We start from the raw sequence: 57671 nt of genomic DNA, 5'->3' as shown, positions 1-57671 counted from the left end.
CGGGCCGCCGCTGGCCCGCCCTGCTGGCCACGGTCGCGGTGGCCGACACGCTCAGCCTGGCTGCTGTCGGCGTCCCCCTGGTGCATCTGGCGACGCGGGTGCTCACCGACGTGGCGCACCCGCTCGTCGCCGCGCTGCTGCTGCGCCAGCTGGGCAGTCACGGGGCGCGGCTGACCCCGCTGCGGCCGATGATGGTGTTCCTGCTCGCCGGGGTCGGGGCCGCCGCCGTCCTCGTCGGGCTGCCCAGCGCGGTGCTGTGGCAGCCGATGGCCGGCGTGGGGCTGACCGACGTGGGGCTGACCGACGTGGGACTGACCGACATGGTGCCGCGGCGGGTGCTGGCCTACGCCCTCGGCGTCCTGCTCGTGACCCCGGCGCTGCTCAGCCTGCGCTCGGTCCCGCCGCGGCGCGACCCGCTCGAGCTCGCCGGCTGGGTGGTCGCTCAGGTGCTGACGCTGCTCGTCGTGTTCGTCGCCGCACCGCGGGACTGGTCGCCGACGCTGCCGTACCTGCTGCTGCCCCTGTACACCTGGGGCGCGCTGCGGATGGGGATCCGCCGGACCGCCCTTGCCCTCGTCGCGGCGGCCGTCGTCGCGGACCTGTCGACGCTCGCCGACCTCGGCCCGTTCGCCGTGGCCGGCGCCGACCGGGAGACCAGCCGCACCCTGCTGCAGCTGTTCCTGCTGATCTGCGGCGGCACGACGATGGTCGCCTCCGCTCTGGCCGCCGAGCTCACCGACCGCCAGGGGGTCGAGACGGCCCTGCACCAGCAGGCCGGGACCGACGCCCTGACCGGGCTGCCGAACCGCTCCGAGCTCACCGGTCTGCTCACCTCCGTGCTCGACTCGGCCGGCACCGGCGGGACCGGGGTCGGCGTCGTCGTCTTCGACGTCGACGGCCTGCAGACGGTCAACGACCAGCACGGCTACCACGCCGGCGACCGGCTGCTCACCACGCTGGCCGACCGGCTGCGGGACGGCACCGGCCCGGGCAACGCCGTCGGGAGGATCGACGGCGACGAGTTCGTCGTCGTGGTCACCCAGGCCGGGCGGCGGCAGCTGCGGGAGGCGGTCGAGGAGATCCGCCGCCGGGTCGCCGAGCCGGTACCGCTCGGCGACGTCGTGCACACCCCGTCGGTGTCCGTCGGCGTGGCCCTCGCCGAGACCGAGACGACGGCCAGCGGGCTGCTGATCTCCGGCGAGCTGGCCCTGGCCGAGGCCCGCTCGCGCGGCCGCGGACTCGTCGTCCACTTCGACGACCGGCTGCGCGCCGCCTACGACGTGCGGCTGCGCACCGCGGCCGAGCTGCCGAACGCCCTCGCGGACGGCGAGGTGCGGGCGGTGTTCCAGCCGGAGGTCGAGCTCGCCACCGGTGACCTGTTCGGGTTCGAGGCCCTGGCCCGCTGGCAGCACCCCCGGCGCGGCGCCGTCCCGCCGTCGGAGTTCGTCCCGGTCGCCGAGCACGCCGGACTCGCCGGCCGGCTGTTCGACGTCATGCTGGAGAACACCCTCCGGGTGCAGCGGCAGTGGCCGCAGCGGTCCGGGCGGCGGCCTGCGGTGTCGGTCAACGTCTCCGCGCTGCAGCTCGACGACCCCCGGCTCGTCGAGTCCGTCGCCGCCGGCCTGGAGCACCACGGCGTACCCGCCGACGACCTGTGGCTGGAGGTCACCGAGTCCGCCCTGGCACAGGTCGACTCGCTGCGGACCCTGTGGCGGCTCAAGGAGCTCGGCGTCCACCTCGCCATCGACGACTTCGGCACCGGGTGGTCGTCGATGTCCCGGCTGTCGGCGTTCCCGTGGGACCTGCTCAAGCTCGACCGGTCGTTCATCTCCCCGCTCGGGGTGGACCCCAGCGCCGAGCACGTCGCCCGGGCCATGGTCGCCATGGCCCACGCCCTGGGGCTGCGGACGGTCGCCGAGGGGGTGGAGACCCCGCTGCAGCTGGACGTCGTCACCGCCCTGGGCATCGACATCGTCCAGGGGTACCTGTTCTGCCGGCCGGTCGAGGCCGAGCGCACCCACGACCTGGCCGCCGTCGACGGGTCGGCGTCCGGGCCGGCGTGGCCGCTGCCCGTCGCCGCCGACTGAGCCGCGCACTACCCTGCCCAGCGTGCAGACACCGCGTGCCCGGGCGGCGGGCCGGCCGGGTCGCCGGCGGCGGCGTGACCGGCACGGCCGCGGGCCCCGCGGCCCGCTCATCCCACCCGGGCTGCCGGGGGCGCTCAGCCGTGCCGAGCGCTTCGACGACCTCGTCCTGGACGCCGTCGAGCGGCTCGAGCGGGGCTGGCGGGCCGAGCTGGAGGGCATCGAGTTCGCGGTCGAGGACGTCCCGCCGGCGGACCCGTCGCCGTGGGAGCCGGGGGCGGTGCCGCTGGGCCGGTTCTTCCCCGCCGAGCGCGGGCTGCCGCCGCGGGTCGTGGTGTACCGGCGCCCGGTCGAGACCCGCGCCGAGCCCGACGAGCTCGGCGCGCTCGTGCACGAGGTCGTCGTCGAGCAGGTCGCGCACGCCCTCGGCCTGGAGCCGGAACGGGTCGACCCCCGGTACCGTGCCGACGACGAGTGACCCGGTGACGGGTACCTGCGACCGAGGTGGCGAGGAGAGCACCGTGCAGACGAGGACGAGGGCAGCGGCGTGAGGGTCGGTGTCGTCGGCTGCGGCTACCTCGGCGCGGTGCACGCCGCGTCGATGGCCGAGCTCGGCCACGAGGTCGTCGGCCACGACGTCGACGCCGACAAGGTGGCCCGGCTGTCCGCCGCACAGGCACCGTTCTTCGAGCCCGGGCTCGGCGAGCTGCTCGAGCGCACCCTGACCACGGGCCGGCTGTCGTTCAGCACCGACCCGGCGGACCTCGACGGCGCCGAGGTCGTCTTCGTCTGCGTCGGCACCCCGCAGCGGGCCGGTGAGCTGGCCGCCGACACCTCCTTCGTCGACGCGGCCGTCGCCGCCCTCGTCGAGCACCTGCGCTCCCCGGCCCTGGTCGTCGGCAAGTCGACGGTGCCGGTGGGCACCGCCGCCCGGCTGGCCGCGGTGCTCGAGCGGGACGCCCCGCACCTCGAGCTGGCCTGGAACCCCGAGTTCCTCCGCGAGGGGCACGCCGTCGAGGACACCGTGCACCCGGACCGGCTCGTGCTCGGCGTCCGCTCGGCCGAGGCGGAGAAGCGGCTGCGGGAGGTGTACGCCACGCCGATCGCGCAGGGGTCCCCGGTGGTCGTCACCGACTTCGCCACCGCCGAGCTGGTCAAGGTCGCCGCGAACGCCTTCCTCGCCACGAAGATCTCGTTCATCAACGCGATGGCGGAGGTGTGCGAGGCGGCCGGCGCGGACGTCGTCCAGCTGGCCGACGCGATCGGCTACGACGACCGGATCGGCCGGCGCTTCCTCAACGCCGGGCTGGGCTTCGGCGGCGGCTGCCTGCCCAAGGACATCCGGGCGTTCATGGCCCGGGCCGGCGAGCTGGGCGCGGACCAGGCGCTGACCTTCCTGCGGGAGGTCGACGCGATCAACATGCGGCGCCGCTCCCGGATGGTGGACCTGGCCCGCGAGGCGTGCGGCGGGTCGCTCATCGGGCACAAGGTCGCCGTGCTCGGCGCCGCGTTCAAGCCGCACAGCGACGACATCCGGGACTCCCCGGCGCTCAACGTCGCCGCGCAGGTCCAGCTGCAGGGCGGGGACGTCGTCGTCACCGACCCCGCGGCGCTGGAGAACGCCCGGCGGCTGTACCCGGGACTGGCCTACGCGGACACCGCCGAGGAGGCGGCCACCGGCGCGGACGTCGTCCTGCTGCTCACCGAGTGGCCGCAGTACCGGGCGCTGGACCCGGCGGCGCTCGGTGCGGTGGTGCGCCGGCGTCACCTCGTCGACGGCCGCAACGCCCTCGACCCGGCCGCGTGGCGGGACGCGGGCTGGACCTACCGCGCGCTCGGGCGTCCGGTGGTCTGAGGACCACCGTCCGTCAGATAATCAGATACTCTGGTCGGGTGCGGACGATGACAGCCACCGAAGCCTCCAGAGGCTTCTCGGAGTTGCTTGACGCGGTGGAGCGCGGCGAGACAGTCTCCATCACCCGCGCCGGACACGTCGTCGCCGAGATTCGGCCAGCGGCACCGACGACTGGGAAGGCTCTGCGGGAGGCCCTCAAGGATCTACCACCCCTGGACGACGACATCGAGGCGGACATCGAGAGCGCCACGTCGCTCCTACGCCTGGATGATCCGTGGCTCGCGCGCTGATCCTCGACACCTCGACCCTCATCGCCTACGAGCGAGGAACGATCGACCGGGCACAGCTCGACGAGGACGACCTCGCGATCGCCGCGATCACCGTCGCGGAGTTCCGCACCGGGATCGAGCTCGCCCGTACCGTCGAGCGCGCCGCCTCCCGGGCTCGGGTCCTCGCCACGATCACTTCTGCCGTGGCGGTGCTCGACTACACCGAACGCACGGCCACCGAGCACGCGCGGCTACTGGCACACACCCGTCGGGCCGGGACTCCACGTGGAGCGCACGACCTCATGATCGCCGCCCATGCGGTCGAGCACCGTCGGACCATCCTGTCGCTCGACTCCCGGGCCCGCTTCGCCGACCTACCCGGCGTGTCGGCCGTGACACCAGCTGGGCACTCTTGAGGCCTCAGGGCCAGCGCCCGGGCAGCGGGACGCGCACCTCGACGTCCCCGGGGGGGTCCGGCAACGGGCGCACCGGGACGACGGACAGCAGCCGGCCACCGTCGGCCGCGTCGGCGAGCACGAGCAGCGACGCGGTCACGGTCGCCGCTCCCTCGCCTGCGGCCTCGACCCACCAGCCTGCCGCCTGGCCGTCCCCCGGCTCTGCGCCCCGGTCTGCATCGAGGTCGGCGACCGTCGTCGAGTGGGCCGCGACCGGCACCTCGGTGACCGCGAGCTCGGCCCCGTCGGCGTCCACGGCGCGCACGGTGACGTCGGCGGCGCCGTCGGGGGCGGCGAGCAGCAGTCGCGTCTCGACGTCCCCGTCCGGCCCGTCCGGCAGGGCGACCAGTGCGCCGTCGCCGAGGGGCTGCGTGGCGGCCGCCCAGCCGATGTCGGCGGGCCGGCCGCTGGCGCCGAGCCGGGAGCGGACCCCGGCGAGCACCGGCACGTCCGCGTCGACGACGGCCGTGTAGTCCCCGTCGGGCAGCCCGTCGAGCGGCACCTCGGCGACGGTGCCGGCCGGCACGGTGGCCGCGGTGGCCCCCTCGACGGTGACCGGACCGTCAGGGCCGAGCAGTGCCCAGCGGACGACGGCGTCCTCCTCGCCGGGGACGGCGACCCGCAGCCACGGGGCCGGCGAGCCGCCACGGACGACGGCACCCGGGACGACGAGGTGCTCGGCCGGGTCTGCGGTGGCACCGACGGTGGCGACGCCCTGGGGCAGCAGCCCGTCGAGCCGGCTCTGCAGCACCGCGGCCGCGACCCGGCCCCCGGCCGCCTCGACCCGGACGGCGAGCGGTCCGGCGTCCGGGACGAGGCCGTCGAGCAGGGTCTCGGTGCTCTCCCCCGGGGCCAGCGCGAGACCCTGGACCGGTTGCGGCGCAACTGCTCCGGCGCCGGTCAGCACGGTGACGTCGACGACGACCGGGGTAGCGCCCGGGTTGGTCAGCACGAGCCGGTTCGCCCAGCCGGCGGCGACGGTGCCGGCCACCGCCCAGCCGTCCTCGACCGGTGCCGGGCAGTCGGCGACGGCCAGCCCGCGCAGGTCCCCTTCGGGGGTGAGCGCGGTGGCGGTGGCGGCCAGGACGGCCGCCTCGCCGGCGGGCTCCCCGGCGGGCGGGATGGCGCGCAGCACCGCCCCAGCCCGGTCGAGATCGGACCGGTCGAGCTGCGAGCCCGGCGCCAGGGCCCGCACCGTGGTGGTGGTCAGAGCCCGGGCGGCCAGCGCCTCGTCGGTACCTGGGGCGTCGGCGGTCTGCAACAGCCGAGGCGCCGGCGGGCAGACCCGGACGGCGTCCCCGGCGGGCAGCGCGACCCGTTGCGGCGCAACCGGGTCCGGCGGCGCCGGGTCGGGTAGCGCGCCGGCGGTGGCCACGACGCCGCCGGTGAGGGCGAGGACGGCGACACCGGTGAGCACCCGGGTCCAGGCCGGCCGGTTCATCGCGGCGTCCTGCGGGTGCCGTCGCCCAGCGGCAGGGCGAGCAGGGCGGTGAGTCCGAGGACGACGACCTGCAACGGTCCCCAGAGCCCCTGCAGCGGCGGGTCGTGCCGGACGACGACGGTGCCGCCGCGCGGGCCGAGCTCGAAGCCCTGCGCCCAGCCGTCGACGACGACCGGGTCGAGCCGCCGGTGGTCGAGGTAGGCGCTCCAGTGCGGGTCGGCGCGCTCGGTCAGCACGAGGGTGCGTCCGTCCTGCCCGGCGGGCACCTCGGCGCGCACGTCCGTGGGACCGGACGCCAGCACGGCCTGCGGGCTGCCGTCAGCGTCCAGGACCCGGGCCCTGGCGGCCCGGTCGACGGCGTCCGGGTCCTCCCCGGACGCCGGGACCACCCGCCACAGCACGCCGTCGTCGACCTCCCCGGAGCGGGACAGCCCGGCCACGGCGTCCAGCGTGTCCGCGGTCAGCGGGTGAGCGCCGTCGCCGTCCTGGGCGGCGTCCAGCAGCAGCACGTACCCGACGCCGAGGTCGGTGAGCGCCGCCCGGGGGTCGGTGCGTGCGGACGCCGGGCCGGCGAGTCCGGCGACGGCGGCCGTCAGCGCCTCGTCGGCGGCGTCCGGGGTCTGCCCGGCGCGCAGGGTCACCGCGGTGGCGAGCCGGTCGAGCCGCTCGGTGGCGGTGCGGGTGACGGCGGCCGCGACCGCCCCGTCGGCCTCGGGCCGCAGCACGAGGGTGCGGGTGCGGTCCGGGGAGGTGGCGGCGTCGACGGCGACCGCGGGCAGCGCGGCCACCTCGCCGCGGTGGACGTCTGAAGCGTGCACGGCCGGGCCGGCGGTGCCGGTGGCCTGCTGCCACGTCCAGGTGCCCAGGACGGCGACCGGGGCGAGCAGGGCGAGCAGCGCCAGCGGAGCCGCGAGCAGGGGACGCCAGCTGAGCAGAGGACGCCGGCCGCGCAGCGGGCGCCGGCCGCGCACGGCGCCGAACCGGGTGCGCGCACCGTCCGCACCGACCAGCGCGGCCGCGAGCAGGCCGAGGACGACGACGGAGACGGCCGGGCCCGGCCACCCGGTCACGCCCGGCTCGCCGGGTGCGCCGGGGACGAGGACGACCCGGACGGCGAGCACGGCGGCGGCGAGCCCGAGCGCGACGACGAGCCACCCGGTGCGCACGGCCCGTCCGCGGGGCCCGCCGCGCAGCAGGGCGAGGACGGCGACGGCCACCAGCGGCGCGCCGGCCCAGACCGCGAGGGTGCTGGCGAGCGGCTCCGCCGGCACCGGCCACGGCACGGGCGTGGTGGGCTGGCCGAGCAGCAGCTGCCAGGCGGGTAGAACATCGGCGGGCGGCGCGTCGGCGGCTAGGACATCGGCGGGCAGCAGCCGGCCAGGCTCGGCGACGAGCAGCCGGGGGTCGGCGAGCGCGGCCGGCAGCCACGGCGCGGACAGCGCGAGGGCCGGCAGCGGCGTCCACAGCAGGGCCAGCGACCGGCCCCGGCTGGGGCGCAGCGCCGCGGCCGCGACGACGAGGACGCCCGCGGTGCCCAGCACCAGCAGCACCGGCGCGCCGGCGGCGGCCACGGCGAGGGCGAGCCCGGCCGCGGCGGCGGTGGTCCAGGCGCGCCGGGCGGTGGGCGCGGTGGCGGCGCGGGCGACGCCGAGCGCGACCCAGGGCAGGGCGGCGTGCGCGAGCAGGGAGCCGATCCGCCCGGTGCCGACGGCGACGAGCAGGGCCGGTGCGCCGGCCCACACCAGCGCTGCCCAGGCCCGCAGCCACACCGAGGACGTCGCCGCGCCGGCGGCGGCCCACGCGCCGAGCCCGGCGAGCGGGACGGCGGCCAGGACCAGCACGTGCACGGCGAGGTCGGGTGCGGTGAACGGGACCGCCAGGGCGGCCAGGACGGTGAGCAGCGGGTCCGCCGGGCCGGGGGCGCCGAGGCCGGCGTCCAGCCACGTCGAGCGGGCGGACTGCCACAGGGTGCCGAGGTCCTCTGGAGCCGGGGCGAGGGCGCCGCCGGAGACCGGGCCGGGCCCGAGCAGCCGGTGCAGGGCGACGAGCGGGACCGCGGTGAGCAGGACGCCGAGCAGCAGCGCGGTGCGACGGCGGGCCGGGGACGGCGCGGCCACCTCGAGCGGGACGAGCCCGGCGACGCGGCGGTGGCGGCGGCGGGCCCAGCGGTCACGGTGCCAGCGGGCCACCTCGGTGGCGGGGGCGCGCAACGGGGCGAGGGTGCGCCGCGGCACCCGCCGCACCCGGGCCAGCCGGCGCCGGGCCCGCCAGACGAGGTCGGGCCGGCCGAGGGCGGCGAGCACCGCGCCGAGCTCGGTGAGCTCGCGGCGCGGCTCGGTGTCGGCGTCGCGGGCCAGCAGCCGCAGCAGGCCGCCGGCGAGCAGGGCGAGCGCGGTGAGCGGGAGCAGCAGCGCGGGGGTCTCCACGAGCCGGCGGTGGGCGACGACGCGGCGGGTGGTCCACGCCCGGCCGCGGTGCTGCAGCGGCGCGTCGACCCGCGAGCCGGTGCGACCGGCGTCCGCGTGGGCGACGACGGCCGAGGGGACGACGACGACCCGGTGCCCGGCCAGACGGGCCCGCACGCACAGGTCGAGGTCCGCGCCGACGACCGGGGTCGCGGGGTCGGCGTCGCCGAGCTCGTCCCACACGTCGCGGCGCACGAGCATGCCGGCGCTGCCGACCGCCAGCACGTCGTCCCGGGCGTCGGTCTGGCCCTGATCGACGTCGCCGGGCTCGACGCCGGTGACGACGCGCCCAAGACGGCTCGTGGTGAACCCGGTGCGGACGAGCCGGCCGGGGTCGTGCCAGGAGGTCTCCTTGCACCCGGCCACCGCGACGGAGGGGGCCACCTCGACGGCGGCGAGCAGCCGCTCCAGGGCGTCGGGGGCGGGGGCGGAGTCGTCGTGCAGCACCCACACCCAGTCCCTGGCCGGCGCCGGGGTGGCCGCGTCCGGGGCTTCGTCGGGACGGCGCGGGTCGGGGGCGGGGGCGAGCCGGGCAGCCTCCCGGTCGCTCAGCGCGGCCCGCACGGCGTCGAGCAGGCCGGTGCGGGAGGAGGTGACGACGACGTCGTCGAGGGACGCGGCGAGCAGGTGGCCGCTGCCGTCGACGGAGCCGGTGTCGACCGCGAGGACGACGTCCGGGCGGCGGGTCTGGGCGTCGAGGGCGGCGAGGGTCCGCGGCAGCCAGCGGACCCCGTTGTGGACGACGAGGACGGCGGTGACCCGGGCCGGACCGGGCAGCCGCTGGGTCGGCGGCCGGTCGACCGTCGGGGCGACGCCGACGGCGCCGAGGTCCAGTGCCAGGCTCAGACCGCCTGCCTCTTCACCCGGCGGCGCTCCCGCTCGCTCAGGCCGCCCCAGATGCCGAACCGCTCGTCGTGGGTGAGCGCGTACTCGAGGCACTCGACCCGCACCTCGCAGGAGGCGCAGACCTTCTTGGCCTCCCGGGTCGAGCCGCCCTTCTCGGGGAAGAACGCCTCCGGGTCGGTCTGCGCGCACAGGGCGCGCTCCTGCCACTGCAGCTCGGCGTCGTCCTCGAAGCGGGGGTCGAGCACGATGGCCTCCCCCGCCGGGACGCCGGCCGCCCAGTCCGTCAGGTTCTCGATAGGAGACATCTGCCCGCCCGACCCTTCGTCGCCCGCCCTGGTCCGCCCCGACCCGGGCGCCCCCGGGTGTGACATGGAGGGAATTACACGCGTGTCGTACGGCCCGCGTCAAGCCCTGGTCTGCTATCCGGCCGAACGGACGACCCGGTCGGCGCAGCGGACGACCCGGTCGGCGCAGCGGCGCGCCGGCCCTGCGAGGATGCGGCCCATGCGCGTGACGGCCCTGACCGGCGGCGTCGGAGGGGCCCGGTTCCTCCGCGGCCTGCTGCACTCGCTGCGCACCTCGGGCGACCCAGCCCGGCGGGACGCCGAGGTGACCGTGGTCGCCAACACCGCCGACGACATCACCCTGCACGGCCTGCGGGTCTGCCCGGACCTCGACACCGTCATGTACACCCTGGGCGGCGGGGTCGACGAGGAGCGGGGCTGGGGCCGCCGCGAGGAGACCTCCACCGTCGCCGAGGAGCTCGCCGCGTACGGCGTCGAGCAGTGGTTCACCCTCGGCGACCGGGACGTCGCCACCCACGTGCTGCGCACCCACCTGCTGGGGCTCGGCTACCCGCTGTCCCAGGTGACCGCCGCGCTGTGCGCGCGCTGGCAGCCGGGGGTGACCCTGCTGCCGATGAGCGACGACTCCGTGGAGACCCACGTCGTCGTGGAGGACGAGCCCGGCGGGCAGCGGGCGATGCACTTCCAGGAGTGGTGGGTCCGCCACCGGGCCGCGCTGCCGGCGCAGCGGATCGTCGCGGTCGGCGCCGAGCAGGCCCGCCCGGCGCCCGGCGTGCTGGGCGCGCTCCGGGACGCCGACGTCGTCCTGCTCCCGCCGAGCAACCCGGTGGTGTCGATCGGCACGATCCTTGCGGTGCCCGGCGTCCGGGACGCCCTGCGCGGCACCCGGGCCCCGGTGATCGGCGTCTCCCCGGTGATCGGCGGGGCCCCGGTGCGCGGGATGGCCGACAAGTGCCTCGCCGTGCTGGGTCTGCCGCCCACCGCCGAGGCGGTCGCGGGCCTGTACGCCGACCTGCTCGACGGGTGGCTCGTCGACACCGCGGACGCCGACCTGCGCCGGGTCCCCGGCGGGTCGCCGGCGCCGGTCGTGGCCCGTCCGCTGCTGATGACCGACGTCGAGGCCAGCGCCGCCATCGCGGCGGCCGCGCTCGACCTCGCCGACCAGGTGCGCCCGCGGTGACCGGCCCAGCGGTGACGGCCCTGGAGGTGCTCGTCGTCCCGGGGCTGCCCGAGGTGAGCGCCGGGGACGACGTCGGCCGGCTGATCGCGCGGGCGTGCGCGGCCGCGGGCATCGTGCTGCGCGACGACGACGTCGTCACCGTCGCCTCGAAGGTCGTCGCCAAGGCCGAGGGCCGCACCGCGCCCACCGCCGAGCGGGTCGCCGCGGTGCCGGCCGAGACGGTCCGGGTGGTCGCCGAGCGGGCGCTGCCCGACGGCCGGGTGACCCGGGTCGTGCAGGCCCGCAGCGGCCCGGTGCTCGCCGCCGCCGGTGTCGACGCCTCCGACGTCCCGGCCGGGACCGTGCTGCTGCTGCCCGCGGACCCGGACGCCTCGGCCCGGCGGCTGCGCGCGTCGCTGGCCGAGCACGCCGGGGTCCGGCCGGCGGTCGTCGTCACCGACACCTCGGGCCGGCCGTGGCGGGTGGGGGTCAGCGACTTCGCGCTCGGGGCGGCCGGGCTCGTCGTGCTCGACGACGTCCGGGGCACGGTGGACCGGTTCGGCCGGCCGCTGGAGGTGACGGTCCGGGCGGTGGCCGACGAGGTGGCCGCGGCCGCCGACCTCGCCAAGGGCAAGGCCGCCGGGACGCCGGTCGCGGTCGTGCGGGGACTGGGCCGGTACGTCACCACCGCGGACGGCGAGGGCGCGGCCGGGTGCACCCGCACCGGTCCGTCGGACTGGTTCGGCTACGGGCAGGTGGAGGCGGTGCGGGCCGCGCTGGGGGTGCCGCCCGGGCAGCTGCCGCCGCCGCCGATCGACCCCGGTACGGACTCCCCGCAGGACGTCGCCGCCCGCGTCGAGGCGCTGCTGGCCGCCGCCCGGGCCGGCGGCGCGACGCTGCGCCGGGTCGCCGAGTGGGCCGAGACCGGCCGGTGGGTAGGGCAGACTGGCGCACCGTCGTCGTCCCCAGGAGGTCCCATGCCCACCAGTGGCACCGACCGCGAGGCCGCGGTCCTCGTCGCCGAGCGGCCGTGGGGCGGCTTCCTCCAGCTGTGCGCCAACGAGCCCTGCACAGTCAAGATCATCACGGTGCAGCCGGGGCACCGGCTCAGCCTGCAGCGCCACCAGAACCGCGACGAGATGTGGCAGCCGCTCGACGTGCCGATGACGGTCCAGGTCGACGACCGGACGTGGACGCTCGGCGTCGGCGAGCGAGTGGTCGTGCCCGCCGGGTCGCTGCACCGGCTGGGTAACGACACCGACCGCCCCGGCCGCGTCCTCGAGCTGGCCTTCGGCGACTTCGACGAGGCCGACATCGAGCGGCTCGAGGACGACTACGCACGTTCGCCCGGGACGGACCGGCGCGGGTAGGTCCACTCCGACCGGGTCAACCACCCCTCCGAGCACCGCGGTCAGCGAGCACCGCGGCGCACGGCTGGCCGGCCGGGCGGCTCGCTGAGCGGCCGGCTGGGCAGGTGACCCGGCAGGTGGGTCGGCAGCGTCATCCGCGGCCCGCGGCGGGGACGGCGCTCCCCGGCCAGCTCGAGCAGCCGTTGCACCCGGTACCGGTGCCCGGCGTAGCACGCGATGACCTCGGCGCACCCGGCGTCGTCGAGCACCTCGCCGGTCAGGGCCCAGGAGACGTCCCGGCTGACGTGGTAGTCGGCGAAGGAGAACGCGTCCGGGTCGCCGTGCGCGCGGTGGCGCACCTCGGCCGCCGTCCACACTCCCACTCCGGGAAGGGATCTCAGCGCCCGCTCGGCGTCCGCATGGTTCAGCGCCAGGGTCCGCTCGAGGGCGCCGGCGCGTCCGGCGGCCGTGCGCACCACCCGCCGGCGCCGCTCCTCGACACCGGCCTGCAGCCAGTCCCACGACGGGACGGCCAGCCAGTCCGCCGGCGCGGGCGGCACCCGCATCCCCTCGGCCGCCTCGCCCGGTCCGGTGGGGCCGGGGGCGTGCTCGCCGTACCGGTGCAGCAGTCGTCGCCAGGAACGGCGCGCCTCCTGCCCGGTGACGACCTGCTCGAGCGCGGCGGCGACGAGGGTTTCGGTGACGGCCCGGCTGCGCGGCACCCGCCATCCCGGTCGCCGTCGCCACGCCTCGACGAGCCGGCGGTGCTCGGGCCGAGGCCGGAACTCCGTGGCCGTGGTGTCCGCCTCGCCGAGCAGCTCCGGGACGCCGTCCAGGGTCCAGTGCGCGCCGGGTCCCCACGCGGTCGCCTCCACGTCCCCGGACGTCGGCCGCGGCCGCAGGTGCAGCAGCGCCGGGCCGTCAGGGGTGCGGGTGGCCCGCCACGTCGTCCCGTCGTCGGCCAGGCGCATCGCCGGGTCGGCGGGCCCGCGGCGCAGCGCGGACAGCACCGCCCGGACGTCGACCGGGCGGCCCGGCGTCCAGGTGCGGGTGGCGGGCGGCACCGCGCCAGTGTGCCCGCCGGTCCGCACCGAGGCGGCACCTACACTCGCCGGCCATGACCGCGACCGGCGCCCGCGACGTCCCGACCCTGCTGCGGGCCCTGCAGGCGCAGGACCCGGGCCGGCCCCGGGTCACCTGGTACGGCCCGGACGACGAGCGCGTCGAGCTGTCCGCCCGGGTGCTGGACAACTGGGTCGCCAAGACCGGCAACCTCCTCGTCGAGGAGCTCGACGCCACCGCGAGCACCACCGTGCGCCTCGACCTGCCGATGCACTGGCGCACGGTGGTGTGGGCGCTCGCGGTGCCGGCCGTCGGCGCCCACCTCGTCGGCCCAGGGGACCCGGACGCCGACGCGCCGGACGTCCTGGTGACAACCGTGCCCCCGACCGGGTCTGCCACCCAGCCCGGGCGGGTCGTGGCCGTCGAGCTCGCCGCCCTGGCCCGCTCGGTGGCGAACCTGCCACCGGAGGCACTGGACTACAACGCCGAGGTGAGCGGCTTCGGGGACGTGCTGGCCCCAGCCGACGACCCGGCGCCCCTGCCGCCGCTGCCGGTGCTGGCGGACGGCGTCCGGCTGCTCGTCACCGACGCCACCTGGGACGTGACGGGCACACTGCTGGCGCCCCTGGCGGCGGGCGGGTCGGTGGTGCTCGTCGGGGCGGACGTCGCGGCGGACCCGGCGGCCTTGGCGCGGGTCCGGGAGGCCGAGCAGGTCAGCGGATGAGTGTCAGCCCAGTCCAGCCGGAGCCGGTACGGACGGGGCGGGCGAAGCCCCCGGACCCGTTGCCGGGGTAGGTCCACAGGTCCCCGTTGGCGGCGACGCCGAGCACGTCGGCGGCCCCGTCACCGGTCCGGTCGCCGGCGGCCGTGATCTGCTCCAGGCCGTTCCAGCCGGTGCCCACGAGACGGCTTCGGCCGAAGCCGCCGGTGCCGGTGCCGGGGTAGAGCCAGAGCCGGCCGAGCCCGTCGCGGGCCAGGACGTCGCCGTCACCGTCACCGTCCCAGTCCCCGGGCGAGACGAGCGCGGTGAAGCCGTTCCAGCCCGTGCCGACCCGGGTGGCCCGACCGAAGCCCCCGGAACCGTCCCCCCGGTAGAGCCACATGTCGCCGGCTCGACTGCGGGCGAGCAGGTCGGCGGCGCCGTCGCCGTCCCAGTCACCGGGGGCAAGCAAGGCGGTGAAGGTGTCCCAACGGGTTCCGATCGCGGTGGCCCGGCCGAAGCCGCCGGTACCGGTGCCGCGGTAGAGCCAGAGCCGGCCGTCGCGGGTGGAGCGGGCGATGACGTCGGGGGCGCCGTCCCCGGACCAGTCGGGGGTCAGGGTCACCAGGTCCATCCCGGACCAGCCGGAGCCGATGTGCGCACCGCGGCCGGCGAGCCGCCCGTCCGCCAGCCCCCGGTACAGGTAGAGGTCGGAGCGGGTGCCGGCGAGGACGTCGGGCAGCCGGTCCCCGGTCCAGTCCCGAGCCGCCCATGCCGGCTCCGGCTCAGGCGCCGGCTCTGGTTCCGGGGCGACCACCGGCTCCGGATCCGTCACAGGCTTGGGGTCGCTCACGGGCTCGGTCACCGGCTGCTGCGCAGGCGCCGGCTCCGACAGCAGCCGCCGGACGGCCCCGACGGGGTCGACGAGCCCGTGCCCGGTGGCGGTGTCGAAACCGACCGCCTCGAGGTCGTCGGCGGTTGCGACGAGCAGGTCACGCACCTGCGTGGGGGTGAGGGAGGGACGGACGGCGAGCATCGCTGCGATCGTCGCGGCGACGTGCGGAGCCGCCATCGAGGACCCGCTCATCTCGGCGAAGCCGCCGGGGACGGTGGACACGATCCCTGCTCCTGGGGCGGCGACCGTGAGGTAGTCCCCGCGGGTGGAGAACGTCGCGGAGACGTCGGCCGAGGTCGTCGCCGCCACGGCGATCGTGGCCGGCTCGGCCGCCGGGTAGAACGGGGGGCTGCCGGCCTGGCGGTCGTTGCCGCCGGCGGCGACGACCGGCACACCCCGCGACACGGCGTACTGCACCGCCGAGGTCACCGCGGCGCTCGGCTGGGTGGATCCGAAGGACAAGTTGACGACGTCGGCGCCGGCGTCGACGGCGCCGGCGATGCCCTCGGCGACGTCGGAGGCCCAGCCGCTGCCCTCGGCGTCCAGGGCCCGCACCGGCATGACGCGGGCGCCGGGGACGAGCCCGACGATCCCCAGGCCGTTGCCGGCGACCGCGGCGACGATGCCGGCGACGTGGGTGCCGTGGCCGTTGGCATCGTCCGTGCTGTTCCCCTCGACGACGTCGAGGCCGGGCACGAGCACGCCGGCCAGGTCCGGGTGGGTCGCGTCGACACCGGTGTCGATGACGGCGACGACGACGCCCTCCCCGTCAGACAGGTCCGCGAGCTCGTCCGCGGCCAGACGGTCCAACGCCCACTGCCGGGGGCGCAGCGGGTCGGTCGCGGTGACGGCCAGCCGGACCGGCCGGTCTACCTCGACGGTGACGACGTCGTCGTCCGCGCGCAGGTCCTCGAGCACCTCGCGGGCGTGCGCGGTGTCCATGGCCTCAGCCACCTCGACCTCGGGCCGTCCGTGCTCGTCGACGACGGCGACCAGTCGCACCGGCCCGCGAGCCGGCAGCTCACGCTCAGCGGCGTCCGCGGCGGCATGCCGCACCTGCTCCGCCGCACGCGCCGGGGCGGTCGACGAGTGAGGCCGTGGGCCGGCCGCGGCGACAGGAGCGGCAAGCACCGCAGCGACCACCGCAGCGGTCAGCGCGGCGGCACAGCGGGCGACAGTTCCGCGCCGGGAGAGCGGACGGGGCATGAGGCAGGCCTATCGGTGGGCTTCGGGCTCTGTGGGACTCATCGGTCGCCAGGGCCGGAACCTTGAGGTGTGGCCTCACCCCACCGGTCAGGTCGGGGCAGGGTGCCCCGGCACCGCCCCGGGGCCCCCCGGCCGGCCGGTACGCTCGCCGCGGACCGTGACTCGAGCGGAAAGGCACGCCCATGGACAAGGTCGTCCACTCGGCTGCTGAGGCCGTCGCCGACATCACCGACGGGATGACCCTGGCGGTCGGCGGCTTCGGGCTCTGCGGCATCCCGTCGGTGCTCATCCAGGCCCTGCTGGACGCCGGGGTCACCGACCTGGAGGTGGCGAGCAACAACGCCGGGGTCGACGACTGGGGGCTCGGGCTGCTGCTGCGGGCCAAGCGCATCCGGCGGATGATCTCGAGCTACGTCGGGGAGAACAAGGAGTTCGCCCGGCAGTACCTGTCCGGCGAGCTCGAGGTGGAGCTCACCCCGCAGGGCACGCTGGCCGAGCGGCTGCGGGCCGGCGGCAGCGGCATCCCCGCCTTCTACACCGCCACCGGGGTGGGCACCCAGGTCGCTGACGGCGGCCTGCCGTGGCGCTACGACGCCGACGGCGGCGTCGCGGTGGCCTCCCCCGCCAAGCCGACCGCCACGTTCGAGGTGGACGGCGAGCAGCGCGAGTTCGTGCTCGAGCGGGCGATCGTCGCGGACTTCGCGCTCGTGCGGGCCTGGCGCGGCGACCGGCACGGCAACCTCGTGTTCAACAAGTCGGCCCGCAACTTCAACCCGCTGTGCGCGATGGCCGGCCGGGTCACGATCGCCGAGGTCGAGGAGCTCGTCGAGCCCGGCGACCTGGACCCGGACGCCGTGCACCTGCCGGGCGTGTACGTCCAGCGGGTGGTCCCGCTGACCCCCGAGCAGGCGGCCGACAAGCGGATCGAGAAGCGCACCGTGCGCGAGGCGAAGGAGTCCTGAGATGGCGCTGACCCGCGAGCAGATGGCGGCCCGCGCCGCCCGCGAGCTGACCGACGGCTCCTACGTCAACCTCGGCATCGGCCTGCCCACCCTGGTGCCCAACTACGTCCCGGACGACGTCGAGATCGTCCTGCAGTCCGAGAACGGCATCCTCGGCGTCGGCGCCTACCCCCGCGAGGACGAGGTCGACCCGGACCTCATCAACGCCGGCAAGGAGACCGTGACCCTGCGCAAGGGCGCCTCGTTCTTCGACTCGGCCATGAGCTTCGGGATGATCCGCGGCGGCAAGATCGACGCCGCCATCCTCGGGGCGATGCAGGTCTCCGCCCGCGGCGACATCGCGAACTGGATGATCCCCGGCAAGATGATCAAGGGGATGGGCGGGGCGATGGACCTCGTCCACGGCGCGAAGAAGGTCATCGTGCTCATGGAGCACGTCGCCCGGGACGGCGCCCACAAGATCGTCGAGGAGTGCTCGCTGCCCTACACCGGCCGGGGCGTCGTCCAGCGGGTCATCACCGACCTGGCCGTCATCGACGTCACCGACCGCGGGCTCGTCCTGCGCGAGCTCGCCCCGCAGGTGTCCGTGGACGACGTCCGGTCGGCGACCGGCCCGCAGCTCCTGGTCGAGGGCGAGCCGGCCGCGATGACCGGCTGACGGACGACCTGAGGCGCGCTCTGGCAGTCCGCACTCTGCTCAGGGCCGGGACTCCACACCCACTCACGGACCGGCTACTGGACGAACCGCATGTAGCCCCAGCCGTGGCCGACCTGACGGCTTCCGGAGAAGCCACCGTTGCCGTCGCCGCTGTAGAGGATGACCCGCCCGTTCGACTTGCGCGCCAGCAGGTCGACACCACGGCTGGCGTCCCAGTCCCCCGGTCCGTGGATCATGTCGAAGTCCTGCCAGCCGGTACCGATTCGCTTCGCGTACTGGATTCCACCACCGGCCGTCTGGCGGTACCAGTGCAGCTCACCGGTGCCGCGTTCCCGGGCGACGATGTCGGGACTCCCATCACGGTCCCAGTCGCCGACAGCGGTGAGAATGTCGTACTGATCAAAGTTGGCAGCGACGCGTCGCGGGACCCCCCATCCGCCTGCGCCGGTACCGGGATACAGCCATAGTGTGCCGTCGTCCTCACGGCGCGCTAGGAGGTCAGGCGCCCCGTCGCCGTCCCAGTCGCCGACACCGATCAGCGCGTCGATGACCCGCCAGTTGCCGCCGATGTTGTAGCCACGGATGAATCCGCCCTCCCCGTCGCCGGGGTACAGCCACAGACGGCCCGTATCGGTCTCCCGACCCACGAGGTCGCGATTGCCGTCGCCGTCCCAGTCACCGACCTGGGTGACGAGGGTGCGGGTACCCCAGCCGCGGCCGATCAGTTGAGGTTCCTCGAACGAGCCCGAACCGGAACCGGGATAGGACCACAGCCGACCGCTGGGGTTCGAGGACATGACGTCCGGGATCTGATCACCAGTCCAGTCACGTGGGAAGGACCCCATCAGTGTCGGCGCGGTCCGGGCGGCGATGTCCGCTGCCTCGGCGCGCATTGTTGCCATCTTCGGGTACAAGTAGCGGCCTGGGCAGGAGGTCTGGCCGACGTCCCGGTGACCCAGGAGCGCAGGTAGCCGGACGACGGATCCTGCGGCATAGCGGGAGGTCCCGCCACCGGCTGACACCAAAGTCGTGGTACCCAACGGGTTCGTGCCGTACTGTCCCATCTTCCAGCCGATGACGCGGGTCATGGCGGCGACGGCAGCCGCCGGCGGCTCAGCGACCTCGAAGTTGCCCATGAGGGAGACGCCGTACGTGTCGCGGTTGAAGCCCCCGGAGTGTGCGCCTTGGATGGCCTGGTCGATGCTGCCTCGCCGTCCCTCATAGACGGTGCCGTACCGGTCGACGAGGAGGTTGTACCCGATGTCGGCCCAGCCGAGGGTCTTCGTGTGGTACGCGTAGATGCCGCGGATCTGCTGGACGGCCTGCTCGCGTGAGTACGAGTTCGACCCCGCGGTGTGGTGGACGACCAGCGCCTTGACGGTGTGGTTCACGACCGGTCGACCAGAGGTGAGGCTCTCGTCCGCACCCCACTGCTCGCGGGTGACGATCTGCGGCTGGGTCCCGCTGGCGGTCGCCGTGGCGACAGGGACCGCGTCAGAGTGCACCGTGTCATCGGCACGCGACGTCCCAGGGTCCACGAGGGAGACCTGGACGTCCCGAGGAGCCACACCCTGCGGAGTGTCGATCCGCACCTGCACACCGTCGGCCTCCAGGACGACGAGCGGTGAGGTGCCAGTCCGCTCCGCCATCCGCGCCGCCTCCGCGGTACCCGCGTCCGGACCCTCGTCGGCCACCCCGAGCACCTCCCACGGCCCCCACTCCCCGTCAGAGCGGACGCGGAGCTGCACGGCCACGTCGGTGTCGTCGACACCTGGGGTGCGGCGCCAGCTGACACCTACGACGGCGAAGTCGTCGACGTCGAGCTCGTCGGTCAGAACCTCTGGAGAGTCATCGTCGGGCTCAGGAGCGTCGGGCACTTGGGGCTCCCCCAGCGCGGCGATGCCGAGCGGAGCCGACGCTGACGGTGCACGACGCGTGGCATCGTCGTCGGCCTGCAGCGCGTCCAGCGCCTCACCATCGACGCCCTCGAGCTCAAGGTTCTCGATCTTCGGAGCCACGGGGACCGGCTCCGGCTCAGGCGGCGTCACCGTGGGGAGGACAAGGAGTCCGGGGATCAGCCCGAAACTGAGCAGGAAGGAGGGGAGACGCATCGGTGCAGTTCCGTTCGGCTCGTGTCGCGGGTGCTGTCGTCGTCCTTCCACCATCGGCAGGACGGCGGACCATCTGAAGCCATGACCCCAGCGTCACACCTGTCACACCGGGCTCACAGATCACACCGCACGGTGACGCTCTCGCTCCCTTCTGTCAAGTGGCTCCGGTGAGCTCAACCAACGAAGGAGTACCCGGACCAGCCGCTGCCGACCTGTCGCCCGGGGGAGAAATCCCCGTTCTCCGTGCCGGCGAAGAGGAAGAGCCGCCCAGCCGCGTCCCTGCCCAACAGATCGGGATAGCTGTCGCCGTCCCAGTCTCCCGGGCTGCTGACGTCGACGAGGTGCCGCACATCAACAGTCAGGACCCGACTCGTACCGAAACCCCCGCGACCATCTCCCGGGTAGAGGACGAGCTCGCCGGTGGACATCCGCCGAGCCACAATGTCGGGCACACCGTCGCCGGTGACGTCTCCAACCGCTCGCAGGAGGTCCATCCCGGACCAGCCCCGGCCAATGCGCGCTTGACCGGTGAATCGGCCGCTACCGTCGCTCGTGTACACCCAGAGGGTGGCATCATCACGACGGCGGGCCAAGAGATCTGGCTCACCGTCGCCAGTCCAGTCACCAGGGCCGACGAAAGCGTTGATCACACGCCAGTTCCCTCCGATCGCGGCGCCCGACGCGAAACCACCCTGACCGTCCCCTCGGTACAGCCACAGGTTCCCGGAAACCGGTTCACGAGCGATCACGTCGTGTGCCCCATCACCGTCCCAGTCCCCCGCCTGGGTGACGAGATTGCGCGTTCCCCAGCCATGACCGATCTGCCGGCGGCTACCGAATCCTCCCGTACCGTCACCGGGGTACAGGTAGAAGCGACCGTTCTCCGCGATGGCCATGAGGTCCGCCGCTCCGTCCCCGGAGAAGTCACGGGGAAACGGCGCCGGACCAGTGATGACGAACCAGTCCGACTTCGTGCCGAGGAGGCTGCGCAGTGTGGCACCGGACACGACAACCGATCCCCGGCTGCCCGTCACCGCAGCCTGGACGATGCGCCCGCCGAGATCGCCCTCACCGGTCCGCGTCTGCACGGTGATCTGCCGTAGCGAGCCGACCTGTGGATAGCGGGCATCGAGGTTGCGCTGGATCGTGGCGACCGGGACGGTTGCCGTCCAGCTGTGCGCGGACGAGGGGATGCGGCCGTCGTAGGGGTCCCGCTTGGCGACCTGGTAGGGGTGGCTGGAGGGACCGCCCGCCGTCCATCCACCATTCGAGGCACTGAACTCGGTCAGGACGAGTTGCTCGCTTCCACTGCTCGTCCGGTAGTACCGGACGACGCCGGCGGTCGCAGCAATGGCGTCGTTCGTCCGAGGATGCTCATGGCTCTGAATGAGACGCCCGTCGGACCCATAGGTGGCGATGCCCTTGAACACCTGGCAGGACACGGTGTCGCAGGTGTCGTAGAACCTTGTCGAGGATCCAGCACGAAGGCGGGCCGCGTAGGTGCGTGCCGCAACAGACTGTGCGCGCAGAGCGTGGGCCGGCCAACCGGCCGGCATTTCGGCGGGGACGACGCCGCGCAGGTAGGTGTCCATCGGTAGCACGAGGACGCTGTGCAGGACAGACGTCCCCTGTGGGACGGCGTGCAACACACCCCGCAGTTCCTGGCGACGACCTTGGGGGTCCGCGGTTGATGGCGGTAGGACGAGCCGGAAGGTGTCGGTGGCAGTGAACCGGACGTCCTCGTCCCACGGCGTCGTGACATCCTGCGGCTGCCACGACGTCCAGACGCCCCCGTCCAGACTCTCTACCACCAGGTGGTCTGGGCCCCGGACCACCCGCCACCCGTCGTACCTGTCGCCGGTTGGCAGCAGGTAGCGTGCGTCTCCGGACAGGATGGCGAGGCCGGGCGCTGGATCCACCCGGACGTCAGCGTCGTTGTCCGTGCTGATCCACACTCGGATCGGGCTGTCAGCGATGGTCTTCGCGTACGTACCGGGGTAGTAGAAGTCGAGGATGCGGTCGTAGGTCAGTCCCGCGTCGGCGGCGCCGTACGCACCCCACTGGGACATCCCTCGACCGTGTCCGTACCCCCTGCCTTCCAGGGAGTAGCTGCCGCTCGCGGGTCGCGGTGACACTTCAGCGGCGACCGCGGCGGAGGGGACGAGGGACACCACGAGCGTGGCGCCGAGGATGGAGGCGAGTAGGCGGAACCGCATGAGAGTCCTTCGGCCGAGAACTGGGCTGGCCTGAGTCATTCTGCCTCGGCGATCGGCGCGAATGTGACCAAAACTGCTCGAATCCCAAGACCGCCCGAGTTCCGCCCCTGCCCATCCCCGGTTCAGGCGCCGATGACGCGGTGGACGACACCGGGGAAACGAGCCGGGTCGGTCACCCGGCGGCCGTCGACCACGACCTTCACCCCGGGCAGGTCCTCGGCAGACAGGTCCCGGTAGGAGGCGTGGTCGGCCTGGACGACGACGGCGTCGACGGGGTCGCCGTCGGTGTGCGGCGGCAGGTCGAGGGCGGCGAGCTCGTCGGAGCTGTACATGGGGTCGGAGACGGTGACCTGGGCGCCGCGGGAGCGCAGGGCGGCCACGGTCGGGAACACCCCGGAGAACGCGGTCTCCTTGACCCCGCCCCGGTAGGAGGCGCCGAGCACGAGCACCCGGGCCCCGGTCAGGTCGCCGTAGGCGTCCGCGAGCAGCGTGACGGCGTGCTCGGGCATGCCGGCGTTCGCCTCTCGGGCGGCCCGCACGACGGTCGCGTCCGGGTCGTTCCACAAGTAGAGCCGCGGGTACACGGGGATGCAGTGCCCGCCGACCGCGATGCCCGGCTGGTGGATGTGGCTGTAGGGCTGGGAGTTGCAGGCCTCGATGACCTGCTGGACGTCGATGCCGTGCGCGCCGGCGAACCGGGCGAACTGGTTGGCCAGCCCGATGTTGACGTCCCGGTACGTGGTCTCGGCGAGCTTGGCCATCTCGGCGGCCTCGGCGCTGCCGAGGTCCCACACCCCGTTCGGTCTGGGCAGGTCGGTTCGGTCGTCGAACTGCAGCACCGCCTGGTAAAACTCCGTGGCCCGTCGGGCGCCCTCCGGGGACAGGGCGCCGACGAGCTTGGGGTAGGTGCGCAGGTCGGCGAACACCCGACCGGTCAGCACCCGCTCGGGGGAGAACACCAGGTGGAAGTCGGTGCCCTCGGTCAGCCCGGACCCCTCCTCGAGCATCGGCTTCCACCGGGTCCGAGTGGTGCCGACCGGCAGGGTCGTCTCGTAGGAGACGAGCGTGCCGGGTGTGAGGTGCTCGGCCAGCGACCGCGTAGCGGCGTCCATCCAGCCGAAGTCGGGCACGCCGTCACCGTCGACGAACAGCGGGACGACGAGGACGACGGCGTCCGCGCCAGGAACGGCCTCTCCGTAGTCGGTGGTGGCGCGCAGCGCACCGCGGGAGACCACGTCGGCGAGCCGTTCGGCCAGCTCGGCCTCGCCGGGGAACGGCTCGGTGCCGGCGTTGACGAGGTCGACGACCGCCGGGTTGACGTCGACGCCGACGACTTCGTGCCCGGATCCGGCGAACTGCACGGCGAGCGGCAGCCCGATCTTGCCCAGCGCGACGACGACAATCTTCACGATGCTCCTCAGCTAGTCAGTCGATCTCGACGGTGCGGCCGGTCGCAGCAGAGTCCAGCACTGCCTCGGCGACGGCGACGGTACGCAGCCCCTGCCGCATCGTCACGACGTCCGCGTCGTGGCCGAGGACGGCGTCCCGGAACGTCTCGTGCTCGGTCCGCAGCGGCTCCGGCTTGGCGATCGCGTACCGGACGACGTCCCCTTCGGAGACGCCGCGGAACTCGGCCAGGGAGCCCCACGTGGTCGGGATGGTGCCGTTGGCGTGGAAGGTGAGGTCGGCGGTGAGCGTGTCGGCGACGAAGGCGCCCTTCTCCCCGGTGACGATCGTGACCCGCTCCTTCATCGGCGACAGCCAGTTGACGAGGTGGCTGGTCACGGTGCCGTCGGCGAGCTGGCCGACCACAGCGACGAGGTCCTCGTGCTCCCGGCCGCTCTTGAGGGCCGTCCGGGCGGCGACGGAGGTGAACGGCTGCTGGGTGACCCAGGCGGTGAGGTCGATGTCGTGGGTGGCGAGGTCCTTGACGACGCCGACGTCGGCGATCCGGGCGGGGAACGGGCCCTGCCGGCGGGTGACGACCTGGTAGATGTCGCCGAGCTCGCCGGCCTCGAGCCGGGAGCGAAGGTTCTGCAGCGCCGGGTTGTACCGCTCGATGTGCCCGACGGCGCCGACGAGGCCACGGGACTCGAACGCCTCGGCGAGCCGGGTCGCGGCGGCGGTGTCGGCGGCCAGCGGCTTCTCCACCAGGGCGTGCACACCGGCCTCAGCCAGCGCGAGCCCGACCTGCTCGTGGAACGCGGTCGGCACGGCGACCATGCAGTAGTCGACGCCGGCGGCGATCACGTCCTCGATGGAGGACAGCACGGGCAGGTCGCCGGACACCCCGTGCGGGTCGCCGCCGGGGTCGGCGACGGCGACGAGGTCGACGCCGTCGAGCGAGCGCAGCACGCGGGCGTGGTGGCGGCCCATCATCCCCAGGCCGATGAGGCCGGCTCGCAGGTTCGCCATCACGCACCCGCCCCGGCGAGGGCGTTCACGGCGGTCACGACCCGTTCCAGGTCGTCCTGGCTCAGCGACGGGTGGACCGGCAGGGAGAGGGCCTCGGCGGCGGCCCGCTCGGTCTGCGGCAGGTCCAGGGTGAGGTCGAAGCTCGGCAGCCGGTGGTTCGGGATCGGGTAGTAGACGCCGGTGCCGACGCCGTACTCCTCGGCGAGCGCGGCAGCGAACCCGTCGCGGTCCTCGGGCACCCGGATCGTGTACTGGTGCCACACGTGGGTGGCCTGGTCGGCGACCGGGGGGACGACGACCCCGTGCAGGTTCTCGGACAGGAACGCCGCGTTCTCCTGACGTCGGCGGGTCCACTGCGGCAGCTTGCCGAGCTGGACGCGGCCGATCGCGGCGTGGACGTCGGTCATCCGCGCGTTGAACCCGACGACCTCGTTCTCGTACCGGCGTTCCATCCCCTGGTTGCGCAGCAGTCGCACCATCCGGGCGATCTCGTCGGTCTCGGAGGCGACCATGCCGCCCTCACCGGAGGTCATGTTCTTCGTCGGGTAGAGGCTGAACATGCCGAACGCGCCGAACGTGCCGACCTGGCGGCCCTGCCACGTCGCGCCGTGCGCCTGGGCGGCGTCCTCGAAGACCCGGATGCCGTGGCGCTCGGCGACCTCGCCGAGGCGGGTCATGTCGGCGGGGTGCCCGTAGAGGTGGACGGGCATCACCCCGACGGTGCGCTCGGTGACGGCGGCGTCGACGGCGTCGGGGTCGAGGCAGAAGAACTCCGGCTCGATGTCGGCGAACACCGGCGTGGCCCCGGTGAGCGCGACGGAGTTGGCGGTGGCGGCGAAGGTGAACGACGGGACGATCACCTCGTCACCGGGGCCGACGCCGGCGGCGAGCAGACCGAGGTGCTGCCCGGCGGTGCCCGAGTTCACTGCGACGCAGGTGCGGCCGCCGGCCAGGGCGTCGGCGAACTCCCGCTCGAACGCGGCGACCTCCGGGCCCTGCGCGATCATGCCGCTGCGCAGCACGCGGTCCACCGCCTCGCGCTCCTCGTCGCCGATGATCGGCTTCGCGGCGGGGATCATGTCCGGCATCAGCTGCTCGCCTCCGTGAGGTGTCCGTCGGTCTCGGTGTAGGTCTGTCCGGTCACCGGGCACCGCCAGCGACCGTTCCCGTCGTCCTCCAGCGGCTCGCCGGCCCGCCCCACCCAGCGGACCCGCTTGGCGGGGACGCCGGCGACGAGCGCGAAGTCGGGCACGTCCCGGGTGACGACCGCGCCGGCGGCGACCATCGCCCAGCGCCCGATGGTCACCGGCGCCACGCACACCGCTCGGGCCCCGATCGAGGCGCCCTGGCGGCAGGTGACGCCGACGGCCTCCCAGTCGTCGGCGCGCTTGAGGGAGCCGTCCGGGGCGACGGAGCGCGGGAAGTGGTCGTTGGTGAACACGACGGCGGGGCCGACGAAGACGCCGTCCTCCAGGACGGCGGGCTCGTAGACGAGTGCGTGGTTCTGCACCTTGCACCGGGCACCCATCCGGACACCGGTGCCGATGTAGGCGCCGCGGCCGATGATGCACTCCGGGCCGATCTCGGCGTCCTCACGCACCTGTGCCAGGTGCCAGACGCTCGTCCCGTCCCCGATCCGGGCCCTCGGGTCGACGTCAGCAGAGTCGGCGATCCTCGTGGTCACAACGCGCCAATCTAGCGGCCACCGAAGGCAGCTGCGTCCGAGGCGGCCAGGCCGAGGACATCTGCCAGCTCTGCCGCTGCGGCGACGTCGTCAGCTGGCAGCAGGCGGCAACCGCTGATGGTCCGGGCGACGTCGGGGTCTGCGGTGAGGATCGGGCACCCAGCCCCGACAACAGTGTCCACGACCCCCGGCGCGGGAGGCCGGTGCAGAACGACGACGACCCCTATCCCGGCGTGCCGCAGATCGGCGAGCTCAGTGGCCAGGTCGACTGTCCCACTGGTCACTGGTTGCGCGTCCTCCAGGACGACGTGGCTGTACCGCGTCAGCACCTCGTGGAGAAGCCGGACGTTGACTGCCGGGTCACCGCGGTAGGCCACCCGGTCCACCGCCATGGCCACCACCGGGTCGCTGCGACGCCGTCCGACCATGAGCACGTCGCTGCCGATCCCGTGGTCCTGCCGCAACCGGTCGGCCCAGACGCTGGCCCGACCGCCGGCGTTGAGCGGTCCCAGCAGTACCCGTGGGGTCCGCTCGTCGTGGCGAGCGGGCTGCTCCTCGAGACCGGTGTGGCCGCGGGATACGCCGACGCCATCGGAGGGCAACCGGTGACCGAGAAGCCGCTCGTACACCTCGCGCAGCCTCGCCTCCTGGCGCGACCACGAGAACTCCCGCTGCAGGGCGGGCTCAGCGAGCGCACGCCGATACCGGTCTCGGTGTCGTAGGACCACGCCGACGGCTTCGGCCAGTGACACCTCGTCCCCAGGCGTGAACGTGGCGCCGATCCCCCACCGCCGGACAACTTCTCCCAGCGCAGCGAGGTCACTGACGACGAGCGGTACCCCGGCGGCGGAGTACTCGAAAAGCTTGTTGGGCAGTGTCAGCTCGTGGTTGGCGAACCCGCCTCGCATAGGGATGAGACCGATGTCGGCGCCGGACAGCAGGGGGAGGAGCTCCGACGGGCCAACGGGGTCCAAGAGGTGCACGCGATCAGCCACTCCAAGGTCCTCGGCGAGCCGAGCGAGCGCTACCGCTCCAGGTGCGGTGACACCGGGTACGCAGAGGACCGCCAGGTGGACCTGCGGCAGCAGGGCCAGCGCGCGGGCGGCGACGTCCACACCTCGAACGTCGGCGAGTCCGCCGGAGTAGACCAGGAGCGGCGCCTCGCCCCGCAAGCCGCACCGCTCACGCAGGCTCGGCGACTGGAACTCGTCGCCGACGCTGGACGGGACAGGGGTGTTGAGCACGACGACCGGCTCGCTGCGCAGGTGGAGCCGACGGACCAGCGCATCGCCGGTGTGCGGGCTCACAGCGACTACGGCGTCCGCTCGGGGTGCGTACTCCGCCTCCAGAGCGGCCCACCCCGCGACCGACCGAGCAGTTTGCGAACCCGTGACCGCGAGGCCAGCCACGTACTCGTGTGCGTCATAGACCAGACGCACGTGCCGTCCCCTCGTGGCCGCTCGCTCGACGGCCCGCGCTGCGACGCCAAGGAGGTGCACGTCGTGGGCGTGCACGACGTCGGGTTCAAGGGCGTCGATGACCGGTCCGAAGGCCAGTTCGAGGTCATCGGGAAATCCACCCAGAGCGTTGCGCCAGTCGGCTCGAACAGTGGAGGACTGCACCCAGCGGTCCCATCGCTCCCACAGGCGAGCGACAGAGTGGTCCACGATCTCGGCGCCGGCATACGCCGACCGCGCAAGACGTTCTTTGGCGAGCGCACCGAAGCCCCGCCGATCTGCTGCACGGGCCGTCATCCGGGCGCGCCGGGCGGCACGCGCGGACTCGGTCGCCCACGTCGCCGGCAGCGGGCGGCGCGCCCGTCGTTGCCGCATTCGGCCGACGACGTCGCGACGTACCGTGAGTGGCACGGGGATGCGCAGCAGCACCGCATCCCCGAGAGGGCGGACCGTCATCCGGTCATCCCGCGCCCGTCCCACCACGGTCACCCGCAGTCCGGCCTCGGCCAGGGCGACCGCTGACCGCTTGACCCGGTTGTCGTTGGTCACGTCGTTGACGACAAGCATCACAACGTGCTCGGGGGTTCCCGGCGCGCTGGGCAAGGACGACGGCTCGGGGACCACACTGCTCCTGAGGGATGGCTACCGGACGCCGGTAGGTTAGCCGTCGTGCACGTGCTCAGCGTGGTCGGCGCGCGGCCCCAGTTCGTCAAGCTCGCGCCGGTCGCCGCGGAGCTCGCCCGTGCCGGTGACGTCGAGCACCGGGTGCTGCACACCGGCCAGCACTACGACCCGGCGATGTCCGAGGTGTTCTTCGCCGACCTGGCGCTGCCGTCACCGGACGTCGAGCTCGGGGTCGGCCCAGGCTCCCTGGCTACCCAGACGGCCGCGATGCTCACCGGGATCGAGCAGGCGCTGCTCGCCGACCGGCCGGACTGGGTGCTGGTCTACGGGGACACCACCTCCACGCTCGCCGGGGCGCTGGCCTCCGTCCGGCTCGGAGTGCCGGTGGCGCACCTGGAGGCCGGCCTGCGCTCGTTCAACCGGCGGATGCCCGAGGAGCACAACCGGGTGCTCACCGACCACGCCGCTGACCTGCTGCTCGCCCCGACCGCGACGGCCGTGGAGCACCTGCGCGCCGAGGGGCTCGCCGGTCGGACCCGGCTCGTCGGGGACGTGATGACCGACGTGTGCCTGCGAGTGCGGGACGCCGTGCTGGCCGACCCGCCCGCGCTGCCCGGCCTAGACAGCAGCACAGACAGCACAGCGCCGTTCGTGCTCGCCACCGTCCACCGGGCCGAGAACACCGACGACCCGGCGCGGCTGGCGGCGGTCGTCGACGCGCTCGCGGCGCTGCCCGTGCCAGTGCTGCTGCCCGTGCACCCCCGGCTCGCGGATCGCTGCCGGGCGGCGGGTATCGACCTCGCCACGGGGGCGCTGCGCCCGGTGGCCCCGCTCAGCTACCCGCAGACGGTGGCCGCCCTGATCCGTGCGGCGGGCGTGGTGACGGACTCCGGCGGGCTGCAGAAGGAGGCGTACCTCCTCGGCACGCCGTGCACGACCCTGCGGCACGAGACGGAGTGGGTGGAGACCCTCGAGGGCGGCTGGAACGTGCTGGCCGGCGACCTGGCGGGCCTGGACCGCCGGGCGGTGCGGCCGGTGCCGCCGACGCCCCGGGGCACTCCCTACGGCGACGGGACGGCGGCCGCGCAGGTCCTCGACGCGCTGCGGGTCAACGGCTCAGCAGCGTGCTGACGGCGGTGGCGAGCCGGTCGGTCTCCGCCGCGCCGTCGAGGTGCTCGTCAGCCCAGGCTGCGGCGCGGTCCCTCACCACCGCGAGCGCTGCGGGGTCGGCGGACCAGTCCCGCAGCACGGCGGCGGCAGCAGCGGCGTCCGCGACCAGAACTCCCCCGCCAGAGGCGTCGAGAAGGGCAGCGACCCGCGGCAGCGGCGTGGCGAGCACCGCGAGCCCGGCGGCGAGGTACTCGTAGACCTTCGTCGGGACGGCGGCCCGGAACGCCGGGGTGTCCTCGAGCAGGGCGAGACCGACGGCGGCGCCCGCGACGGCCTGCCAGGAGCGGACCGGGTCGAGCCGGCCGTGCACGCGGACCCTGCCGGCGACGTCCGGGGAGGAGAGCCGTTCGGCGAGCCAGTCCTCGTCGGCGGCTGCCACCGGTCCGACGAGGTCGAGCTGCCAGCCGGGGGCGGCGGCGACCGCCTCGATCATGGCCCGCAGCCCGCGGGAGGTGCGGAGGTCCCCGACGTACGCCGCCCGCAGTGCGGCGTCCTTCACGCCGCGGGCGGCGCGGACCGGTCGCAGCGCGTCGGGGTCGGGCAGGTTGCGCACGACGAGCCGCCGGCGAGCGCTCGGTCCCGTCGGCGGCAGGTGGTCGTCGGCGACCACGGTGACGTCGGCGCGTGCGGCCACCGCGGTGGCAGTGCGGGCGACGGCGCCGGCGAGGCGACCGGCGACGCCTGTCGCCCAGGGCCGGTCCCGCAGCAGGGACGGGTAGTCCTCGTGCACGTCGCACACCCAGCGGCGTCGGCGCAGCCGGGCAGCCGCCCAGCAGCCGAGGGCGGAGTCCGGGTCGAGGCTCAGCAGCACCCGGCCCCGGGCCCGCCAGGGCAGGGTGACGGCGAGCACCGCCCGCCCGAGCGGGCCGCGGCGCCGCGTCGTGCGGGTGGCGGCACCAGGCGGGCCGGCAGCAGCGTCGCCGAGCCCGAGCACCTCGACCCGCAGGCCGGCGCGACGCAACGCGGCGACCTCACGGTGCAACCGCGCGTCGGCGACGTCGTGGCCGGAGGTGACGACGGTGACGTCGACGGGGTCGGCCACCGGTTACAGGTCGTCCATGGTGAACGCGTCCTCGCCAACCTTGACGAAGGTGGCGTAGGCGTGTGTGACCTCATTCGGGGTCCCGTCCATCATGAGCTTGCCCTTGTGCAACCAGATGGCACGGTTGCACAGCTCCCGGATGCTGGCCATGGAATGGCTGACCAGGAACATCGCCCGCGCCGACTTCATCAGCTCGGCCATCTTCTCCGCAGCCTTGTGCTTGAAGTGGGCATCACCGGTCGACAGAGCCTCGTCGATGAGCAGAATATCGGGATCCATGTGCACGGACACTGCGAACGCGAGCCTGCTGTACATACCAGAGGAGTACACCCGCATCGGCAGGTCCATGAACTCCCCGATCTCGGCGAAGTCGGCGATCATGTCCGCGCGTTCCTGAACCTGCTTGCGGGTCAGCCCAGCCGCGAGGCCGCCGAGGACGACGTTCTCCCGGCCAGAGAGATTCGCGTTGAAGCCCACACCGAGCGCCAGCATGGCGCTGATCCGCCCACGCACCTCGATCCGTCCGGACGTCGGGGTCAGCACGCCTCCCAACGTGCGAACGAGAGTCGACTTTCCGGCACCGTTCGAACCGATGATCCCCAGCGCGGTGCCGTGCGGGACGTCGAAGGAGATGTTCTTCAGCGCCTGGATCTCGTGGACGGCCCGTTCCCCGCGTCCGAACCGGACGATGGCGTCCTTGAAGGTGGGCGTCTTCTCGAACGTCGTCCGGTAGGTCACGGACACGTTCTGGACGCTGACGGCAGGGGGTTCCGTCGCCGCGGCGGTCGGGACGGTCTCAGAGACGGACAGCGAAATCACGCTCCCGTGACATGAAGAAGGTGAACCCTGCAACCGCGGCGATCAGCGCCCAGGCGGCCGCCGCGAGCCAGGTCTCCGGCTGTGGCATCTCGGATCGGACGAGCAGGTCGGTCCAGCCACCGATGATGCTGTACAGCGGGTTCAGTTCCACGACCCGGGAGAAAGCGCCGAGCCTGTTCACGACGTCCTCGGGGTACCACAGGACCGGGGAGAGGTAGAGCCAGAGCCGCACGAAGTACGGGAGAAAGCTGGAGGTGTCCCGGAAGTACACCTGCAGGGCAGCCATAAGGGCCGCGAGACCAGCCCCGAATACGGTCGCCAGCAGCAGGAAGACGCCTGCGAGGAGCATCTTCGGCGACCACGGCGCTCCAGCTGCCACGTGGATCACGAGGTAGACGACCATCGTTGGCAGGAACCGGAAGAAAGCCGTGCGGACGGCGGACAGCGGCATGAGCAACCGCGGGAAAGCCATCGTGGTCACGAGCTTGCCGGAGCCGGTGACGGACTGCGCCCCGCTCGTCACACAACCGGAGATGAAGTAGAAGAAGAAGAGCCCGCCCACGAGGTGCACGAGGTAGTCCAGTCCCCCGCGGCTGGACAGGATGTTGACAAGCACGTAGTAGACACCGGCGAGCAGCAAAGGGTTGATCACCAGCCACAGCTGACCGAAAAAGGTCGTGCTGTTCGCGGCGCGCATCGTGGCCCGGGACAGCTCGGCCGCGAACTGCCGCCGGGACCAGAGGTCCCGGACGTACGGCCCGATCTTGGGCAGCCCGACCTTGTGGGGCTCGTAGACCTGGACCTCTGGGTCAGTGGCCAGCTTGCGAGTCGACCTCATCGATGTGTCGGTCCTCCTGTGATGGCCGGGCAGGCGGGGCACCGCGCAGGATGCCGCTGGACGGTGCGGGGCGCGCCCGAGCCGGTCCAGGATAGACGCGCGGTCGGTGCTGTCACGTCAGCACCCTTGTGGCGGGGCTTGTCGAGGTGACCAACGGGGCGACGGAGGCCCGGCGGCGCAGCGGGTCACTCGGGGCACGGTCCCACCGTTCGCCGCGGACCTGGTGGATGGTCACGGCGGCCATCTCCTGTAGTCGCGTGGCTTCCTCCAGGACGAGCGTCCGCACACCGACCCGTACCGCCGCGGAGGAGTCGGCGAGAGCCACGACCAGGGTGATCCGCCCCTCCCAGTGACCGGGTTCCTCCTCCGCGACCACCCGCTCGTCCAGAAGCAGCTGCCAAAGGGTTGACGGACTACTCGGCTGCTCCTGCCCGGCCCTTCGGCTCCCCTCGTCGGTGGTGAGCTCGACGTGGATACGGCGACCGTGACCGGGATCACCGGGCAGCGTCGTCGTCCAGGTGACGTGGTCACCGGCGAGGACGACCGGGCCGGCGAGCTGGATCCGGAGTCCGTCGGTGAGGGTCCGGAGCCGGGTTGCAGGCTGCCGATCGGGGGCGAGCGTGCTGCCGGAGACGACGGCGCCGTCGCGCCCGAGCACGGTCACGCTCCCGGGAGCAGCGGCGGGGCGGAACCGCAGGGGCGCGACGGGCTCCGCCGGACGTTGCCGCCCGAGGCCGGTAAGCACCCGACGCAGTGACTCCCGCGCAGACACCTCGAGCTCGCCGACCCGGCGACGCACGTCCTCGGGCAGCGTTCTCTCGGCGAGCAGGTCTTCGACCGCGCCGGCGAGCCGGTCGGTCTGGTCGAGGGTCAGGACGTGGTCGCCGCGACCCAGCTCGTCGAAGTGGCGGCGAACCTTGGGGTCGTAGGCGACGCCGAGGACAGGTACCCCGGAACGGTGTCCGAGCAGGCACGCGTGAAGACGCTGAGCGACGAGGCCGTCGCAATCGGCCAGATCAACAAGCACTTGGTCGACGTCGACCACCGGGTCGAGGACGACGGCGTCCTCGGCACCCACGCGCGCGGTGGACAGCACCCGCCGCAGGACGGCGGCGTCGGCGGCCTGCAGCGGTACTGCGGCGACGGCGCCGCCGCGCGCCACGTGGTCGGCGACGACACGGGCCACCTCGGCCTCGAAGGCCCGGGAACCGGGCCATGGGCGAAGATTCAGTCCGAGAACCTGCCGTTGCGCCCACTGCGAAGGAAGGCGCGACAGCGGTGCGGCGCCGCGCGCGAGGGCGTAGACCAGATCCGGCGCCACGTCGATCGCAGCCCGCCAGCGATCGATGCCGGTGAGAAGAGCGGCCGACTCGGGGTCCCGCACAGTGATCGAGGCGGCATGGTCAGCGACGAACCGGACGACGGCCCGGGCGTCCGGATCGTCGAGCGGCCCGGCGCCCACTCCCACGACATGGACCGGCACGCCGTGCACGGCAGCGATGAGGGGAAGGACAGCCAGCGCCCCGACAGAGGCGGTGGCTCCGGTGAAGATTCCACTCACACCGTCGTTGGCGGCGAACGTGTAGTCGTGCCAGAGCCCTCCCCCGCCCACCAGGACACCAGCGGCACGGCGGACCTGCTCGTCGGCCTCGTCCCGGTCCAGCCGGTCGAACGCCTCGACGCCGTGCACAGTGCGCACCATGACGGGATCCTTGGCAGCGACGACGAGCTGACCACCCGGCACGTCGTCCTCGACCGACCGTCGCAGGGACTCGAGAATGAGCTCGTCACCGGTGTTGCCGGTGCCGTACCAGCCGACGGCCAGAACCCGTAGGGGCGGCGGCAGGGCCTCCGCGCGGGCATTGTCCAACGCCTGCAGCACGCGGTCGTCAGTTTCGCCGTGGTCGGCGGCGCGGACGAGCTCTGTCAGGAGCGCCACGCAGTTGTGCTGCCAGCGGTGGTGGGCGAGGACATGATCGGCGTTGCGGCGCCCCCTGGCCCGAACCTCGCGAACGTTCTCGAGCAGGTCCCGCACCGACTTCTCCAGCTCGGCCTGGTCGGCGAAGGCGACGAAGCCGTCTCGGGGAAGGAGCTCCTCGGCCAACCGCTGAGCTGCTCCACCGGCTGGGACGACGACAAAGGCACCAGCGGCGGCGCTGTCGGCAACGGAGCGACTGGGGCCGAGATGCACGTGCAGGGGCACGGCACGCAAGGCCTGGACCAGCGCTGCGCCTGCGACCGGGCCGCTGCCTGCCACGGGCCAGCCGGGACCGGCTGCGCGCACCCGGACGGAGCGGCCCAGCAACTTGGCCGCACGTTGCCAGCCGGGCCGATCGGAGGCGTCCCCGACGACGAGCACATCGGCATCGGTGACGAGGGGAGGCAGTGGAGCCAGCGCCGTCTCCGGGTACACGGCCGGAGGGCGGAACAGGCCCCGGGGGGGTGGTGGGGCCAGGCTGGTGTGGTCCCCATCATCGATTCCCGACGTGAGGACCAGGTCGTAGCCACTGTCCGCAGTGGTGGCGACCGCCTCGTCCTGGATGCCCACGAGGGCAGCGCCGGCGTGCGCGACGGCCTCCTGGGTGGATGAGTCGAGCAGGAGGACGGGCGCGGCGAGCACGACGTGCGGGCTGAACCGGTCGAGCAGCCCAGTGCCACGACGGATGTCGCCCTCCTCGGCGCTCACCACGACGTGGCCGGCGGCCCGTAGACCGGCCGCGGCACCGCCCGCGGCCGTGGGCACACCGGCCCGGCGCGGGCCCAGCACCAGTACACGGAGACGGGGGACGTCGATCATCCGGCGCCGGACCGGTCCAGCCCCAGGGCCGCAAGGACGGTCGCTGCGGTGAGCGGCCCGGCGTGCACGTCGGCGGCGTACTTCCATCCGGCGGCACTCAGGTCGGCGAACCGGTCCCGGTCCCTGGAGAGCCCTGCGACAGCAGCGACGAGGCCGTCAGGAGTGATCTCGACGACCGGTAGAACGGCCGGCAGTCCAGCACGTGCCGCCGCCGGTACGTGTCCCAGGACCACGCAGCCGGCACCGAGCGCAGCGGCCGCCAGGTCGGTGAGATCACCGGCACGGAGCCGCTCGACAACGACGTCCACCTCCTCGAGTGGCGTTCCCGGCTCCGCCACTCGCCACGCACTGCCCGCCGCGGCCCGCAGGCTCGTGACCGCGGAGGCCTCCTGGGGGCCCCGTTCGCCCTCGACAACAAGGACGCGAAGTGGCCCTGGACCAGGCTTGCGCGGACTGTCGGCGACGTGCACGACGACCGGGGCCCAGACCGCCTGCGGCAGGTGATGGCGGGCCGACATGCCGGTGACCAGCACCGGCACCCCTGCCCGTGCCGCCCGGTCTCGGGTACGCCGTGCCTGCCGCACCAGGCGCTGTGCGACACGCTCAGATGAAGCGTCGAGCGGGTCGGGGACCGGCGGTTCGCCGGGGCCGGTGACGGCTACGGCGTCGAGGAACAGGGCAACGGGCCGGTGCCGGGCCAGTTCGGCCAACTCGGCATCGGCGTCACCCCCAAGCCCACCGAAGAGCTGTGTCGTCTGCCGCAGGAGCACAGCATCACTGTCAGCGACGATCTCCCGGTAAGCGGCGACACCGTCGCGCACTTCGGCCTCGGTGCTGCCCACCGCCGGTAGAACCGAGACCTCCGCGCCGAGCCCGCTCCGCGGGGTCCCGGTGCCGGCAACCATGCGGACCGACCCACCGGAAGCCTCCGCCAGCTCCTTGACGAGCGGGCGGGCAGCCCGGGCGTTACGAACGGGGGTCAGGACGATCCGTGGCCCGCGGGAAGGCGCCATCGCAGCGTCTGTTTCGTCGTCGGCGGCTTTAGACCGACCTGCGGCTGGAGACCGGTCCCCCAACAGTCGCGCCCACACCTCGTGCAGAGTCCGCTCCTGGCGCTCCCAGGAGTGCTCGGCAAGCAGCTCAGGAGTGATCCGCGCGCGGTACTCGTCGACATCTGCCAACAACTGTTGGACGGCGCGCGCGCAGTCCACCGGGTCATCCGCCGCGTGCACCGTGCCGACACCAGTCCGGGAGAGGAAGCGGGCCTGGGCCCGGACGTCGCTGCCCACCACCGGCAACCGGGCATGAAGGTACTCGCGGACCTTGGTGGCGAGGGCCTCATGGTGAGCGGCCGTGTGGGAAAGCGGACTGACCCCCGCCGTGGCGCTCGAGATGTACCAGGTGACGCTCTGGGCGGGTACGTAGTCCAGGATGTGCAGCCGGTCGGCGACGCCGACCTCACGGGCGACGTCGCGCAGGGCGTTCCGCAGGTCGACCTCGGGCGAGGCGACGACGGCGAGGTGGGCACCGGGGACGTCGGCGAGGGCCCGGACGACGGTAGCCACCCCCCGCTTCTCGGCGATCCGACCAACGTAGACGAGCAGCGGCACGTCCGGCGCCAGCCCACACTCCTCGCGGACCGTCCGACGTGAGCCAGAGGGGTCAGGGACGAGTTCGGAGAAGGGGGCGTTGGTGACCACCGCGGGCCGCTGCCGGAGGTTGTGCCGACGTTGCAGCATGTCGGCAAGTTCCTCGGAGACGGTCACGACGGCGTCGGCCAGCGGTGCCAGCTCGGCCTCGGCAGCACGCCAGGCCGCTCCGTGTACGGCTGGTCCGGTGAACGTGACCCCCGGCAACCACTCGTGCGCGTCGTAGACCCAGGGCACGTGACGTCCGCGCGCTGCGAGGAGGCCTTGGGCCGTGCGGGCAGCCGGCATCGGGTGCCGGTCGTGCACGTGAATGAGGTCCGGCTCCAGGGACACGATCACATCGGCGAAGGCGTGCTCGAGGTCCTGGATCAGCGGCCAGGCTCGGCGCCAGGCACCGGGCCACGGCGCCCTGGCGTGCAGCTCTGCCACCCGTAGCCGGGCGCCGGTGCGCTGCTCCTGCACGTGTTGGGCCACGGTGTCCACACGACTCTGTGCCCACAGCAGTGCGCGCCGCGCCGGCACAGTGAACCGCCGAGCCCTCCCGCCGTCCGTGCGGGCTGCGTCCGCTGCAAGCCGGCGCTGGGCGTAGCCCCGCTCGGCGGCCCGAGCCCGGACGTCGGGCTGCTCTTCCTCCTCGGCGTCCAGCCGGTGCCGTCGCTGCCACTCAGCGTGCAACGGGTAGTCGGGGCGCACCCGGTAGACGGGGACGCGGCCGATGAGTCCGAAGGGCGGCACGGTGCGGTGGATGAGCCCGACCACGGTGACCCGGTACCCGGCGGCGTAGGCGCTGAGCGCGGCCTTCTCCACCCGGGAGTCCCCGACGACCCGGTTGCCGACCACCATGACGAGGTGCGGCGCGTCCGCCGTGTGCGCCATCGTCGTCAGACGTCCGACGCGGCGACCGTGGAGTCAGCCCTGGCGTCTGCCTCGGGATCGCCCGGGTCGGAGGCGTCGGTGTACGCGGCACGGTCCAGAGAGAAGCTCACCTTGAGCTCGGGGTGGAGCCGCGCCAGGTGCCACGCCAGCGGGACGGCGTGGGAGTCGCCGACCACGACCTCGTTGACTGTCGACAGGTCAAATCGCGGGAGGACCTCTTGGCGGGCGACCCGCCACAGCACCCACGGACGGACAGCCCGGTACCCCCGCATGAACAGGCGTCGGTGGAAGGCGTCGGCGACCCGCTCGTAGCGGGCGCGGACGCCGGGCGCGCGTCGGCCGAGGACAGGCGCCGCCCGGTTGAGCACGAACCGGGGTCCGCGGAACACGACGACGCGTTCGATGCGCGGGATCGGGTGGCGGCCCTCGCCCTCCTTGAGGGTGTGCACGACGACCCGGGGGTCGAGTCCCTCGGCCCGCCAGGGATCGGCGTTCGTCGTGATCAGCTCGACGTCGACGCCGTGGTCGAGGAGGAAGTGGCAGTGCCGTTTGATGGCACGAGCCCGGGTCGCGGTCAGGGCCACGAACAGGACCTTCATCGTGTCAACACCTCAGGGGTCTCGGGGCCGTCATGGCCCAGGTACCGGGCCATCAGCTGGTCGCCGACGGCTCTCATCCCGTACCGGGCGGTCAGCTGCTCGCGAGCGTGCGGCAGGTCAAGGTCGGGCAGGCGTTCACGCAGGGACCGGTAGGCGCGAACCACCTCGACGACCGAGGTACTGACCGGGACGGTCGCCCCGGCGATCTCCTCGAGGCCGGCGAGGGTCTCCTCGGGACCACCGCTCCGGGTTACCAGTGCGGGTAGCCCGGAGGCGACGGCCTCGACGACCGTCATCCCGAACGTCTCGTACTCGCTGAGGTGGACGAGGAGGTCCGCAGCGTGCAGCTGACGGACCACTTCCTCGTGGGGGACAGGCCCTGGCAGGTGAACCCGGCCGCCCAGACCGAGCTCGCTGGCCCGAGCGGCCAGGCCGTCGCGCAAAGGGCCGCCGCCCACCATCGTCAGCTCCAGATCGGGATCGTCCTCGGCGCAGACCGCGAAGGCCTCCAACAGCCGCCACACCCCCTTGTGCGGCAGTAGACGCCCGAGGTAGAGCCAGCGGGACAACCGCCGGACCGGATCCGGTCGCATCGGTATACGTTCGACCGCCACCGCGTTCGGGACGACGGACACCTTCGTCTCGTGGTGGGGAAAGTAGTCGAGCACCTTGCGGCGCAGCACGTCACTGACGCAGAAGAAGCCGGTGCAGCGTGCCAGCACCTGGTCGTACAGGTCCCGCGCAGGGCGCTGTGCAAGGATCCGGTCGAGAAACGTCGCGTGCTCGGTGACGAACACCCGGGCACCGGGTCGTGCAAGCTGGACGGCCGCCCAGCCGCCGTAGGTACCCACGTGACCGTGCACGACGTCGGCGTCGATGACTCCACCTGGCAGGACGTTGCGCAAGGCGGATTCGTGGGTGCGGGCGTGCTGGGCGTAGTCCCGAGCAGGGACCACGGGGGCGGGGACGCGGATAAGGTCGCCCTCCGGCGTCCGCACCGGGCGGATCGGCACGCGGGCGCCCTCGGCGCCGACCAGCCGGCGCGTGAGTCCCCGGATGACTGCGGATCCAACGCGGTCTCCCGGCGTCGGCCAGTCCTCGGCGTGGAGGATCAGAACGGACTCGAACCGGTCCGCGACAGCCTCCACGGTGCTCTGCACGAAGGAGCCGGCGAACGGGTTGTTGACGTTCGGGTACCACGGTGTGACAACGGCGAGGGACCGACCGCGAGGCTCATGCACGGGCCAGGCTCCGCAGTCGCTGCTCGAACGGGGCGAGCACGGCGTCACGGGTGTAGCGCAGCGCGTGCTCCCGAGCCGCTCGGGCCTGTCCCGGTGTCCGGGAGCGTGCAAGCCGGGCGCCGGTGATGAGGGCTTGCGCGATGCTCCCGCTCGACAGGTCGGCGTTGCGCACCCACAGAGGGTGCCCGTCGAGGACGTCGACGGCGGCGATGTCCGGCTTGTGCACCGAGACGATCGGCTTGCCGGTGGCCATGTACTCGAACACCTTCCCGCTCGTCACGTACCGCGCACCCGGCACCCAGAAGAGCAGGACGTCGAGGGAGTCGTAGACCTTCGCGATGTCCGCTTTAGGGGCCGGCCCCTCGTAGTGGACCCCGATCCCCTCCTCCACCGGCATCCGGTCGAGGAGGACGGGCACGTGCCGCGGAAAGAAGCCCAAGTGGCCGTGGACGTGGAGGGTTGCATCCTGCAGGGCCGGGTCGTGGCGCGCTTGCCGCCAACCGTCGAACAGCTCCTCGATCGGCATGGCGTCGGTGACCGTGCCGACGTACCCGAACCGTAGCGGCCTGTCCGGCACAGGTTCGGTGTCGAGATCACCGAGGATCTCGGGCTCCCAACCGTTGGGGACGACCGTCATCCGCTCCGCAGCGAAGGGATAGCGGTCGGCGTACCACTGCCGCATCCCGTTGTTGACGAACACGATCTCAGCTGCCTCGCGGAGCACCCGCTCCTCCCAGGTCCAGGCACTGTGGTCGGGCGGGTACTTGAGTTCCTCGGTGAACTGGTTGAAGGTCCAGGCATCTCGGTAGTCGACGACGTACGGCACGCGCAGGAGCTTGTGCAGCATCCAGGCGGCCGCGAAGGACGCGAACGGGTTGCCGGTCGCGACGACGAGGTCGAATCGGGTCTTGCGGTGCTGCTTGAGGGCGGCGGCGAGCACGCGGGGGATCCACGACGCGTAGTGCTCCGGGAAGAACCGCTCGGTCTCCCACCGGTGCAGCATCGTCGCCAGGCTCGGGAAGTTGGCGCGAAACCGACCGTAGTCTCGGATGTCGGTGACCCATCGGTAGTAGTCAAGGCCCGGCCGGACGACGGTGACCTCGGGGTGAATCGTCGACTCCAGCGTCTCGTCGTACGAGTCGATGTACCGGGTGAAGAACTCACGCGGCGCAGTGTGAACAGTGACGTCCCAGCCGCGCTCCGCGAAGTGGTTCGCTGTCGCCCGTGCTCGGAAGACGCCGCTGGCCCGCGTCGGAGGAAAGTAGAACGCGAGGTAGAGGACACGCGGACGTCGTCCGTTCGGTTGGTTCATCGGCGGGGAGTCTAGCCAGCGGTCACCTGGTCGTAGACGGCCAGCAGCCGGCGCGCCTGGTGCGGCCAGGCGGTGGCGGCGACGGCCTGGCTGGTGCGGACCCGCTGGGCGTAGGCGCCGCGGTCGGCCAGGACAGCCCGGACGGCGACGGCGAGCCCGTCGGCGTCCCCGGCGGTGAACACCTCGCCGAGGCGGTGCTCGCGGGTGAACCGGGCCATCTCCCGGACGTCGCTGGTCACCACCGGCAGCCCGGCGTGCAGGTACTCCAGGTACTTCGTCACCAGCGAGATCTCGTGGTTGGGCCGGTGCAGCAGCGGGACCAGGCCGACGTCGGCACCGGCGAGCAGGCCGGTGACCTGGTCGGCGGGCACGTACCCGGTGCGGTGCACCCGGTCGCCGACGCCGCGCTCCCAGGCACGGTCGAGCAGCGCGGGGACGTCCGGGTCGTCGTCGGCGACGACGAGGGCCAGATGGACGCCGGGCAGGGCGGGCAGGGCGTCGACGACGGTCGCGAGGCCGCGGGCGGGGGCGCAGCCGCCGGAGTAGACCAGGAGCGGGACGTCGGCGTCGAGCCCGAGGCGGTCCCGCAGGTCGGGGACGCCCGCGTCGGCAGTGCCTGCCTGGTCAGCGGGACGGACCGCCGCGGGCGCGTTGAGCACGACGGTCGGCGTCGCGGCGAGCCGGTGGTCGGAGCGCAGCATCCCGGCGAGGGTCTCGGAGACGGTGACGACGGCGTCGGCGTCCCGGATGAACTCGTCCTGCTCGCCGACGACCATGGCCCGCCGGAGGCGGCCGCGCAGCCCGGTGACGCCGCGGGCGGCGGTGGCGGCGACGTACTCGTGGGCGTCGAGCACCCACGCCGTCGGCGTGCCGGCCGCGCGCAGGGCGGCAGCGCTGCGGGCGGCGAGCGGGACCGTGTGCCGGTCGTGGGCGTGGATGAGGTGCGGCCGGTGGTCCTCGACCCACGGTGCCAGCGCGAGCTCGAGGTCCTGGACCCACGGGTCGAGCAGCCGCCAGGCGCCGTGGCGGAGCACGGTGAGCGGTGCGGTGACGGGCGCGAGGCGGCGGGCCCACGACGAGGCCGCCAGACGCCGGTCCCGCTCCCGCAGCAGGGCCCTGGCACCGCGGACCAGCGCCGGGTTGCGCCGGTCGCCCCGCGCGCTGAGCACCGGCCGGACCGGGACGAGGACGACCTCCACGCCGTCCTCGACGCTGCGCCGCACGCCGCCGGCCGGGGCGCGGCCGACGACGCGGACCTGCCAGCCGGCGTCCGCGGCGGCACGGGCCACCCGCTGGACGCGGCTGTCACCGTGGACGCCGTTGTTGACCACCATGACCACCCGGCGGGCGGTGTCGGCGTCCGGGTCTGGGGTCACCGGGCCAGCTCCGCGTAGACGTCGAGCAGGACGCGGGCGTCCCGCTCCCAGGAGAGCTCGTCGCGGGCGGCACGGACCGCGGCGGTGAGGTTGGCGTACCGGTCGCGGACCCGGGCGGCAGCCGCCGCGAGCGACGCCGGGTCGCCGGGGGTGTAGAGCTCACCGAGGTCGTGGGTGCGCACGAGTCGACGCAGCTCGGGCAGGTCGGCGGCGACCACCGGGACGCCGGCCCGTACGGCGTGAAACACCTTGTTGGGCAAGGCCAGTCGGTGGTTGCGGGAGCCGGCGGTCAGGGTGATCGCGGCGATGCCGCGGGCCCGGTACCAGTCGTCGAGGTCGTCGACGGGCTGGGCGGGGTGCTGCTCGACGCCGGCGGGCAGCCTCAGGGCCGCGGCGACGTGCGGGTCCTGGGGGCCGACGAGGGTGACGCTGAGCCCGTCGAGGTGGTCCGCGGCCGCGACGAGGGACTCCAGGTCCCGGTGGGCGCCGATCCGGCCCGCGTAGAGCAGCCCGGTCGGGGCGCTCGGCACCGGTGTCGCTGGCCGGCCTGCGGGCGTGCCGGCCGGCGCTGCGGGGAACGTGTTGCGGACCACCCGGACGTCGCGCAGCCCGCGGCCGCGCAGCACGTCGGCGATCCCCTCGGAGACGGTGAGCACGGCCGCGGCGGTGCGGGCGTGGGCGGTCTCCTGCCGGGTGCGGCGCCGGTCGGCGAGCGGGGTCGGGCGCCCGGGCAGCCCCCGGTCGGACCACAGCTCGTGGGCGTCGTACACGAGCGGGACGCCCCGGCGGGCGGCCTCGGCGGCGCCGAGGGCCAGGGTGTTGCGGTCGTGGGCGTGGACGGCGTCCGCGGGCAGGTGCCGGACGACGTCCGCAGCGGCGGTGCGCCAGGCAGACTCGACCTTCTCCCGGTGGGTGGGCAGCAGGGCCCAGCGGGCCGCGGACCGGACGACGCGCACCAGCCCGGGCTGACGTCGTCCGGAGGCGGCGGAGCCCAGACCCGCGGGACGGCCGGCGTCCAGAACGGTGACGTCGTCCAGGGTGTAACCGACGGGCACGCCGCGGCCGACGACGGTGACCTGGTGACCGGCAGCCGCCAGGGTGCGGGCCTCCCGCTCGACGCGGGCGTCGCCGGCGACCGGGGACTGGACGAGGACGAGGATCCTCACCGGTGACCGGTCCTCACCGTCCACCCCGCAGCGCGGAGCGCAGGAAGCCGGCTCCCCACGCGCCGTGCATGGTGGCCACGACGAGCGGGAACCACGCCCGGGCCGCGGGCGGGACGTCGCGGGCGACGACAGGGGTGGCGGCAGCGACGACGGTGGCGTAGCCGGCGGGGGCGAGCAGACCCGCGGCGAGGGCTCGGCGTCCGGTGGCGACGCCGACGAGACCCGCGGCCGTGGCCAGGGCCACCCCGGCGACGGTGACCGGCGGGGCGAGGTAGCGCAGGCTCGCGGTCTGCGGGTAGCGGCGGATGACCTCCCGGCGCCACTGGCCGGACCGGTAGAACTGCGAGGCGAGGGCCTTCCACGACGACCGGGGCCGGTAGGCGACCCGCAGGGAGGGGTCGAACCAGACGGTCCCGCCGGATGCGCGGATGCGGTGGTTGAGCTCCCAGTCCTGGGCCCGGGTGAAGGTCTCGTCGAAGCCGCCGAGGCGCTCCAGGGTGTCGCGGCGGAAGACACCGAGGTAGACGGTCTCGGCGGGGCCGGCGTCACCGCCGACGTGGAACCGGGCGCCGCCGATGCCGAGACGGCTGCTCATCGCGACGGCGACGGCCTGCTCGAACGGGGTGTGCCCACGCGGCACCATCATCCCGCCGACGTTGTCGGCGCCGGTGGCCAGCAGGACCTCGACGGCACGGGCGACGTACCCCTCGGGCAGCCGGCCGTGCCCGTCGACGCGGACGACGACCGGGTGGTCGGTGGCGGCGATGGCGGCGTTGAGGCCGGCCGGGGTGCGTCCGGTGGGGTTGTCGACGAGCCGGACGTGCGGGTTGCGGCGGCGCAGGTCCTCGGCCACTGCGCGGGTGCGGTCACGGGAGGGTCCCAGGGCGAGCACGACGTCGAGGTCTCCGGGGTAGTCCTGGTCGAGAATTCCCTGGACCGCCTCGGCGAGGTGCTTCTCCTCGTTGAGGACAGGCATGACCACGGAGACCCCGGGCCATGTCGGGGGCGGGCCGGAGGTCGACATGACGGCGGTCAGGCTAACGGATGTACCCGCGCCGTTCGGGAGGTCTAGGTTGGCCGGCAGGAGGTGTCCCATGCGCCCAGTCCTGGTGACGCTGGTGCCGGTTCTGCTGGTGGGTCTACTTGTCGGCCCGGTAGGCGCGGTGGGGGCGGTGAGCGGCCCGCAGGTCGATCCGGCCGCGGACGCCGGCAGCGCGGTGAGCGTCGGCGAGATGCGCGTCGAACCTGCGGCGGCGGAGGTGGCGGGCGGGTTCGTGACGCTGACCGTCACCGTGGACCTGCAGGACTCTGCCGGGCTCCCGGACGTCATCGCGCCGCAGTGGATCGACGCGCCGTACGCGGTGGTCGCGGTGGCGGACGACCGAAGGGAGGCCGTGCTGTGGCCGACGCTGACCCGGGTCGCCGGGTCGGCGACGGACGGGACATGGCGAGGCCTGGTCGAGGTGACGCCGATGTGGGCTGGCCGGACGTACGCGGTCGAGTCACTGCACCTCGTCCGCTCGGACGGCGAGCAGGTGGACCTCGGGGTGGGCCCGGGGACGGGAGTCGCCGGAGCCACGTTCTCGGTGGCCGGGCAGCCGACGTGGGACGTCGTCCCGGACCGGACCCCCGTGCGGGTGGTGTCCGGGCAGGAGCGGTGGACCCCCGGCATCACCGTGGTGAACCGGGCCACGCAACAGCCTGTGAGCGGCGCGGCGATCGGGGTGCAGCACGTGTTCGGGCCGGCTCCATCGGCGCGTCTGCAGACGCCACCGGGCCTCGGCGCCACGGATTTTCGTGGCCGGTGGAGTGGCTCGCCGGAGGGCGTGGTGGGGGTGGACCGGCCGTTCTACCTCGCCTACGGCAAACGCGGGACGCGTGGTTGGAGTCTCGAGGACCGGACGTGCCTCGAGCCGACCGTGAAGATCCAGGCGAACTCGAGGTACACGGTGCTGGGCGGCGACGGATCTGGTGACCGCTCATCGGTCGTCGTCGAGGGCAACGTGTGGCCGGCCCCCGTGATCCACTCAGCGGGGTACGGGCCGGTGCACCTGCAACGTCGTGCAGCCGACGGGAGCTGGCAGGTCGTCGCGACGGCGAACGCCCGCGCGAACGGTCGGTACACCGTGACGTGGACCGACGCGCCCGCCGGGCGGCATGAGCTGCGGATCCGGCGGCCCGGCATCACCGACGTGTGTGGGGGGTCGGCCGGGACCAACCTCGCGTCGGTGCCGGTGACCGTCGGCTAGGGCAGCAGCAGCCCACGAGCGCTTCGCCACCGCAAAATGCTGCCCCAGTCACGCCTTCACCGGCGTGTTGCGCCACCAACCCAGCATTCTGCGAGCTAGCGGAGGAGCTGGCGCGCCATGACGAGCCGCTGGATCTGGTTGGTCCCCTCGTAGATCTGGGTGATCTTCGCGTCGCGCATCATCCGCTCGACCGGGTAGTCCCGGGTGTACCCGTACCCGCCGAACAGCTGGACGGCGTCCGTCGTCACCCGCATCGCGACGTCCGAGGCGTAGGCCTTGGCGGCGGCGCCGAAGAACGACAGGTCCGGGTCGTTGCGCTCGCTCTTCGCCGCGGCCGCGTAGACCATCTGCCGGGCGCTCTCGACCGCCATCGCCATGTCGGCGAGCATGAACTGCACGCCCTGGAACTCGGCGATGGGCTTGCCGAACTGGCGGCGCTCCTTGACGTAGGAGACGGTGGCGTCCAGGGCGCCCTGGGCGATGCCGAGGGCCTGGGCACCGATGGTGACCCGGGTGTGGTCGAGGGTCCGCAGCGCGATCTTCAGGCCCTGACCGACGTCGCCGACGCGGCGGTCGTCACCGACCCGGACCTTGTCGAACAGCAGCTCGCGGGTCGGGGACCCCTTGATGCCCATCTTGCGCTCGGGCTCGGCCATCGTGAAGCCGGGGTCGTCGCGGTGCAGGACGAACGCGGTGACGTTGCCGCCGCGCGGGCCGTCGGGGTCGGTGACGGCCATGACCGTGTAGTACTCGCTGATGCCGGCGTTAGTGATCCACGACTTCTGCCCGGAGATCACCCACTCGTCGCCGTCGGCGACCGCGCGGGTGCGCATCGACGCGGTGTCGGAGCCGGCCTCGCGCTCGGAGAGCCCGTAGGAGAACATCGCCTCCCCCGACGCGACCGGCGGCAGGTAGCGCTTGAGCACGTCCTCCGAGGCAGCGAGCAGCAGCGGCATCGTGCCGAGCTTGTTGACCGCGGGGATGAGCGAGCTCGACGCGCAGACCCGGGCGACCTCCTCGATGACGAGGCAGGTGGCCAGCGCGTCGGCGCCGGCCCCGCCGTACTCCTCGGGGATGTGCGGGGCGTGGAAGTCGCTGGCCCGTAGCGCGTCGTAGGAGGCCTGGGGGAACTCGCCGGTCTCGTCGACGTGCGCGGCGTGCGGGGCCACCTTGTCCTCGGCGACGGCACGCACCGCCTCGCGCAGCGCCTCGTGGTCGTCACTGAGCCGGAAGAGGTCGAAGTCGCTCACAGACCTCACCGTAACGCTCTGCCCACCACGACTGGCGGCCGTGCCCCTTGCGCGTCCCAGACCTTGTCCGCAAGTATCTGCGTATGGACGCAGGTACGGGAGAACGCAACGAGGCACACAGACAACTCGACCCCGAGCTCGTCAGCGAGACCGTCCTGACCTTGCAGATGCTGGCCGACGAGACCCGGCTGCGGCTGCTGTGGGCGCTGCTCGACGCGGAGCTCTCAGTGGGCGACCTGGCCCGGGTCGTCGGCAAGCCGGCCCCTGCCGTGTCCCAGCACCTGGCCCGGCTTCGGCTGGCGCGCATCGTCGCCACCCGCCGCGAGGGGACGTTCGTCTACTACCGGATCGAGAACGACCACATCGCCCAGCTCGTCGTGGACGCGGTGCGCCACGCCGAGCACGGCGGCCCGGGCATCCCCGCACACCACGCCGGCGACGACCCGAGAGGTCCGCGGACCGTCTCAGAGACCGAGGAACTCCACCCATGAGCAACGACCGCCCTAGCACCCGCGCCACGGAGCACGGGCACGACCACGGGCAAGGGCACGACCACGGGCGAGAGCACGACCACGAGCACTCCCACGAGCACGGCACGGGGCTGCTGGCGAAGATCAAGCACACCCTGATCCCGCACGCCCACGACGCGAACGACGCCATCCAGACCGCCGAGGAGTCGGCGCGCGACGGCATCCGGACGGCGTGGATCGGCCTCGCGGGCATGATGGCCACCGCGCTGGCCCAGGTGGTCATCGTCGCCGTCTCGGGGTCGATCGCCCTGCTGGCCGACACGATCCACAACCTCGGCCACGCCGCGACGACGATCCCGTTGATCATCGCGTTCCGGCTCGGGCGCCGCCGCCCGACGAGCAGGTACCCGTACGGCTACCGCCGCGCCGAGGACCTCGTCGGCCTGTTCATCTCGCTCGTGATCATCGCCACCATCGTGCTCATCGTCTGGGAGTCCATCGACGCGCTGATCAACCCGCGCGAGATCACGAACCTGGGCTGGGTGTTCGCGGCCGGTCTCGTCGGCTTCCTCGGCAACGAGGCAGTGGCGGTCTACCGGATCCGCACAGGCCAGCGGATCGGGTCCGCGGCGCTCATCGCCGAGGGCCAGCACGCCCGCGCCGACGGCTACACCTCGATCGCCGTCGTCCTCGGCGTCATCGGGGTCTGGCTGGGGTTCGAGCGCGCCGACGCCATCGCCGGTCTGCTCATCGCGGTCGCCATCGCCGGCATCCTCATCAACTCACTCGTCATCATCGTCCGCCGGCTCATGGACGGCGTCGACCCCGAGGTGCTGGACCGGATGCGCCAGGCGGCGCAGTCGGTGCCCGGCGTCGTCCTGGTCAGCGAGGTGCGCGCCCGCTGGGCCGGCCACCGGATGGAGGGCGACGCGGAGATCGGCGTGGACGCCGGACTGAGCCTCACCGAGGCGCACGACGTGGCCGAGCGGGTGCAGCACGAGCTGCTGCACGTCGCCGGGAACCTCGACCGGGTGATCGTCCACGTGCACCCGACGGTGGACGCCGCGGTGCCCGACGGACTGCACGAGCTGTCCGGCCACCACGCCTCGAAGCAGGCCCGTGAGGAGTACCGGGCACGCGTCGCAGCGCACTCCGCCGACACCACGCAGACGCAGCACGCGCGCTCGACGCACACGCACGACTGACCCCGCCCGCCCGCGACCGTCGCCACCGAGGAGGCCCTGCCGTGACCGACGCACCGCTGCTCGCCATCACGAACCTCGCCGTCGAGTTCGTGACACGGCGCGGCGCGCTGGCAGCGGTCCGCGGGATCGACCTGCACGTGGCAGACGGCGAGACACTCGCCGTCGTCGGCGAGTCCGGCAGCGGCAAGAGCGTGTCGATGATGGCGGCGCTCGGTCTCCTGCCCGACAACGCACAGGTTAGCGGCTCGGTCCGGTTCGGCGGCCGCGAGCTCGTCGGGATGCCGGAGGCAGACCTGCGGACGGTTCGCGGACGCGAGATCGGCATCGTGTTCCAGGACCCGATGTCGTCCCTCAACCCGGTCCACCCGGTCGGACGCCAGATCGCGGAGACCCTGCGGGTGCACCAGGGCATGAGCCGCAGCGCAGCGACGAGTCGCGCCGTGGAGCTCCTCGGTGAGGTCGGTATCCCCGACGCTGCCCGCCGGGTGGGCGACTACCCGCACCACTTCTCCGGTGGCATGCGTCAACGCGTGATGATCGCGATGGCTCTGGCCTGTCAGCCGCGGCTGCTCATCGCCGACGAGCCGACGACGGCGCTCGACGTCACCGTCCAGGCCCAGATCGTCGAGCTGGTGCAGCGCCTCCAGGCCGAGCACGGGATGGCGGTCGTCTGGATCACGCACGACCTGGGCGTCGTGGCGGAGATGGCCGACCGGGTCACCGTGATGTACGGCGGTCGGGTCGTCGAGTCCGGGGACTGCCTGCGCCTCTACGACGCCCCTGCGCACCCGTACACGGCAGGTCTCCTGGACGCCGTCCCTCGCCTGGACAGCCCGGCGGACCAGCCGCTGGTGGAGATCCCCGGCACTCCCCCGGACCCGATGGAGCCGATGAGCGGCTGCGCGTTCGCGCCCCGCTGCCACCTGGCCCGCCCGCACTGCACTACGCAGCGGCCCGCGCTGCTGCCGCTGCAGGAGGACCCGAGCCGGCAGGCGGCCTGCTTCCACAGCGACGAGATGCTCGCCGGGCGTCGCCTGCCGCCGCCGGAGCTCGCCGCGGCCGAGGAGCGTCGGGTGGACGACACGGCCACCCCGCTGCTGGAGGTCCGCGACCTGCAGGTGCACTTCGGTGGCGGCGGCCTGCTGCACCGGGAGCCGCCCATCCGAGCGGTCGACGGCGTCGACCTCACCATCCTCGAGGGCCAGGCCCACGGTCTGGTCGGGGAGAGCGGCTCGGGCAAGTCCACGCTGGGCCGGGCGGTGATGGCGATCGAGCGGGTCACCTCCGGTCGGGTCGCCGTGCTCGGCATCGACGTCGAGGCCTCCAACCGGGACGCCGTCCGCCGCCGCCGCCGGGCCGCACAGATGGTGTTCCAGGACCCGGCCAGCTCGATGAACCCCGCCCTGACCGTCGGTGACGTCGTCGCCGAGCCGTTGCGCATCAACCGGATCGGCTCGCGGGCGCAGCGGCGGGAGCGCACGGCCGAGCTCCTGCGCCTGGTGGAGATGCCGCAGGACTGCGTCGACCGGCATCCGCACGAGTTCAGCGGCGGCCAGCGTCAGCGCATCGCCATCGCCCGGGCGCTGGCCCTCGAGCCCAGGCTGTTGATCTGCGACGAGGCGGTGTCAGCGCTCGACGTCTCCGTGCAGGCCCAGGTCGTCAACCTGTTGTCCCGGTTGCAGGCGGAACTCGGTCTTGGCCTGCTGTTCATCGCGCACGACCTCGCCATCGTCCGGCACCTCGCCCAGCACGTCTCGGTCATGTACCTCGGGCAGATCGTCGAGACCGGGCCACGGGACGAGGTGTACGAGCGACCACGTCACCCCTACACGCGGGCGCTGCTCGAGGCCGTCCCGGTCACCGACCCGACCCGACGGGGCGGCACCCGGGCGCTCGGCGGGGACCCGCCGAGCGCCGCCCACCCACCCCAAGGATGCCGGTTCAGCACCCGCTGTCCGCTTGCCGTTCCAGGACTCTGCGACACCACCCCGCCGCCGGTCCTGTCGATCACGGCGACCCACCAGGTCGCGTGCCACCGAGCCGAGGAGCCCCTGCTCGCCGAACCACCTCGCCACCCGGCCGGCGCACTGCCGGCCGACCGCACCAGCCCCAGGAGGTAACCGTGCCTCGTCCTGTCCGACTACTGGCGACCGCCCTCGTCGCCGCCACATCCCTCGCCCTTGCCTCGTGCTCCGCAGGAGCGCCGGAGGAACCGTCCGCCGACACCTCGTCCGCCACCGCCGGAGCCACCAGCGCGGAGCGACTGCGCATCGGCATCCTCAGCGAGGAGGGCAACCTCACCCCTCACACGTACAACACCGGCTTCACCGGTCTCAACCTCATGATGCTGACCTACGACACGCTCATGCAGATCGACGCCTCCGGGACGCCGCAACCGTGGCTTGCCGAGGAGGTGGAGGTCTCCGAGGACGGTCTGACGTACACCCTCACGCTCGCCGAGGGTGTCACGTGGCACGACGGCGAGACGCTGGACGCCGAGGACGTCGCGTTCTCCGTCGAGTACTACAAGTCCGGCCCGCCCGGCCGGTTCCAGAACGCGCTCCGGCTCGTCGAGTCGGCGTCCGTGGTCGACCCCGGCACGGTGCAGCTGACGCTGAGCGAGCCGAACCCGTCGTTCGAGCTGCGCACGCTGGCCGACGTGCCGATCCTGCCCGAGCACGTCTGGTCAGACGTCACCGCTCCGGACACCGAGCCGTACAGCGAGGAGACGAGCGTCGGCTCGGGCCCCTACCGGCTGGTCGACTCCCAGCCCGGCACGAGCTACAGCTTCGAGGCGTACCCCGAGTACTTCCGCGGCGCCCCGAAGGTCGACGAGATCGTCGCGATCCAGTTCGCGGACGACGCCGGCGCGATCGCCGCCCTGCGGTCCGGTGAGGTGGACACGCTCATGCGAGTCATCTCGCCCGAGCAGATTCAGGCGCTGCAGGGTCAGGGCGACCTCGCGGTCATCGAGGCCCCCGAGTACACGACGACGCTGCTCGCGTACGACACCCAGCGGCCGCCTTTCGACGACCAGGCCTTCCGGCAGGCGCTGATGACCGGGATCGACGTCCAGCAGCTCGTCGACGACGTCTACCTCGGAGCGGCTGTGCCCGGCAACCCAGGATGGGTGCACCCGGACTCGGTCTACTACAACCCCGACGTGACGGTCGAGCACGACCCGGACGCTGCTGCGGCGCTGCTCGAGGACGCCGGCTACACCGACTCCGACGGCGACGGCGTGCGCGAGTCCAGTGGCGAGCCGCTGTCCGTCGAGCTCCTGGTCGCCGGCAACAACGCCCTGCGACTGCGGATCGCGGAGCTGCTCGCCAGCCAGCTGGGCGAGATCGGCATCGGGGTCGAGGTGGCAGCGGTGGAGACCCAGACCCTCGACGACGCCGTGTGGCCGGGCTACGACGTCAACAACGGTCGGGACTACGACATGGCCATCTGGGGCTGGTCCGCACCGACCCAGGCCGACATCGGCCAGTTCGCCGCCCTGGTGCACAGCGACCCGGAGATCGGCAACCTCAACGTCACCGGCTACGCCGATCCGACGACCGACGAGATCGCCGAGCGCCTGCTCACCAGCCTGGATGAGAACGACCGTCTGCAGGCTGCGCACGAGCTGCAGGAGCGGTTCGCCGAGACGGCCCCGTTCGTGCCGCTGCTGTACCCGAACGGCGTCTACGCCTACCGGTCGCAGGTGTTCGACGACTGGCGGTCCATCACCGGTATCGGGCCGATGACGAAGTTGTCCTTCATCCCCGACGAGGGGCAGCCGTGACCGGCGGCACGCCGCGGGACGTGAACCGAAGCTGACAGGAGGGAGGCGGTCACCATGAGCCGCAAGAGCAGTGCACCAGTGCGGGCGGCGCAGTACCTGCTCGTCCTCGTGGTGGCCGTCTCCCTCAACTTCTTCCTGCCCCGGGTCATGCCGGGCAGCCCGCTGGCTCTGCTGGCCGGTGCGGAGGTCGGCCAGCTCTCACCCGAGGAGCGAGCGGCCGTCATCGCCGAGGCTGGACTCGACCAGCCACTCGTCGTCCAGTATCTCCAGTACTGGCAGAACGTCCTCACGTTCGACTTCGGCTACTCCTACCGGCTGGGCCGGCCGATCGACGAGCTCATCCTCGAGCGGCTGCCCTGGACCCTCATGATCACGCTGATCGCGCTGGTCATCGGCGGGATCATCGGCATCGCCCTGGGCGCGTACTCGGCGTGGCGACGTGGACGCCCGAGCGACGTGGGACTGCTCAGCGTCATGATCGCCCTGGAGTCGACCCCGTCGTTCTGGCTCGGCATGCTCCTCATCGCCTTCTTCTCCGTGCAGCTCGGCTGGCTGCCCTCGTTCGGCGCGCAGACGCCTGCGGCAGACCTCCAGGGCTGGGCGCAGATCGTCGACATCGGCCAGCACGCGCTCCTGCCGGTGCTGACCTTGTCGGTGCTCAGCGTCCCCACGGTGTACCTGACGATGCGCTACTCGATGCTGTCGGTGCTCGGTGAGGACTTCATCCGCACGGCACACGCGAAGGGACTCAGCCAGCGGCGGATCCTGTTCGGGCACGTGGCCCGCAACGCCATCATCCCCGTGGTCACAGTCCTGGCCCTGCGCGCCGGATTCGCCTTTGGCGGCACCGTCGTCGTGGAGACGGTGTTCTCCTACCCGGGTCTGGGCCGGCTCGTCTTCGACGCGGTGTCCGGCCGGGACTACCCGGTCATGCAGGCGACCTTCCTCGTCTTCACGCTGGCCGTGCTGGGCGCCAACCTGCTCGCGGACGCCATCTACCCCCGACTCGACCCGAGGACCCGCTGATGCCGCGCCCCGACCTGCTCCACAGGGTGCACCGCACCGACCCGGCCCTGCTGGGCCACCAGCCCCGGTCACGGCGCGTCCCCCGCCGGGACTGGACGGCGCTCATCGGCGTCGTCGGCGGTGTGATCGTCGTCGGCCTGACCCTGACCGCAGTCCTCGCTCCCTGGCTGGTGCCCTACGACCCGTCCGCTCGGGTCGGGACACCTTTCAGCCCGCCGTCCGCGGACCACCTGCTCGGCACGAACGACGTCGGTCAGGACATCCTCAGCGAGCTCATCCAGGGCACCCGGGTGTCCCTGACCGTCGGCCTCGTCGCGGCAGCCGTGGCCCTGGTCATCGGCACGCTCGTCGGCGTCCTCGGCGGGTACTTCGACCGCCTCGGAGCGGTCATCATGCGCGGTGTCGACGTCGTGCTGATCCTGCCTTTCCTGCCGCTGCTCATCGTCCTCGCCGCCTACCTGGGGCGCAGTCTGGTGACGACCGTCGCGGTGATCGCAGCGCTGATCTGGGCCCCGTCCGCACGCGTGATCCAGGCGCAGGTGCTCTCGCTCAGCAAGCGCGAGTACGTGACTGCCGCCCGCACGATGGGCGCCGGCAACGGCTACCTCATCCTGCGGCACGTGCTGCCCAAGACGCTGCTGCTCGCGACCGGCCAGTTCGTCGCCGCCACCAGCGGAGCGATCCTGCTGGAGTCGTCGCTGAGCTTTCTCGGGCTGGGCGACCCGCTGCAGAAGAGCTGGGGCTCCATCCTCTACTGGGCTCAGGTGCGGGGCGCGTTCCTCACCCCGGCCTGGAAGTGGTGGGTGCTCCCTCCCGGCCTGCTGATCATGCTCGCGTCCCTCGGTTTCGCGCTCGTGGGCTTCGCGCTCGAGCAGAAGGTCAACCCCAAGTTGCGGCGCCGCTGAGTGCGCCGTTCACCCCACCCCGAGGAGGAACCCGTCCGTGAACGTCCTGATGCTGGCCAGCTACGGCCTGGAGATCGTGGAGTGCGGAGGCGCGCTGGCGCGTGCCGTCGCCGCCGGTGACACGGTGAACGCCGCCGTCCTGATGTGCCGTGAGGACAGCAAGCCACAGGTGAGCAAGGCCGCCTCGGTGCTGGGCATCGAGGACGTCGACTACCTCGACGTCCCCTTCGGGGAGGTGGACCTGGCCCCGGCGACCAAGGTGAAGGTCGTCGAGCTCATCCGGCGCACCAAGCCCGACGTCGTCATCATGCAGGACCCGGAGCACGCCCAGCACGACCTCGACCCTGACCGTCGGGTCATCGCAATCCTCTACGCCGAGGCGCTCGCCGTCGCGGGTCGGGACTGGCGGGTGGAGGAGTGCGGCGGGCACCAGCCGCACCGCATCCCGACCATCTACTACATGACCCCCGAGAACCCGAACTGCGTGGTCGAGATCGCGGACGTCCTGGAGCTCAAGCTGCGGGCGGTGGAGGCGCTGTCGTCCCAGAACACGTTCAGCGCCGAGCACTGGCGCTCCGCGACGTCGGACGACGTCCTGCGTGCCGTCGTGCCGGCCTGGAGTGACGGGGACCTGGAGACCCTGGGGCGGGAGGGCCAGCGGGTCATCTTCACCTCACTGGCACTGTCCAACGGGCTGGCCTCGCACTCCGGGGCGGTCCTGGGTGAGGCGTACCGACGCGAGGGGTCGTTCGTCCTCGAACGGCTCACGCCCTGAGTGCCACCGGACCACACCGCCCGACGACAACGGCCGCACCAGGAGGAGAGCACCGATGACCGTTCCCGACGTCCGCCCGATCCGGGAGGCGCCCGGCTTCCAGCACGCCGGCAAGGACGAGTACTACTACCGGCCCCTGGTCGCCGGGGAGACGCTCATGACCTACGTGGCGCACGTCCCCCCGGGAGGTGACATGCCGCCGGACCAGGAGGAGGCCGATCAGTTCGAGCTCTCGCTGTTCATGCTGGACGGCGAGCTGCTCGCCACCATCGGTGGACAGGACCGGGTGCTGCGCACCGGCGAGGGCCAGCACATCCCGCGGGGGACGCCGTTCGGCGTCCGCAACACGACCGCCTCGACGGCCAGTTTCGTGCTGTCCTTCGCCCCGACGCCGCACAGCGGTGACGTGGAGAGCATGTTCGACGACGCACGAGCCCGAGGCACCCGGGTGTGGACGCCGGAGGAGCTGGCCCCGGTGATCGGGCGCACGATTTTCCCGTTCCGGAGCTGAGCGCCCCTCCCCTCCCGCCGTTCCGGTAGGAGGCCCTTCGACGCACCGCCCGCCGCTGCCCCCCGAGACGCGGCGGGCGGTGCCCCACCCCTCTCCCCCGTAGCCTTGCCGCCATGCCCCTGGTCATGCCCGTCTACGGCACCCGCCCCGAGGCGATCAAGATGGCCCCGGTGGTCCGGGCGGCGCGCGGGCACCCGCGGCTCGACGTCCACGTGACCGTGACTGGGCAGCACCGGGAGATGCTCGACCAGGTCAACGAGCTGTTCGGGATCGTCCCGGACGACGACCTCGACGTGATCACCCCGCGGCAGTCGCTCGCCGCGGTGACCACCCGCACCCTGGAGCGGCTGACCGCGGTCCTCGAGCGGGTCCGGCCGGACGCGGTCGTCGTCCAGGGGGACACGACGACGTCGACGGCCGCGGCGCTGGCGGCGTTCTACCAGCGGATCCCGGTCGTGCACGTCGAGGCCGGGCTGCGCACCGACGACGTGTACTCCCCCTTCCCCGAGGAGATGAACCGGCGGCTGACCACCCGGCTGGCCGCGCTGCACCTGGCGCCGACCCCGGCGAGCCGGGAGAACCTGCTGCGCGAGGCCGTCCCGGCCGGGGACATCACAGTCACCGGGAACACGGTGATCGACGCACTGCTGGAGACCGTGGGCCGGCGGGTGCCGTTCACCGACCCAGCGCTCAAGGCGCTGGACAGTCCGGACGGCGGCCGCGGCCGGCCGCTCGTGCTCGTCACCACCCACCGGCGCGAGTCGTGGGGGGAGCCGATGGCGGCGGTCGCCCGGGCCCTGGCCCGGCTCGCGGTGGCGCACCCGGAGGCGGTGTTCGTCCTGCCGGCGCACCGTAACCCGGTCGTCCGGGAGGTCGTGCTGCCTCCGCTGGCGGGCCTGGGCAACGTGGTGGTCACGGAGCCGCTGCCGTACGGGGAGTTCGCGCACCTGATCTCCCGTGCCCGGGTGGTGCTGTCGGACTCCGGCGGGGTGCAGGAGGAGGCGCCGAGCCTCGGCGTGCCGGTGCTCGTGCTGCGGGACAACACCGAACGACCCGAGGCCGTGGACGCCGGCACCGTCCGGCTGATCGGGACCGCCGAGGACGTCGTCGTCGCCGAAGTGGACCGGCTGCTCACCGACGACGCCGCCCACGCAGCGATGGCCGAGGCGGTCAACCCCTACGGCGACGGCCGGGCCGCGGCCCGCTGCGTCGCCGCGATCGGTGAGCTGCTCGGGGTCGACCAGCGGCTGCCGGAGTTCAACCCGCGGACACGGGGCAACTCCCACCAGGCGGAGTCCATCCGGACGTAGCGGAAGTCAGTTGATACCGGTCTCAGAACGGCGGCGGTCCGGTGTAGTCGGGCGGGTCGGGGTTGCTCCTGGTGTACCGGCGTGGCGGTTCAGGGTTGAAGTCCCAGGACTCGCCGGGCTTGAGGCGAGCCACGCGGCGGGCAACCCACTCGGACAGCGTGGCGGGCTCGGGCTGCTCGGTGTTGTCGTCGGGGGCGGTGTCGTCGTCGGGGGCGGTGTCGTCGTCGGGGGCGGGCTCGGGGTCGACGGGGAATCCGCAGGCTCGGGCGAGGCGGCGGAACTCGTCGGCCGCGGTGTCGACCCGAGCGAGGTACTGCGACAGGCGGCCGGGGTCGCCGCACAAGTCGAGCGTCTGGTCGGTCGGGTGTCCGGCGACCCGGGGAATGGCGGGTTCGGGGGCCCGGCGCAGGACGTGCCCGGTGGGCATCCGCCAGGTGGTCCACCCGGTGGCGGTGCGCCAGACCGCCGCGGCGGACTCGTGCTTGAGGCGGTGGTGGCGGCGGCAGAGGAGCTGCAGGTTGCACGGGCAGGTGGGCCCCTGCGGCCACCGCACGATGTGGTCGATGTCGCACAGGACGCCGCGGCGGCGGCAGCCGGGGGCCCGGCAGGTGCGGTCCCGCAGCTGGACGAGGGTGGCGATGGTGCGCCGCGGCCGGTACCGACCCGGGCCCGGGTGCGCGGGGGCAACTCCGGCACCGGGCCGCAGGCGTCCGACGGCGCCGAGAGGGGACCTGGCCATGGCGCAGTCCCGCTCGCAGGGTTTGCCGATGAACGACTCACCCGCAGGCGAGAGGTCACGGGGTGGGCCCTCATCGGGGGCACCCTCATCGGGCGGACTGGCACCGGCTGGACTGTCACCGGGTGGATTGCCGCTGTGTGGGCCGTCGTCGGGCGGGCCGCCGCCGGGTGGGCCGCCGTCCGGCGGGCCGCCGCCGGGTGGGTCGCCGCTGTGTGGGCCGTCGTCGGGTGGGCCGTCGTCTGGCCGGAGGCCGGGGTAGGTGTGGCCGTCCAGGCCGATGACGGTGCCGGTGAACGGGTCGGTGAGCAGCCGGCGCAAGGTGGCGTCCTCGGCGATCCGCC

General features: G+C 73.3%; 47 protein-coding genes (1 of these 47 running past the window's edge). 22 read left to right on the top strand and 25 right to left on the bottom strand.

What is annotated here, in order from left to right:
- The 5 genes from ACFP6A_RS13395 to ACFP6A_RS13375 form a co-directional block, all read left to right on the top strand.
- On the top strand, positions 1 to 2087 hold the 3' portion of the coding sequence (locus ACFP6A_RS13395; RefSeq protein WP_379604312.1) for a putative bifunctional diguanylate cyclase/phosphodiesterase. The gene continues 160 nt to the left of window position 1, outside the view; 2087 of the gene's 2247 nt are visible here — the last part of the coding sequence; the start codon falls outside the window, past its left edge; its stop codon occupies positions 2085 to 2087.
- A 22-nt stretch (positions 2088 to 2109) separates the two neighbouring features.
- The gene (locus tag ACFP6A_RS13390) at positions 2110 to 2562 is read left to right on the top strand and encodes a metallopeptidase family protein (RefSeq protein WP_379604310.1); all 453 of its coding nucleotides are present in this window, start codon (positions 2110 to 2112) and stop codon (positions 2560 to 2562) included.
- A 69-nt stretch (positions 2563 to 2631) separates the two neighbouring features.
- Positions 2632 to 3939, top strand: a complete 1308-nt coding sequence (locus ACFP6A_RS13385; RefSeq protein ID WP_379604308.1) for a UDP-glucose dehydrogenase family protein — start codon at positions 2632 to 2634, stop codon at positions 3937 to 3939.
- A gap of 47 nt (positions 3940 to 3986) precedes the next feature.
- Positions 3987 to 4229: a type II toxin-antitoxin system Phd/YefM family antitoxin gene (locus ACFP6A_RS13380; protein WP_379604348.1), complete on the top strand. Its 243-nt coding sequence runs from the start codon at positions 3987 to 3989 to the stop codon at positions 4227 to 4229.
- Positions 4214 to 4624, top strand: coding sequence for a PIN domain-containing protein (locus ACFP6A_RS13375; protein WP_379604306.1), 411 nt, complete (start codon positions 4214 to 4216; stop codon positions 4622 to 4624). Before ACFP6A_RS13380 ends, ACFP6A_RS13375 begins: the two co-directional genes overlap by 16 nt.
- Positions 4625 to 4628: 4 nt before the next feature.
- Here ACFP6A_RS13375 and ACFP6A_RS13370 read toward each other — a convergent pair whose 3' ends face one another.
- From ACFP6A_RS13370 to ACFP6A_RS13360, 3 genes are read right to left on the bottom strand one after another with little or no spacing between them, the layout of a single operon-like run.
- The gene (locus tag ACFP6A_RS13370; protein WP_379604304.1) at positions 4629 to 6104 is read right to left on the bottom strand and encodes a DUF5719 family protein; all 1476 of its coding nucleotides are present in this window, start codon (positions 6102 to 6104) and stop codon (positions 4629 to 4631) included.
- Complete coding sequence (locus ACFP6A_RS13365) at positions 6101 to 9508, bottom strand: glycosyltransferase (protein WP_379604303.1); 3408 nt, start codon at positions 9506 to 9508, stop codon at positions 6101 to 6103. The genes ACFP6A_RS13370 and ACFP6A_RS13365 overlap by 4 nt, the downstream gene beginning before the upstream one ends.
- Positions 9412 to 9720: a WhiB family transcriptional regulator gene (locus ACFP6A_RS13360; RefSeq protein ID WP_379604301.1), complete on the bottom strand. Its 309-nt coding sequence runs from the start codon at positions 9718 to 9720 to the stop codon at positions 9412 to 9414. Before ACFP6A_RS13360 ends, ACFP6A_RS13365 begins: the two co-directional genes overlap by 97 nt.
- 199 nt (positions 9721 to 9919) lie before the next feature.
- Here ACFP6A_RS13360 and cofD point away from each other — a divergent pair, with 199 nt between their 5' ends.
- Together cofD and cofE are read left to right on the top strand one after the other, a co-directional pair.
- A complete protein-coding gene (gene cofD, locus ACFP6A_RS13355) occupies positions 9920 to 10900 on the top strand; it encodes a 2-phospho-L-lactate transferase (protein WP_379604299.1) in 981 nt (326 codons plus the stop codon).
- Positions 10897 to 12249 carry a coenzyme F420-0:L-glutamate ligase gene (gene cofE, locus ACFP6A_RS13350; protein ID WP_379604298.1) on the top strand — a complete coding sequence of 451 codons (1353 nt, stop codon included), beginning with the start codon at positions 10897 to 10899 and terminating at the stop codon, positions 12247 to 12249. Before cofD ends, cofE begins: the two co-directional genes overlap by 4 nt.
- A 41-nt stretch (positions 12250 to 12290) precedes the next feature.
- Here cofE and ACFP6A_RS13345 read toward each other — a convergent pair whose 3' ends face one another.
- On the bottom strand, positions 12291 to 13292 hold the full coding sequence (locus ACFP6A_RS13345) for a DNA-3-methyladenine glycosylase family protein (RefSeq protein WP_379604296.1): 1002 nt from the start codon (positions 13290 to 13292) through the stop codon (positions 12291 to 12293).
- A 53-nt stretch (positions 13293 to 13345) separates the two neighbouring features.
- On the opposite strand from ACFP6A_RS13345, the gene ACFP6A_RS13340 reads away from it, so the two are divergent.
- The gene (locus ACFP6A_RS13340; RefSeq protein WP_379604294.1) at positions 13346 to 14014 is read left to right on the top strand and encodes a TIGR03089 family protein; all 669 of its coding nucleotides are present in this window, start codon (positions 13346 to 13348) and stop codon (positions 14012 to 14014) included.
- Here the strand turns inward: ACFP6A_RS13340 and ACFP6A_RS13335 are convergent.
- Positions 14004 to 16091, bottom strand: coding sequence for a S8 family serine peptidase (locus ACFP6A_RS13335; RefSeq protein WP_379604292.1), 2088 nt, complete (start codon positions 16089 to 16091; stop codon positions 14004 to 14006). The two genes, ACFP6A_RS13340 and ACFP6A_RS13335, sit on opposite strands and share 11 nt — an antisense overlap.
- Positions 16092 to 16273: 182 nt before the next feature.
- On the opposite strand from ACFP6A_RS13335, the gene ACFP6A_RS13330 reads away from it, so the two are divergent.
- Together ACFP6A_RS13330 and ACFP6A_RS13325 are read left to right on the top strand one after the other, a co-directional pair.
- Entirely contained in the window at positions 16274 to 17053 is a 780-nt protein-coding gene (locus tag ACFP6A_RS13330) for a CoA transferase subunit A (RefSeq protein WP_379604290.1), read from the top strand.
- Position 17054: 1 nt separating this feature from the next.
- A complete protein-coding gene (locus tag ACFP6A_RS13325; protein WP_379604289.1) occupies positions 17055 to 17711 on the top strand; it encodes a CoA transferase subunit B in 657 nt (218 codons plus the stop codon).
- Positions 17712 to 17785: 74 nt separating this feature from the next.
- Here ACFP6A_RS13325 and ACFP6A_RS13320 read toward each other — a convergent pair whose 3' ends face one another.
- The 7 genes from ACFP6A_RS13320 to ACFP6A_RS13290 form a co-directional block, all read right to left on the bottom strand.
- Positions 17786 to 19729 (bottom strand): FG-GAP-like repeat-containing protein, encoded by a 1944-nt coding sequence (locus ACFP6A_RS13320; RefSeq protein WP_379604287.1) that lies wholly within the window; start codon positions 19727 to 19729, stop codon positions 17786 to 17788.
- Positions 19730 to 19995: 266 nt separating this feature from the next.
- Entirely contained in the window at positions 19996 to 21891 is a 1896-nt protein-coding gene (locus ACFP6A_RS13315) for a SpoIID/LytB domain-containing protein (protein WP_379604285.1), read from the bottom strand.
- A 269-nt stretch (positions 21892 to 22160) separates the two neighbouring features.
- Positions 22161 to 23447, bottom strand: coding sequence for a nucleotide sugar dehydrogenase (locus ACFP6A_RS13310; RefSeq protein WP_379604283.1), 1287 nt, complete (start codon positions 23445 to 23447; stop codon positions 22161 to 22163).
- A 16-nt stretch (positions 23448 to 23463) separates the two neighbouring features.
- Positions 23464 to 24453: a Gfo/Idh/MocA family protein gene (locus tag ACFP6A_RS13305; RefSeq protein WP_379604281.1), complete on the bottom strand. Its 990-nt coding sequence runs from the start codon at positions 24451 to 24453 to the stop codon at positions 23464 to 23466.
- Positions 24453 to 25541, bottom strand: coding sequence for a DegT/DnrJ/EryC1/StrS family aminotransferase (locus ACFP6A_RS13300; protein WP_379604279.1), 1089 nt, complete (start codon positions 25539 to 25541; stop codon positions 24453 to 24455). The genes ACFP6A_RS13305 and ACFP6A_RS13300 overlap by 1 nt, the downstream gene beginning before the upstream one ends.
- Positions 25541 to 26137 (bottom strand): acyltransferase, encoded by a 597-nt coding sequence (locus tag ACFP6A_RS13295; RefSeq protein ID WP_379604277.1) that lies wholly within the window; start codon positions 26135 to 26137, stop codon positions 25541 to 25543. The genes ACFP6A_RS13300 and ACFP6A_RS13295 overlap by 1 nt, the downstream gene beginning before the upstream one ends.
- Before the next feature lie 11 nt (positions 26138 to 26148).
- Positions 26149 to 28161 (bottom strand): glycosyltransferase, encoded by a 2013-nt coding sequence (locus ACFP6A_RS13290; protein ID WP_379604275.1) that lies wholly within the window; start codon positions 28159 to 28161, stop codon positions 26149 to 26151.
- 102 nt (positions 28162 to 28263) lie between these two features.
- Between ACFP6A_RS13290 and wecB (ACFP6A_RS13285) the strand changes: the two genes are divergently transcribed.
- Positions 28264 to 29349 (top strand): non-hydrolyzing UDP-N-acetylglucosamine 2-epimerase, encoded by a 1086-nt coding sequence (wecB, locus tag ACFP6A_RS13285; RefSeq protein WP_379604274.1) that lies wholly within the window; start codon positions 28264 to 28266, stop codon positions 29347 to 29349.
- Here wecB (ACFP6A_RS13285) and ACFP6A_RS13280 read toward each other — a convergent pair.
- The 11 genes from ACFP6A_RS13280 to ACFP6A_RS13230 form a co-directional block, all read right to left on the bottom strand.
- Positions 29327 to 30430 carry a glycosyltransferase gene (locus tag ACFP6A_RS13280; RefSeq protein ID WP_379604273.1) on the bottom strand — a complete coding sequence of 368 codons (1104 nt, stop codon included), beginning with the start codon at positions 30428 to 30430 and terminating at the stop codon, positions 29327 to 29329. The genes wecB (ACFP6A_RS13285) and ACFP6A_RS13280 overlap by 23 nt on opposite strands.
- A gap of 3 nt (positions 30431 to 30433) precedes the next feature.
- Positions 30434 to 31168, bottom strand: coding sequence for an ABC transporter ATP-binding protein (locus ACFP6A_RS13275; RefSeq protein ID WP_379604272.1), 735 nt, complete (start codon positions 31166 to 31168; stop codon positions 30434 to 30436).
- A 58-nt stretch (positions 31169 to 31226) separates the two neighbouring features.
- Positions 31227 to 32087, bottom strand: a complete 861-nt coding sequence (locus ACFP6A_RS13270) for an ABC transporter permease (protein ID WP_379604270.1) — start codon at positions 32085 to 32087, stop codon at positions 31227 to 31229.
- A 112-nt stretch (positions 32088 to 32199) separates the two neighbouring features.
- Positions 32200 to 34884, bottom strand: coding sequence for a polysaccharide pyruvyl transferase family protein (locus ACFP6A_RS13265; RefSeq protein WP_379604269.1), 2685 nt, complete (start codon positions 34882 to 34884; stop codon positions 32200 to 32202).
- The gene (locus ACFP6A_RS13260) at positions 34881 to 37409 is read right to left on the bottom strand and encodes a glycosyltransferase family 4 protein (protein WP_379604267.1); all 2529 of its coding nucleotides are present in this window, start codon (positions 37407 to 37409) and stop codon (positions 34881 to 34883) included. The genes ACFP6A_RS13265 and ACFP6A_RS13260 overlap by 4 nt, the downstream gene beginning before the upstream one ends.
- A gap of 5 nt (positions 37410 to 37414) precedes the next feature.
- Complete coding sequence (locus ACFP6A_RS13255) at positions 37415 to 38008, bottom strand: hypothetical protein (RefSeq protein WP_379604265.1); 594 nt, start codon at positions 38006 to 38008, stop codon at positions 37415 to 37417.
- Positions 38005 to 39249: a glycosyltransferase gene (locus tag ACFP6A_RS13250; protein ID WP_379604264.1), complete on the bottom strand. Its 1245-nt coding sequence runs from the start codon at positions 39247 to 39249 to the stop codon at positions 38005 to 38007. The genes ACFP6A_RS13255 and ACFP6A_RS13250 overlap by 4 nt, the downstream gene beginning before the upstream one ends.
- A complete protein-coding gene (locus ACFP6A_RS13245; RefSeq protein WP_379604263.1) occupies positions 39242 to 40561 on the bottom strand; it encodes a glycosyltransferase in 1320 nt (439 codons plus the stop codon). The genes ACFP6A_RS13250 and ACFP6A_RS13245 overlap by 8 nt, the downstream gene beginning before the upstream one ends.
- An 11-nt stretch (positions 40562 to 40572) precedes the next feature.
- On the bottom strand, positions 40573 to 41937 hold the full coding sequence (locus ACFP6A_RS13240) for a glycosyltransferase family 4 protein (RefSeq protein WP_379604261.1): 1365 nt from the start codon (positions 41935 to 41937) through the stop codon (positions 40573 to 40575).
- On the bottom strand, positions 41934 to 43103 hold the full coding sequence (locus tag ACFP6A_RS13235; protein WP_379604260.1) for a glycosyltransferase: 1170 nt from the start codon (positions 43101 to 43103) through the stop codon (positions 41934 to 41936). The genes ACFP6A_RS13240 and ACFP6A_RS13235 overlap by 4 nt, the downstream gene beginning before the upstream one ends.
- A 13-nt stretch (positions 43104 to 43116) precedes the next feature.
- On the bottom strand, positions 43117 to 44127 hold the full coding sequence (locus ACFP6A_RS13230; RefSeq protein ID WP_379604259.1) for a glycosyltransferase family 2 protein: 1011 nt from the start codon (positions 44125 to 44127) through the stop codon (positions 43117 to 43119).
- Positions 44128 to 44275: 148 nt separating this feature from the next.
- Here ACFP6A_RS13230 and ACFP6A_RS13225 point away from each other — a divergent pair, with 148 nt between their 5' ends.
- On the top strand, positions 44276 to 45352 hold the full coding sequence (locus ACFP6A_RS13225; RefSeq protein WP_379604257.1) for a hypothetical protein: 1077 nt from the start codon (positions 44276 to 44278) through the stop codon (positions 45350 to 45352).
- Between the two features lie 95 nt (positions 45353 to 45447).
- On the opposite strand, the gene ACFP6A_RS13220 is transcribed toward ACFP6A_RS13225, so the two are convergent.
- On the bottom strand, positions 45448 to 46602 hold the full coding sequence (locus ACFP6A_RS13220; protein WP_379604256.1) for an acyl-CoA dehydrogenase family protein: 1155 nt from the start codon (positions 46600 to 46602) through the stop codon (positions 45448 to 45450).
- Positions 46603 to 46685: 83 nt separating this feature from the next.
- On the opposite strand from ACFP6A_RS13220, the gene ACFP6A_RS13215 reads away from it, so the two are divergent.
- The 9 genes from ACFP6A_RS13215 to wecB (ACFP6A_RS13175) all read left to right on the top strand — a co-directional run bounded on the left by ACFP6A_RS13215 (position 46686) and on the right by wecB (ACFP6A_RS13175) (position 56591).
- Entirely contained in the window at positions 46686 to 47093 is a 408-nt protein-coding gene (locus ACFP6A_RS13215) for an ArsR/SmtB family transcription factor (protein ID WP_379604254.1), read from the top strand.
- Positions 47090 to 48277 (top strand): cation diffusion facilitator family transporter, encoded by a 1188-nt coding sequence (locus ACFP6A_RS13210; protein WP_379604252.1) that lies wholly within the window; start codon positions 47090 to 47092, stop codon positions 48275 to 48277. Before ACFP6A_RS13215 ends, ACFP6A_RS13210 begins: the two co-directional genes overlap by 4 nt.
- 41 nt (positions 48278 to 48318) lie before the next feature.
- Entirely contained in the window at positions 48319 to 50397 is a 2079-nt protein-coding gene (locus tag ACFP6A_RS13205) for a dipeptide ABC transporter ATP-binding protein (protein ID WP_379604250.1), read from the top strand.
- Positions 50398 to 50399: 2 nt separating this feature from the next.
- Positions 50400 to 52064, top strand: coding sequence for an ABC transporter substrate-binding protein (locus tag ACFP6A_RS13200; RefSeq protein ID WP_379604248.1), 1665 nt, complete (start codon positions 50400 to 50402; stop codon positions 52062 to 52064).
- Positions 52065 to 52118: 54 nt separating this feature from the next.
- The gene (locus ACFP6A_RS13195) at positions 52119 to 53090 is read left to right on the top strand and encodes an ABC transporter permease (RefSeq protein WP_379604246.1); all 972 of its coding nucleotides are present in this window, start codon (positions 52119 to 52121) and stop codon (positions 53088 to 53090) included.
- On the top strand, positions 53090 to 53995 hold the full coding sequence (locus ACFP6A_RS13190) for an ABC transporter permease (protein WP_379604244.1): 906 nt from the start codon (positions 53090 to 53092) through the stop codon (positions 53993 to 53995). Before ACFP6A_RS13195 ends, ACFP6A_RS13190 begins: the two co-directional genes overlap by 1 nt.
- Before the next feature lie 37 nt (positions 53996 to 54032).
- On the top strand, positions 54033 to 54770 hold the full coding sequence (locus tag ACFP6A_RS13185) for a PIG-L deacetylase family protein (protein WP_379604242.1): 738 nt from the start codon (positions 54033 to 54035) through the stop codon (positions 54768 to 54770).
- A gap of 55 nt (positions 54771 to 54825) precedes the next feature.
- Entirely contained in the window at positions 54826 to 55281 is a 456-nt protein-coding gene (locus ACFP6A_RS13180) for a cupin domain-containing protein (RefSeq protein ID WP_379604240.1), read from the top strand.
- Positions 55282 to 55394: 113 nt separating this feature from the next.
- Positions 55395 to 56591, top strand: coding sequence for a non-hydrolyzing UDP-N-acetylglucosamine 2-epimerase (gene wecB / locus ACFP6A_RS13175; protein ID WP_379604238.1), 1197 nt, complete (start codon positions 55395 to 55397; stop codon positions 56589 to 56591).
- A gap of 22 nt (positions 56592 to 56613) precedes the next feature.
- Here wecB (ACFP6A_RS13175) and ACFP6A_RS13170 read toward each other — a convergent pair whose 3' ends face one another.
- On the bottom strand, positions 56614 to 57330 hold the full coding sequence (locus ACFP6A_RS13170; protein ID WP_379604236.1) for an HNH endonuclease signature motif containing protein: 717 nt from the start codon (positions 57328 to 57330) through the stop codon (positions 56614 to 56616).
- A gap of 135 nt (positions 57331 to 57465) precedes the next feature.
- On the opposite strand from ACFP6A_RS13170, the gene ACFP6A_RS13165 reads away from it, so the two are divergent.
- The coding region (locus tag ACFP6A_RS13165; protein ID WP_379604235.1) for a hypothetical protein at positions 57466 to 57671 on the top strand (206 nt) is incomplete at its 3' end.

It is taken from the genome of Quadrisphaera sp. GCM10027208 (genome assembly GCF_042658805.1).
Lineage (GTDB): Bacteria > Actinomycetota > Actinomycetes > Actinomycetales > SCSIO-59966 > SCSIO-59966.
This window is presented reverse-complemented; position numbering and strand designations above follow the sequence as displayed.

Bases quoted from the DNA above. Each gene is read 5' to 3' on its own strand.
- ACFP6A_RS13380 (WP_379604348.1), top strand. From the start codon at position 3,987: ATGACAGCCACCGAAGCCTCCAGAGGCTTCTCGGAGTTGCTTGACGCG.
- ACFP6A_RS13370 (WP_379604304.1), bottom strand. From the start codon at position 6,104: ATGAACCGGCCGGCCTGGACCCGGGTGCTCACCGGTGTCGCCGTCCTC.
- ACFP6A_RS13360 (WP_379604301.1), bottom strand. From the start codon at position 9,720: ATGTCTCCTATCGAGAACCTGACGGACTGGGCGGCCGGCGTCCCGGCG.
- cofD (WP_379604299.1), top strand. From the start codon at position 9,920: ATGCGCGTGACGGCCCTGACCGGCGGCGTCGGAGGGGCCCGGTTCCTC.
- ACFP6A_RS13340 (WP_379604294.1), top strand. From the start codon at position 13,346: ATGACCGCGACCGGCGCCCGCGACGTCCCGACCCTGCTGCGGGCCCTG.
- ACFP6A_RS13335 (WP_379604292.1), bottom strand. From the start codon at position 16,091: ATGCCCCGTCCGCTCTCCCGGCGCGGAACTGTCGCCCGCTGTGCCGCC.
- ACFP6A_RS13330 (WP_379604290.1), top strand. From the start codon at position 16,274: ATGGACAAGGTCGTCCACTCGGCTGCTGAGGCCGTCGCCGACATCACC.
- ACFP6A_RS13325 (WP_379604289.1), top strand. From the start codon at position 17,055: ATGGCGCTGACCCGCGAGCAGATGGCGGCCCGCGCCGCCCGCGAGCTG.
- ACFP6A_RS13315 (WP_379604285.1), bottom strand. From the start codon at position 21,891: ATGTCCCAGTGGGGTGCGTACGGCGCCGCCGACGCGGGACTGACCTAC.
- ACFP6A_RS13305 (WP_379604281.1), bottom strand. From the start codon at position 24,453: ATGGCGAACCTGCGAGCCGGCCTCATCGGCCTGGGGATGATGGGCCGC.
- ACFP6A_RS13300 (WP_379604279.1), bottom strand. From the start codon at position 25,541: ATGCCGGACATGATCCCCGCCGCGAAGCCGATCATCGGCGACGAGGAG.
- ACFP6A_RS13290 (WP_379604275.1), bottom strand. From the start codon at position 28,161: ATGCTTGTCGTCAACGACGTGACCAACGACAACCGGGTCAAGCGGTCA.
- ACFP6A_RS13270 (WP_379604270.1), bottom strand. From the start codon at position 32,087: ATGAGGTCGACTCGCAAGCTGGCCACTGACCCAGAGGTCCAGGTCTAC.
- ACFP6A_RS13265 (WP_379604269.1), bottom strand. From the start codon at position 34,884: ATGATCGACGTCCCCCGTCTCCGTGTACTGGTGCTGGGCCCGCGCCGG.
- ACFP6A_RS13260 (WP_379604267.1), bottom strand. From the start codon at position 37,409: ATGGCGCACACGGCGGACGCGCCGCACCTCGTCATGGTGGTCGGCAAC.
- ACFP6A_RS13255 (WP_379604265.1), bottom strand. From the start codon at position 38,008: ATGAAGGTCCTGTTCGTGGCCCTGACCGCGACCCGGGCTCGTGCCATC.
- ACFP6A_RS13245 (WP_379604263.1), bottom strand. From the start codon at position 40,561: ATGAACCAACCGAACGGACGACGTCCGCGTGTCCTCTACCTCGCGTTC.
- ACFP6A_RS13230 (WP_379604259.1), bottom strand. From the start codon at position 44,127: ATGTCGACCTCCGGCCCGCCCCCGACATGGCCCGGGGTCTCCGTGGTC.
- ACFP6A_RS13215 (WP_379604254.1), top strand. From the start codon at position 46,686: ATGGACGCAGGTACGGGAGAACGCAACGAGGCACACAGACAACTCGAC.
- ACFP6A_RS13210 (WP_379604252.1), top strand. From the start codon at position 47,090: ATGAGCAACGACCGCCCTAGCACCCGCGCCACGGAGCACGGGCACGAC.
- ACFP6A_RS13195 (WP_379604246.1), top strand. From the start codon at position 52,119: ATGAGCCGCAAGAGCAGTGCACCAGTGCGGGCGGCGCAGTACCTGCTC.
- ACFP6A_RS13190 (WP_379604244.1), top strand. From the start codon at position 53,090: ATGCCGCGCCCCGACCTGCTCCACAGGGTGCACCGCACCGACCCGGCC.
- ACFP6A_RS13180 (WP_379604240.1), top strand. From the start codon at position 54,826: ATGACCGTTCCCGACGTCCGCCCGATCCGGGAGGCGCCCGGCTTCCAG.
- wecB (WP_379604238.1), top strand. From the start codon at position 55,395: ATGCCCCTGGTCATGCCCGTCTACGGCACCCGCCCCGAGGCGATCAAG.
- ACFP6A_RS13170 (WP_379604236.1), bottom strand. From the start codon at position 57,330: ATGGCCAGGTCCCCTCTCGGCGCCGTCGGACGCCTGCGGCCCGGTGCC.